General features: G+C 58.2%; 56 protein-coding genes and 1 riboswitch (1 of these 57 cut by a window edge). Of the genes, 28 read left to right on the top strand and 28 right to left on the bottom strand.

Annotation, left to right across the window (positions count from 1 at the left end; genetic code table 11):
- Nucleotides 1–450 carry the 3' portion of a DJ-1/PfpI family protein gene (locus tag SERAS12_RS06680; protein WP_013811988.1) on the top strand. 231 nt of this gene lie to the left of the window's left edge, so only the last 450 of its 681 coding nucleotides appear in the window; the start codon falls outside the window, past its left edge; it ends in the stop codon at nt 448–450.
- 50 nt (nt 451–500) lie between these two features.
- Nucleotides 501–1,064, top strand: a complete 564-nt coding sequence (locus SERAS12_RS06675) for a DedA family protein (RefSeq protein ID WP_013811987.1) — start codon at nt 501–503, stop codon at nt 1,062–1,064.
- A gap of 2 nt (nt 1,065–1,066) precedes the next feature.
- Here SERAS12_RS06675 and SERAS12_RS06670 read toward each other — a convergent pair whose 3' ends face one another.
- Both SERAS12_RS06670 and SERAS12_RS06665 read right to left on the bottom strand, forming a co-directional pair.
- On the bottom strand, nt 1,067–1,690 hold the full coding sequence (locus SERAS12_RS06670; RefSeq protein ID WP_013811986.1) for a LysE family translocator: 624 nt from the start codon (nt 1,688–1,690) through the stop codon (nt 1,067–1,069).
- 79 nt (nt 1,691–1,769) lie between these two features.
- Nucleotides 1,770–2,663, bottom strand: a complete 894-nt coding sequence (locus SERAS12_RS06665; protein WP_041415974.1) for a LysR family transcriptional regulator — start codon at nt 2,661–2,663, stop codon at nt 1,770–1,772.
- Between the two features lie 112 nt (nt 2,664–2,775).
- Between SERAS12_RS06665 and SERAS12_RS06660 the strand changes: the two genes are divergently transcribed.
- Nucleotides 2,776–3,213 carry a PACE efflux transporter gene (locus SERAS12_RS06660; RefSeq protein WP_013811984.1) on the top strand — a complete coding sequence of 146 codons (438 nt, stop codon included), beginning with the start codon at nt 2,776–2,778 and terminating at the stop codon, nt 3,211–3,213.
- 561 nt (nt 3,214–3,774) lie between these two features.
- Nucleotides 3,775–5,238: an L-asparagine permease gene (ansP, locus tag SERAS12_RS06655; protein WP_013811983.1), complete on the top strand. Its 1,464-nt coding sequence runs from the start codon at nt 3,775–3,777 to the stop codon at nt 5,236–5,238.
- A 39-nt stretch (nt 5,239–5,277) separates the two neighbouring features.
- On the opposite strand, the gene SERAS12_RS06650 is transcribed toward ansP, so the two are convergent.
- Entirely contained in the window at nt 5,278–6,057 is a 780-nt protein-coding gene (locus SERAS12_RS06650) for a 2OG-Fe(II) oxygenase (protein WP_013811982.1), read from the bottom strand.
- 112 nt (nt 6,058–6,169) lie between these two features.
- Here SERAS12_RS06650 and SERAS12_RS06645 point away from each other — a divergent pair, with 112 nt between their 5' ends.
- A complete protein-coding gene (locus SERAS12_RS06645) occupies nt 6,170–7,081 on the top strand; it encodes a LysR substrate-binding domain-containing protein (RefSeq protein ID WP_013811981.1) in 912 nt (303 codons plus the stop codon).
- Here SERAS12_RS06645 and SERAS12_RS06640 read toward each other — a convergent pair.
- Entirely contained in the window at nt 7,078–7,947 is an 870-nt protein-coding gene (locus SERAS12_RS06640) for an ATP-grasp fold amidoligase family protein (RefSeq protein WP_013811980.1), read from the bottom strand. The genes SERAS12_RS06645 and SERAS12_RS06640 overlap by 4 nt on opposite strands.
- A gap of 155 nt (nt 7,948–8,102) precedes the next feature.
- On the opposite strand from SERAS12_RS06640, the gene SERAS12_RS06635 reads away from it, so the two are divergent.
- Together SERAS12_RS06635 and SERAS12_RS06630 are read left to right on the top strand one after the other, a co-directional pair.
- The gene (locus SERAS12_RS06635) at nt 8,103–9,395 is read left to right on the top strand and encodes an oligosaccharide flippase family protein (RefSeq protein WP_013811979.1); all 1,293 of its coding nucleotides are present in this window, start codon (nt 8,103–8,105) and stop codon (nt 9,393–9,395) included.
- A 220-nt stretch (nt 9,396–9,615) separates the two neighbouring features.
- Nucleotides 9,616–11,433, top strand: coding sequence for a hypothetical protein (locus tag SERAS12_RS06630; RefSeq protein ID WP_013811978.1), 1,818 nt, complete (start codon nt 9,616–9,618; stop codon nt 11,431–11,433).
- A 248-nt stretch (nt 11,434–11,681) separates the two neighbouring features.
- On the opposite strand, the gene SERAS12_RS06625 is transcribed toward SERAS12_RS06630, so the two are convergent.
- Both SERAS12_RS06625 and SERAS12_RS06620 read right to left on the bottom strand, forming a co-directional pair.
- On the bottom strand, nt 11,682–12,278 hold the full coding sequence (locus tag SERAS12_RS06625; protein ID WP_013811977.1) for an HD domain-containing protein: 597 nt from the start codon (nt 12,276–12,278) through the stop codon (nt 11,682–11,684).
- A gap of 72 nt (nt 12,279–12,350) precedes the next feature.
- Nucleotides 12,351–13,199: a DMT family transporter gene (locus SERAS12_RS06620; protein WP_013811976.1), complete on the bottom strand. Its 849-nt coding sequence runs from the start codon at nt 13,197–13,199 to the stop codon at nt 12,351–12,353.
- 93 nt (nt 13,200–13,292) lie between these two features.
- On the opposite strand from SERAS12_RS06620, the gene SERAS12_RS06615 reads away from it, so the two are divergent.
- Both SERAS12_RS06615 and SERAS12_RS06610 read left to right on the top strand, forming a co-directional pair.
- Entirely contained in the window at nt 13,293–14,228 is a 936-nt protein-coding gene (locus SERAS12_RS06615) for a LysR substrate-binding domain-containing protein (RefSeq protein ID WP_013811975.1), read from the top strand.
- A 75-nt stretch (nt 14,229–14,303) separates the two neighbouring features.
- On the top strand, nt 14,304–15,065 hold the full coding sequence (locus SERAS12_RS06610) for an arylamine N-acetyltransferase (protein ID WP_013811974.1): 762 nt from the start codon (nt 14,304–14,306) through the stop codon (nt 15,063–15,065).
- 35 nt (nt 15,066–15,100) lie between these two features.
- Here the strand turns inward: SERAS12_RS06610 and dusC are convergent, their stop codons facing one another.
- The 3 genes from dusC to rhlE all read right to left on the bottom strand — a co-directional run bounded on the left by dusC (nt 15,101) and on the right by rhlE (nt 18,554).
- The gene (gene dusC, locus SERAS12_RS06605; protein ID WP_013811973.1) at nt 15,101–16,030 is read right to left on the bottom strand and encodes a tRNA dihydrouridine(16) synthase DusC; all 930 of its coding nucleotides are present in this window, start codon (nt 16,028–16,030) and stop codon (nt 15,101–15,103) included.
- Between the two features lie 81 nt (nt 16,031–16,111).
- Entirely contained in the window at nt 16,112–17,071 is a 960-nt protein-coding gene (locus SERAS12_RS06600; RefSeq protein ID WP_013811972.1) for a D-2-hydroxyacid dehydrogenase family protein, read from the bottom strand.
- A 118-nt stretch (nt 17,072–17,189) separates the two neighbouring features.
- The gene (gene rhlE, locus SERAS12_RS06595) at nt 17,190–18,554 is read right to left on the bottom strand and encodes an ATP-dependent RNA helicase RhlE (RefSeq protein WP_013811971.1); all 1,365 of its coding nucleotides are present in this window, start codon (nt 18,552–18,554) and stop codon (nt 17,190–17,192) included.
- A 303-nt stretch (nt 18,555–18,857) separates the two neighbouring features.
- Here rhlE and cecR point away from each other — a divergent pair, with 303 nt between their 5' ends.
- The 5 genes from cecR to SERAS12_RS06570 all read left to right on the top strand — a co-directional run bounded on the left by cecR (nt 18,858) and on the right by SERAS12_RS06570 (nt 24,724).
- Nucleotides 18,858–19,547, top strand: a complete 690-nt coding sequence (gene cecR, locus SERAS12_RS06590) for a transcriptional regulator CecR (protein WP_013811970.1) — start codon at nt 18,858–18,860, stop codon at nt 19,545–19,547.
- A 146-nt stretch (nt 19,548–19,693) separates the two neighbouring features.
- Nucleotides 19,694–20,680, top strand: a complete 987-nt coding sequence (gene hlyD, locus SERAS12_RS06585) for a secretion protein HlyD (protein ID WP_013811969.1) — start codon at nt 19,694–19,696, stop codon at nt 20,678–20,680.
- A 10-nt stretch (nt 20,681–20,690) separates the two neighbouring features.
- Entirely contained in the window at nt 20,691–22,421 is a 1,731-nt protein-coding gene (locus SERAS12_RS06580; protein ID WP_013811968.1) for an ATP-binding cassette domain-containing protein, read from the top strand.
- A 32-nt stretch (nt 22,422–22,453) separates the two neighbouring features.
- Nucleotides 22,454–23,608 carry an ABC transporter permease gene (locus SERAS12_RS06575; protein ID WP_041416545.1) on the top strand — a complete coding sequence of 385 codons (1,155 nt, stop codon included), beginning with the start codon at nt 22,454–22,456 and terminating at the stop codon, nt 23,606–23,608.
- Between the two features lie 9 nt (nt 23,609–23,617).
- Complete coding sequence (locus SERAS12_RS06570) at nt 23,618–24,724, top strand: ABC transporter permease (protein WP_013811966.1); 1,107 nt, start codon at nt 23,618–23,620, stop codon at nt 24,722–24,724.
- Between the two features lie 302 nt (nt 24,725–25,026).
- On the opposite strand, the gene SERAS12_RS06560 is transcribed toward SERAS12_RS06570, so the two are convergent.
- The 6 genes from SERAS12_RS06560 to moaA all read right to left on the bottom strand — a co-directional run bounded on the left by SERAS12_RS06560 (nt 25,027) and on the right by moaA (nt 28,773).
- Nucleotides 25,027–25,737 (bottom strand): Bax inhibitor-1/YccA family protein, encoded by a 711-nt coding sequence (locus SERAS12_RS06560; RefSeq protein ID WP_013811965.1) that lies wholly within the window; start codon nt 25,735–25,737, stop codon nt 25,027–25,029.
- 256 nt (nt 25,738–25,993) lie between these two features.
- The gene (gene moaE, locus SERAS12_RS06555) at nt 25,994–26,461 is read right to left on the bottom strand and encodes a molybdopterin synthase catalytic subunit MoaE (protein WP_013811964.1); all 468 of its coding nucleotides are present in this window, start codon (nt 26,459–26,461) and stop codon (nt 25,994–25,996) included.
- Nucleotides 26,462–26,463: 2 nt separating this feature from the next.
- Nucleotides 26,464–26,709: a molybdopterin synthase sulfur carrier subunit gene (gene moaD, locus SERAS12_RS06550; RefSeq protein ID WP_013811963.1), complete on the bottom strand. Its 246-nt coding sequence runs from the start codon at nt 26,707–26,709 to the stop codon at nt 26,464–26,466.
- A complete protein-coding gene (moaC, locus tag SERAS12_RS06545; protein WP_013811962.1) occupies nt 26,706–27,185 on the bottom strand; it encodes a cyclic pyranopterin monophosphate synthase MoaC in 480 nt (159 codons plus the stop codon). The genes moaD and moaC overlap by 4 nt, the downstream gene beginning before the upstream one ends.
- A 5-nt stretch (nt 27,186–27,190) precedes the next feature.
- A complete protein-coding gene (gene moaB / locus SERAS12_RS06540) occupies nt 27,191–27,703 on the bottom strand; it encodes a molybdenum cofactor biosynthesis protein B (RefSeq protein ID WP_013811961.1) in 513 nt (170 codons plus the stop codon).
- Between the two features lie 83 nt (nt 27,704–27,786).
- Nucleotides 27,787–28,773, bottom strand: a complete 987-nt coding sequence (gene moaA, locus SERAS12_RS06535) for a GTP 3',8-cyclase MoaA (protein WP_013811960.1) — start codon at nt 28,771–28,773, stop codon at nt 27,787–27,789.
- A riboswitch (molybdenum cofactor riboswitch) is annotated at nt 28,760–28,903 on the bottom strand. Its footprint overlaps the gene before it by 14 nt.
- A gap of 261 nt (nt 28,904–29,164) precedes the next feature.
- Here moaA and yvcK point away from each other — a divergent pair.
- Nucleotides 29,165–30,082 carry a uridine diphosphate-N-acetylglucosamine-binding protein YvcK gene (gene yvcK, locus SERAS12_RS06530; RefSeq protein WP_004941894.1) on the top strand — a complete coding sequence of 306 codons (918 nt, stop codon included), beginning with the start codon at nt 29,165–29,167 and terminating at the stop codon, nt 30,080–30,082.
- A 15-nt stretch (nt 30,083–30,097) separates the two neighbouring features.
- On the opposite strand, the gene SERAS12_RS06525 is transcribed toward yvcK, so the two are convergent.
- Entirely contained in the window at nt 30,098–30,355 is a 258-nt protein-coding gene (locus SERAS12_RS06525; RefSeq protein WP_013811959.1) for a VF530 family DNA-binding protein, read from the bottom strand.
- Nucleotides 30,356–30,520: 165 nt separating this feature from the next.
- Nucleotides 30,521–32,533: an excinuclease ABC subunit UvrB gene (gene uvrB, locus SERAS12_RS06520; protein ID WP_013811958.1), complete on the bottom strand. Its 2,013-nt coding sequence runs from the start codon at nt 32,531–32,533 to the stop codon at nt 30,521–30,523.
- A 1,318-nt stretch (nt 32,534–33,851) separates the two neighbouring features.
- Between uvrB and SERAS12_RS06515 the strand changes: the two genes are divergently transcribed.
- Entirely contained in the window at nt 33,852–34,562 is a 711-nt protein-coding gene (locus SERAS12_RS06515) for an ATP-binding cassette domain-containing protein (RefSeq protein ID WP_004941886.1), read from the top strand.
- Between the two features lie 38 nt (nt 34,563–34,600).
- On the opposite strand, the gene bioD is transcribed toward SERAS12_RS06515, so the two are convergent.
- Genes bioD through bioB form a run of 4 tightly spaced genes read right to left on the bottom strand, consistent with a single transcriptional unit; the run spans nt 34,601 to nt 38,207 of the window.
- Nucleotides 34,601–35,275, bottom strand: coding sequence for a dethiobiotin synthase (gene bioD / locus SERAS12_RS06510; protein WP_013811957.1), 675 nt, complete (start codon nt 35,273–35,275; stop codon nt 34,601–34,603).
- On the bottom strand, nt 35,268–36,035 hold the full coding sequence (bioC, locus tag SERAS12_RS06505) for a malonyl-ACP O-methyltransferase BioC (RefSeq protein ID WP_013811956.1): 768 nt from the start codon (nt 36,033–36,035) through the stop codon (nt 35,268–35,270). The genes bioD and bioC overlap by 8 nt, the downstream gene beginning before the upstream one ends.
- On the bottom strand, nt 36,019–37,170 hold the full coding sequence (gene bioF, locus SERAS12_RS06500; RefSeq protein ID WP_013811955.1) for an 8-amino-7-oxononanoate synthase: 1,152 nt from the start codon (nt 37,168–37,170) through the stop codon (nt 36,019–36,021). Before bioF ends, bioC begins: the two co-directional genes overlap by 17 nt.
- The gene (gene bioB, locus SERAS12_RS06495) at nt 37,170–38,207 is read right to left on the bottom strand and encodes a biotin synthase BioB (protein ID WP_013811954.1); all 1,038 of its coding nucleotides are present in this window, start codon (nt 38,205–38,207) and stop codon (nt 37,170–37,172) included. Before bioB ends, bioF begins: the two co-directional genes overlap by 1 nt.
- 90 nt (nt 38,208–38,297) lie before the next feature.
- On the opposite strand from bioB, the gene bioA reads away from it, so the two are divergent.
- Nucleotides 38,298–39,572 (top strand): adenosylmethionine--8-amino-7-oxononanoate transaminase, encoded by a 1,275-nt coding sequence (gene bioA, locus SERAS12_RS06490; protein WP_013811953.1) that lies wholly within the window; start codon nt 38,298–38,300, stop codon nt 39,570–39,572.
- 4 nt (nt 39,573–39,576) lie between these two features.
- Here bioA and SERAS12_RS06485 read toward each other — a convergent pair whose 3' ends face one another.
- Nucleotides 39,577–39,978, bottom strand: coding sequence for a YkvA family protein (locus SERAS12_RS06485; RefSeq protein WP_004941868.1), 402 nt, complete (start codon nt 39,976–39,978; stop codon nt 39,577–39,579).
- 165 nt (nt 39,979–40,143) lie between these two features.
- Here SERAS12_RS06485 and SERAS12_RS06480 point away from each other — a divergent pair, with 165 nt between their 5' ends.
- Nucleotides 40,144–40,626 carry a kinase inhibitor gene (locus SERAS12_RS06480; RefSeq protein WP_013811952.1) on the top strand — a complete coding sequence of 161 codons (483 nt, stop codon included), beginning with the start codon at nt 40,144–40,146 and terminating at the stop codon, nt 40,624–40,626.
- Nucleotides 40,627–40,866: 240 nt separating this feature from the next.
- Here the strand turns inward: SERAS12_RS06480 and pgl are convergent, their stop codons facing one another.
- The gene (gene pgl / locus SERAS12_RS06475) at nt 40,867–41,862 is read right to left on the bottom strand and encodes a 6-phosphogluconolactonase (protein ID WP_013811951.1); all 996 of its coding nucleotides are present in this window, start codon (nt 41,860–41,862) and stop codon (nt 40,867–40,869) included.
- Between the two features lie 178 nt (nt 41,863–42,040).
- Here pgl and SERAS12_RS06470 point away from each other — a divergent pair, with 178 nt between their 5' ends.
- The gene (locus SERAS12_RS06470; RefSeq protein WP_013811950.1) at nt 42,041–42,865 is read left to right on the top strand and encodes a pyridoxal phosphatase; all 825 of its coding nucleotides are present in this window, start codon (nt 42,041–42,043) and stop codon (nt 42,863–42,865) included.
- Nucleotides 42,866–42,897: 32 nt separating this feature from the next.
- Here SERAS12_RS06470 and modC read toward each other — a convergent pair whose 3' ends face one another.
- The 4 genes from modC to SERAS12_RS25410 all read right to left on the bottom strand — a co-directional run bounded on the left by modC (nt 42,898) and on the right by SERAS12_RS25410 (nt 45,738).
- On the bottom strand, nt 42,898–43,965 hold the full coding sequence (gene modC, locus SERAS12_RS06465; RefSeq protein ID WP_013811949.1) for a molybdenum ABC transporter ATP-binding protein ModC: 1,068 nt from the start codon (nt 43,963–43,965) through the stop codon (nt 42,898–42,900).
- Nucleotides 43,966–44,655, bottom strand: a complete 690-nt coding sequence (modB, locus tag SERAS12_RS06460; protein ID WP_013811948.1) for a molybdate ABC transporter permease subunit — start codon at nt 44,653–44,655, stop codon at nt 43,966–43,968.
- Nucleotides 44,652–45,425, bottom strand: a complete 774-nt coding sequence (gene modA / locus SERAS12_RS06455) for a molybdate ABC transporter substrate-binding protein (RefSeq protein ID WP_013811947.1) — start codon at nt 45,423–45,425, stop codon at nt 44,652–44,654. Before modA ends, modB begins: the two co-directional genes overlap by 4 nt.
- Nucleotides 45,426–45,588: 163 nt before the next feature.
- Complete coding sequence (locus SERAS12_RS25410; protein WP_004941845.1) at nt 45,589–45,738, bottom strand: AcrZ family multidrug efflux pump-associated protein; 150 nt, start codon at nt 45,736–45,738, stop codon at nt 45,589–45,591.
- A gap of 190 nt (nt 45,739–45,928) precedes the next feature.
- Between SERAS12_RS25410 and modE the strand changes: the two genes are divergently transcribed.
- From modE to gpmA, 9 genes are all read left to right on the top strand, one after another.
- The gene (gene modE / locus SERAS12_RS06445; RefSeq protein ID WP_013811946.1) at nt 45,929–46,720 is read left to right on the top strand and encodes a molybdenum-dependent transcriptional regulator; all 792 of its coding nucleotides are present in this window, start codon (nt 45,929–45,931) and stop codon (nt 46,718–46,720) included.
- 147 nt (nt 46,721–46,867) lie between these two features.
- Nucleotides 46,868–48,340 (top strand): molybdate ABC transporter ATP-binding protein ModF, encoded by a 1,473-nt coding sequence (gene modF / locus SERAS12_RS06440; RefSeq protein ID WP_013811945.1) that lies wholly within the window; start codon nt 46,868–46,870, stop codon nt 48,338–48,340.
- Nucleotides 48,341–48,471: 131 nt separating this feature from the next.
- Nucleotides 48,472–49,044: a cysteine hydrolase family protein gene (locus SERAS12_RS06435; RefSeq protein WP_013811944.1), complete on the top strand. Its 573-nt coding sequence runs from the start codon at nt 48,472–48,474 to the stop codon at nt 49,042–49,044.
- Nucleotides 49,045–49,198: 154 nt separating this feature from the next.
- Nucleotides 49,199–50,017: a CPBP family intramembrane glutamic endopeptidase gene (locus SERAS12_RS06430; RefSeq protein ID WP_013811943.1), complete on the top strand. Its 819-nt coding sequence runs from the start codon at nt 49,199–49,201 to the stop codon at nt 50,015–50,017.
- Between the two features lie 284 nt (nt 50,018–50,301).
- Nucleotides 50,302–51,354 (top strand): galactose-1-phosphate uridylyltransferase, encoded by a 1,053-nt coding sequence (gene galT / locus SERAS12_RS06425; RefSeq protein WP_013811942.1) that lies wholly within the window; start codon nt 50,302–50,304, stop codon nt 51,352–51,354.
- Nucleotides 51,351–52,502 carry a galactokinase gene (gene galK, locus SERAS12_RS06420; protein ID WP_013811941.1) on the top strand — a complete coding sequence of 384 codons (1,152 nt, stop codon included), beginning with the start codon at nt 51,351–51,353 and terminating at the stop codon, nt 52,500–52,502. Before galT ends, galK begins: the two co-directional genes overlap by 4 nt.
- On the top strand, nt 52,496–53,539 hold the full coding sequence (gene galM, locus SERAS12_RS06415) for a galactose-1-epimerase (RefSeq protein ID WP_013811940.1): 1,044 nt from the start codon (nt 52,496–52,498) through the stop codon (nt 53,537–53,539). The genes galK and galM overlap by 7 nt, the downstream gene beginning before the upstream one ends.
- A 197-nt stretch (nt 53,540–53,736) precedes the next feature.
- On the top strand, nt 53,737–54,081 hold the full coding sequence (locus SERAS12_RS06410; RefSeq protein WP_013811939.1) for a PsiF family protein: 345 nt from the start codon (nt 53,737–53,739) through the stop codon (nt 54,079–54,081).
- A 214-nt stretch (nt 54,082–54,295) separates the two neighbouring features.
- Complete coding sequence (gene gpmA / locus SERAS12_RS06405; RefSeq protein WP_013811938.1) at nt 54,296–55,048, top strand: 2,3-diphosphoglycerate-dependent phosphoglycerate mutase; 753 nt, start codon at nt 54,296–54,298, stop codon at nt 55,046–55,048.
- 80 nt (nt 55,049–55,128) lie between these two features.
- On the opposite strand, the gene aroG is transcribed toward gpmA, so the two are convergent.
- On the bottom strand, nt 55,129–56,181 hold the full coding sequence (gene aroG, locus SERAS12_RS06400; RefSeq protein WP_004941813.1) for a 3-deoxy-7-phosphoheptulonate synthase AroG: 1,053 nt from the start codon (nt 56,179–56,181) through the stop codon (nt 55,129–55,131).
- Nucleotides 56,182–56,299 lie beyond the last annotated feature (118 nt).

The raw sequence follows: 56,299 nt of genomic DNA, 5'->3' as shown, positions 1-56,299 counted from the left end.
GCGCTGCTGGACGAAAACTTCATGCGGCAGATCCGCCGGCTGGGGAGCGGCGCACGCTATCTGACCTCGGTCTGCACCGGCTCGCTGATCCTGGCCGCCGCCGGGCTGTTGCAAGGCAAACGCGCTGCCTGCCATTGGTCGATGCGTGACAGCCTGACACTGTTCGGCGCTATCCCGAGCAGTGCGCGGGTGGAGCGCGACGGCAACGTGATCACCGGGGGCGGCGTAACCGCAGGCATCGACTTCGCCCTGACACTGATAGCCGAGCTGCACGACGAAGAAACCGCGCAAATGATCCAGCTGTATCTGGAGTATGCCCCGGCACCGCCGTTCCTGGGGGGAACGCCAGAGCTGGCGCCTGCGGGGATTCTGGCGCGAGTAGAGGAAAAAATGGCCGACAGCCTGCAACAACGCCGGGCGCTGGTGGCGCAGATTGCCGCCCGCGGCTAGCGCACAGGGCGTATACTTAACCTTAAGTGTCATAGACGTAAGGATTAAGCATGGCGGATCTGGCCCACTACATTACGGATTACGGCTACTGGGCGCTGTTTATCGGTTGCCTGGCCGAGGGGGAAACCATCACGTTGCTGGGCGGGATTGCCGCGCATCAGGGGCTGTTGCATCTGTCGTGGGTGATTGCGGTGGTGGCGCTGGGCGGCACGCTGGGGGATCAAGTGCTGTTCTTTCTGGGCCGCCGCTTCGGCGGGCAGGTGATTTCACGGATGAAAAGCCAGGAAAAGCGCATCGAGCGCGCCAAGAAGCTGATTGCCCGCCACCCGATGCTGTTCGTGATCGGCGTGCGCTTTATGTACGGCTTTCGCATTATCGGCCCGGTGCTGATCGGCGCCAGCAAATTGCCGCCGTCACGCTTTGTGCCGCTGAACATTCTGGGTGCCATTCTGTGGGCGACGATTTTCGTGCTGCTGGGTTATTTCGGCGGTGAAGCCATCGCCCGTTTTATCTCCGGCTTCGACAAAAGGCTGACCAGCCTGCTGTTCTGCGCGCTGGTGATCGCCGCCATCCTGCTGTTGCGCTTCTGGTGGCGGCGTCGCCACGCCAACTAAGGCTATTTATTGAGCATCAGCTTCAGGCCCAGCAAGGCCAACACGCCGCCACCCAGCCGATCGAACCAGGCTTTAAAACGCAGGTAAGTACGGCGCGGGCGCGGCGATGACAACACAAACGCCACAAAGGCGTACCACAGGACGTCGACCGTCAAGGCAATCACCGGCAACACCACGTACATCAGCGGCGAAATTTTATGGCTGAGCAGCGCGGCGAACACGCTACCGAACACGATAGCGGTGTTCGGGTTACCGAGTTGGGTCAGCAAGCCGGTGGTAAACGCCTTGCGAAATCCCAGATGCCGCTCGCCGACCGCCTCCACGTTCAACGGCCGATTGGCCCCACGCAGCATTTTAAACGCCAAATAGATAAGATACGCGCCACCCAGCACTTTCAGCGTGGTGTACAACCACGGCAGCGCCAGCAGCAGCGACTGCAATCCCAATAGCGCGATCAAGGCAAAGATAAAACAACCGACGCCCATGCCTAACGCCACCGCCATGCCGTCGCGGCGCGAAGAGGCGACTGCGGTGCGCGCCACCAAAATAAAACTTTGCCCCGGACTCATCGCCCCGAGCGTTATCGCCCCGGTAATGCTCAATACCGATAATGCCGTTTCACTCATCATGCTCGCGGTACCCCCCTTAACAATCCATTGCTCAAAGTAGACCAGCGACGAAAATAAAAGCAATGACTACCGGGGTTCATTCAACCTGAGCCGCATCGCGCATCAGCGCTACCAGCTCGCGCGCGGCCTTGTCCAAAGGCGCATTCTTTAGCCAAACCAGGTGTATCGGTAACCGCAGCTCGTTTTTGGTGTTTTTGAATTTCAGCCGGATTAACCTTCCCTGCGCCAACAGCGGCGCAGTCAGTGACAGCGGGAAATTGCCCCAGCCCAACCCGGCCTCAACCATGCTCAGCGCCATCGGCAGGCTGTCGGTGCGCCAGTAAGATTCCGCTACCCGCGGCCGCAGATCGACGATGGGCAGATCGCGGCTGGCCACCATAATCTGCCGTACGTTGACCAGATCCTCGAGAAACAGCTCGTCCGCCGCCCCTTTTAACGCCGGGTGGCATGGCGAGAGCGTGGCGACCAGCGATTCCGCCCCCACGAAATGGAACTGTTCCTGGCTGTTGACGTTAAGCCCGCCAAACGCCAGGCAAACGCCAACCCTGCCCTGATGCAGCATATGCAACACGTCATCTTGCGGGGCGGTCAACACTTCGATGTTCAGCAACGGATAACGCTCCGCCAGCGTTTTAATCGCCGCCAGCAGGCCGCTGCCGTTGATGTCCGAAGCGACGCCGATAGACAACGTACTCTCCAGCCCCTGCGACAGCTCGATGGCGTGGTTCTGCAATTGTTTAAGTTGGTCGGCAATCAACCGCGCATGCGGCGCCAGCGCCAATGCCAGCGCGGTCGGCACCGGTTCGCGGTGCGACCGGTCAAACAGCGGGAACCCGAGTTCCGCCTCCATGTTGGCGATGCCCATGCTGACCGCCGAAGGCACCCGCCGCAGCGAACGGGCGGCGGCAGAGAACGAACCCCGATCCAATACCGCCAAAAACAGCTCAATATTATCGCTGGAAAAGTTCATTGCGTTACCTGTCAGCAAAACTGACAGCTCCTGACTTTTTCTATCAATGTGATTGACGTTATCTTAGCCGCCACGACCCAAGAAACCACCAAAAATAACGCAGGAGAACATGATGCAAGGCGTTAAACGCAAACTGGTGTATGTCACCGCCTATGAAATTATCGGCATGGCGATCTCCGCTTTGGGGCTGGCGCTGCTTTCCGGCAGCGCGCCCAGCAGCACCGGGCCGCTGGCGGTGATCATTACCACCATCGCCGTAAGCTGGAATTTCATCTACAACTCGCTGTTTGAGCGGTGGGAGAGTCGCCAGACGTCACGCACCCGCACGCTAAAGCGCCGTATTGCGCACGCCGTGGGGTTTCAACTGACGCTGGTGGTGTACCTGATCCCGCTGATCGCCTGGTGGATGGGGATTTCACTGCTGGAAGCGCTGCTGCTGGATATGGCGCTTATCGTCATTATCCCGTGCTACACCTTCGTGTTTAACTGGGCGTTCGACCTGATTTTCGGTCTGCCCGCCTCGGCTCAGCCAGCCGGGGAATCTGCCTAAAAAATCGCCGTTAATCCCCTCGCCTGCGGGCTATAATCGCCGCAGGCAACAAGAGTCTTATTTACCCCCTTTTTTCACGCCTCGAAAAATAAGCAAAACCCCCTGCAATTTGCGCGGAAATTAATATTTTGTGATTTTCGTCACTTTTTATTCCTCGATATTTCCGTGTTGAAAAAATCATACATCCTATTGAATAATATATTCTTTTGTATATGTAATAAAAAATAAACACAATTGATCACGATTTATACGCAGGATTTTTTGCCACATTTACGGAGAAAAGGTAGCATGCCTCGCCGTTATTTAATGATGGCTGTACACATAATATACCCTATGGGTTTCAAGTTGCAGCTAGGCGGCCAGCTCGCTTATCCCCAGGCGCTTACTCCGGTAAGTAACTGGGGTAAGCCAGTACAGCCAACAACGTTGCAGCTTGAAAGACGACGGGTATAAAACAACAGAATGATGCCATGACCTCATTCTCATAACGATTGGCAATAGCAATCGTTTGCTCTCGTCCGAGAGCTGGGTAACCCTATAGACAGGTAAACAGGACGGATGATGCAATCACATAAAAAAACCGAGCATGACAAACACGCCGCCAGAAGACGTTGGTTAGACTCACATGAATCCGGTTATCACAAAAGCATGGGCAACCGCCAGATACAGATGATCGCCATCGGCGGTTCCATTGGTACCGGCTTGTTCCTCGGCACCGGCGGCCGGCTGGCAATGGCCGGCCCAGCGCTGGCGCTGGTCTATCTGGTGTGCGGAATCTTCTCTTTCTTCATTCTCCGCGCGCTGGGCGAGTTAGTGCTGCACCGCCCCTCCAGCGGCAGCTTCGTTTCTTATGCCCGCGAGTTTCTCGGCGAAAAAGCCTCTTATGTCGCCGGCTGGATGTATTTCCTCAACTGGGCGATGACCGGTATCGTCGACATCACTGCGGTCGCGCTGTACATGCACTACTGGGGCACTTTCGCCGACGTGCCGCAATGGCTGTTCGCACTCTGCGCCCTTGGGGTGGTCGCCACCATGAACATGATCGGCGTGAAGTGGTTCGCCGAAATGGAGTTTTGGTTCGCGCTGATTAAAGTCGCCGCCATTGCCATTTTCCTGGTGGTCGGCGTGGTGTTTCTCGGTATGGGTACCCCGGTGGCGGGCAACACTACTGGCCTGCACCTGATTACCGAAAACGGCGGCATGTTCCCGCACGGCTTGTTGCCCGCGCTGGTGCTGGTGCAAGGAGTGATCTTCGCCTTCGCCGGCATTGAGCTGATCGGCACCGCCGCCGGCGAATGCAAAGATCCGGCAAAAATGCTGCCGAAGGCGATCAACAGCGTGATCTGGCGTATCGGTCTGTTCTACGTCGGTTCCGTGGTGCTGCTGGTGCTGCTGCTGCCGTGGAATGCCTATCAGGCCGGCCAAAGCCCGTTCGTCACCTTCTTCAGTAAATTGGGCGTGCCCTATATCGGCACCATCATGAACATCGTGGTGCTGACCGCCGCGCTCTCCAGCCTGAACTCCGGCCTGTATTCCACCGGCCGTATTCTGCGTTCGCTGTCGATGGGCGGCTCCGCGCCGAAATTCATGTCCAAAATGAGCAGCCAGCAGGTGCCTTACGCCGGTATTCTGGTGACCTGTGGTATCTATGTGCTCGGCGTAGTGCTGAACTATCTGGTGCCTTCGCAGGTGTTTGAGATCGTGCTGAACATTGCCTCACTGGGCATTATCAGCTCCTGGGCATTTATCATCGTCTGCCAAATGCGTCTGCGTAAGGCCGTGAGGGAAGGCCGCGCCAAACCGGTCACCTTCAAGATGCCCGGCGCGCCGGTCACCTCCTGGTTGACGCTGGCGTTTCTGCTGGCGGTCGTGGTGATGATGGCGTTCGATTACCCGAACGGCACCTGGACCATCGCCACCATCCCGGTGCTGACCGTGCTGCTGGTGCTGGGCTGGTTTGGCCTGCGCAAGCGCGCGCAGGAAGTGAAGCTGGAACAACAGGCTCACGAAGAAGCCCACCACTGAGTCTCCGAACTGCCCCCTCCGGGGCAGTTTTTTTATCCGTTACAAGCGGCCATAAAATGTCATGCGGGCGCTCTCTGACAGCGCGATATCCGGCTGGGCATTATAGGCCAGCACCACCAGCATACGGGTGGTATCGCCTTCGGTTGGTGTAACCCGGTGCATGGCATTGCGCCCGCGAAACAGCACCAAATCCCCCTCCCCCATCGCCAGCGTCTTCACCGCACGCTCGCCGTCCAGCACCTGGGTTACCCCCGCGTAATTCATCTCGCCGCGATCGGCATCGCGCAGGTTTTCCACATACTCAAACCGGCCGCCGGCCTGCGGTTTTTGGATCAGGAGCGTGATGGCAAATGAGGAGTTATCAAAATGCCAGCCCAGTTCCTGCCCGCGATGCGCGTAGTGCAGATTGATCGACGACAGCCGATCGGCGTAGGGATAGAGCTGCTCCTCCTCCAGCACTGCACAAAGGAAGTCGCGGAAAGGCTGGGCATCATACAACGTGCGCAGCGGCGACTGCGCCGGGATATCCTCGTCGGTAATACACCCCTTGGAAGACACCACCTGCCGGTTGCGCGCATGGTCGGCAGGCAGGCTTTCATCCTGAGGTTTCAGGTACACGTTATGCTTGCTGGCAGCATAAAACGCCGCGTGGCTGTGCTCCGCCCCTTCGAGACGGACGGTCGCCAGCGCGGCGGCGGTCAGAAAGCCCCGCAGCACCAGCGCACCCGCCGTGTCCAGCGTCGCTTTGCAGCGGGCCTGAAAGGCGGCGTCGCCAATCGGGTTGGCGGATAAATCAACGATATGAGCGAGTTGCTGCATGAGGAGCTCCTGAAGGCTTAGCGGCCGGATGCCCCACTGTAGCGAATGTCGCATTGCCGTAATAACAAAAATGCGTTAAGGATGAGGTAACCCATTCTTAACGATAGCCGCCATGAACGCACCTTCCCGCAGCCGCCTGCCCAAACTGAGCGCCATTTTGGCGTTTGAAACCGCCGCCCGTACCGGCAGCCTGGCCAGGGCGGCAGACAGCCTGGCGCTGACCGCCGCCGCCATCAGCCAGCAAATCCGCCAGCTTGAACAGCATCTGGGCATTCAGCTGTTTACCCGCGCCAAAAGCGGCGTGACGCTAACCGAACAGGGCGCGGATTATCTGGCCTATGTGCAGGAAGCGTTCGAGACGCTGCGCGTGGCGCAGCAACACGTCGATCGCCAACGGGGCCAGGAAACCCTGACGATCTTTGCGCTACCGGCGCTGGCCTCAAAATGGCTGAACCCGGCGATTGGCGACTGGCTGGCCCATCAGCCGCAGCTGGATATCCGCCTGCACGCCACCCATGCCGCGGTGGATTTCGCCGCCTCGGCGGCGGACTTTGCATTGTGCTTTGGCGATCAGGACTATCCGCTGCTGGAAAAAGTGAGGTTGTTTCAGGATGGCGTGCAGCCGGTGTGCAGCCCGCAGCGGCAGGCCGCCGGTGACTGGACCCGGCAACCGTTGATTCATGTCGACTGGGGCAAAGAGAGCCAGTTTCTGCCAGGATGGCATGAGTGGTTCACCGCCGCCGGGCTACCGCCGCCGCAGCGACGAGGCCTGACCTATAACCTGACCTCGCTGGCGATTGATGCGGCGGTGGCAGGCCACGGCATTTTGCTCGGCCAACAAAGCTTGATCCAGCGCGAACTGGCTAACGGCACGCTGGTGCCGCTGGCAGAACCGGTGCTACCACTCAGCAAGCCTTACTACGTGGTCTATCCGCAACGCACGCTGGACAAACCCAAAGCGGCGGCGTTTTTGGCCTGGCTGCAAAGCCTCGCCCCGCCGGATGCCGACAGACGATCCTTCTAACCGCCGCAGCGGCTATCGGCTCTGGACATCATCTCGCCCAGCAGCAGGTTGGTCGCACGCGGCAGAAAAACCTCATTACCGGCGCCGGGAGTCAGCGTCAGTTCGCCAATGTAAAGCTGCTCGGGGGTGAGATAGAAATCGACGCAGCAATAGTCGAGATCCGCCGCCACGGCTTTCGCTACCTGGATCATCTCATCCCAGAACGCAGGTTTCGCCTGCAACGTATTGATCTGCGGAATATCATTCTGAATAAAAAAGCAGGGGTAAACATGCTCGTCCAAAAATTCCAGCGAAGTGGGCTCAGGCCCGCCGCGCAGTAATTCAACAAACAGATAAGATTGATTGCCGTTAAAAACATGCACCTTGTAGTCAATCAACTCCCCGCTGCACTCGATATCCAGCAACTCCTCGACGATAATTTTTTGCGGAATAGTGGCGTAATGTTTTTCACGAAATCTTTTCCAATAGGTTATTTCAGACCATCCATGAAGAGTATTCACAATATCCTGATAGCTAATCTGACTTTTATCTTTGACTATTTTCACCTGCTGAGAGGCATTATTGGTTTTGATGACAAACGATGGTGGCAGGGAAAGGTAGTCCTGTTCGGTAAAGTCATCGGTGGTCATAATGATTGGCGTTAGGTAATTTTCCGATACCCGCTGTGAAATATACTCTCTCACCGCCACCTTATCCGCCAGCAGGCTGAAATCACGCTGAGGATAACGCATACGTTGATAAATTTTCTCGGAAAATGTCTTGGGGTTTTTGAAGTTCACCAAAGAGCCATGAGCAAGATAATGGCTAATTTGATAATAAATAGCATCGGGCGCGGCCCGACAGAGCCGTTTTGCGAGTTTTCTCATTTTTCTCTTTCTTCCATGAAGATAGCATACGGAGAAATGCTTTTAACATTCCGATTATTGCCGCTCAATTATAAAACCTTGCGCCCCCACCGTTACAAGGGCTACAGGAATAATCGGATGATTCTTATTACAGCATGCGACAGGGAAAAGCGCTGATGCAATTGAAATTCATAGATATCAACATAGTGAAAAACGCATTCTGGATGATATCTGAAAAAATGGTCTCTATTCTGGGCGTCATTTTTATCACCGCCTATATGGCGAAATATGTTGGCCCGGAAAGTTTTGGCAAGATCACCTTCGCTACCGCTATTTTCGCCATTACCCAGACGCTGGCGCTGCTGGGCTCCGACACCGTACTGTTCAAACGCATTAGCCGCAATCCGCGCTCCGGCACCGCATTGATGTTTTCCACCAACCGGCTGCGCCAGGGCTGTTTTATCCTGTTTTCCGCAGCCATCCTGCTTTACACCGGTTTACGGGACGATTTCATTACCTTCTACTTTTGCGCCGCCACCTTTATCGCCGGCTTTTTCTCGCTCAGAGACGTGTTCACCATTTACCACGACGCCCGGCTGGAGTCGCGCTTCAATACGCTGGCCAACGTTGCCGGCCTGGGCAGCGCCCTGCTGGTGCGTTATCTGATTGTTTATTTTGATCTGCATCTGTATTTCCTGGCGATCCCCATAGTGATGGTTTATCTGATCCCTTACCTAATCCGCCACCACCTTTATCATCGCCGCCACCCGCGCTTTACCGCCCCCATCCGCGTTCGGCGCAAGTATGTGCGCTATCTGCTCGCCAGCGGGCTGCCGCTGGCGGTCTCCAATGTCTCCATCGCCATTTACACCCGGCTGGCGCAGCTGTTCCTGATGTGGTTCGTCTCCGCCGAAGCGCTGGGTATTTATTCCGTCGCCATCACGCTGGCCACCGCCTGGATGTTCGTCACCAACGCAGTGATCTCCTCATTTTTTGCCAAGATATTCGCTTACCGCCGTGACGATGCCATGCGCGCCGCCGCCAAACTGAATGGGCTGGTGCTGGCGATCGCCGCCGCGATCGTGGCAGGCATCGTTTTGCTCGGCAAACCGGTGATCGTGCTGCTGTACGGGGAGCAATATCTGGCGGCCTATCCGGCCATGGGCGTGCTGGCGGTAGCCACGCTGCTTTCGGCACTCGGCACCCTGGCCTATAAATACATTGTGATGTTCTCGGGCTACGGCTTCTTGTCGAAGAAGATGTTCCTGGTGTTTATCATCAATATCCCGCTTTCTTATTGCCTGATCCGCCAGTACGGCATCATGGGCGCTGCCTACAGCACCCTGCTGACTGAACTGCTGTCGCTGACCCTGCTCAACTATGTCTTCCGCCGCGGCGTGGTCTTGCAAATGCACCTGCGCTCGCTGAACCCGCTCACTTATCTTCGCCGCACACCGCAGGCCGGCTAACCCTCACCGCCCGTAACAGATTGCCGTTAGCCCGCTGGCAGCGGGCACAACGCTCACGGCTTAACCTGCCTTGCTCCTCCTGCTAAGTTTCTCCCACAGGCCGGGAGATTTAAAAGTGCATCGTCCTCGGCCTGCACACTTTTATTTTCAATACGCCACTGTGCTACTGCAATTATGACCTTGCAGTAACCTGCATCATCGAAAGAGTGAGGTTTACACCATGATTACATTAAATGATTACGCCAACCTGCGCGCCTATACCGGCAGTGAGTCAACCGTAATGATTGAAGATCGCTATCACCACGGCGTATTCCTCCGTGACAGCGCAGACACCACCAGCCTGGACAACGGCGCGACTATTCTGATCGATACGCAAAACCGCCGCTGGAAACGCATTATCAATGACGGGGATTACTGCATTGACTGGTGGTATCAGGCTGGCGATGAGCTGGATTATTCCCTGACTATTAACCGTGCCAGTAATTTTTTACAGGTTAAAGGTGATGAGTGGTGGCAAGCGCCGATCCCGACCACGCCTGCCGGCATTACCTTGGTCGGCCCCGGCGGCGTGCGCCAATGTAAAACCACCGCAAAATTAAAATTATGGAAAAACTCCGTTGATTTTAAAGGCACCATTTTGGACTTTTCCGGCGCAACCAATATTGAATGCGTGCGGGTGCTGTATAGCCAGGGTGCACCGGCGATCTATAACCTGCGCATCGTCGGCACGCCAGGAGCAACGGCCAATCTGCGCGGCCTGTGCGTTTACAGCGATGCGGCAAATATGGATGGCATTCCAGCCAGCCAGTTGTTCGTGCAAAACGTCTGGCTGACCAACCTCTACAAAGGCATCGTTTTTGGCAACAACGCCTATATCCAGAGTTGGCACAGCATTATGGTTCGTGGCTGTTGGTGGCCGATTTGGTCCGAAAGCGCATCCAATGCCGGTGAAAAAATCGTGTTCTACAAATGCCTGTTCGGCGACAGCAACAACTATTATCAGGGCGTTCATTCGTTGGCCTTCCGCGATTGCTCGTTTGACTACAGCGGTTTTAAAAATGTCGCCGATCAACAAGCGAATACTGACTATGGGTTATTCGACCTCAAAGCCGGCACGCTGGATTTTAAAAACTGTCACTTCGAATGGGGCAATAAAAATTCCCGCAACTCCCGGCCGGTATTTACCAGTGACAACAGCGGCACGGTAAAAATCAAGGACAGCCAGTGGCACAGCGTGCAAACCAACGTTACCGATCCCGACAGCACGGTTCCCTACCAATACGTTGAGTATTTTTACTTCGACAAATCCAGCGATTTGAGCGGTAAATGCTACATAGACGGTTTCGATCTGGTGAACTCTGACATCAAGAAAGGGTGGTCAAACAACCATATTGAAATGAAGAAGATCGTCGCTCCCGGCTATATCAACATGTGGCGTCAACTCTATCTCGGCGATGGCGTTAATCACCTGCCAGAGCCGACATGGAAGGAAAGCGGCGCGCTGCAGTTGAACAATGTTTACGCCGCCAGCGGCACCCGCATCTCGCAAACCGAAACCTCCGATTTGACGGTGACGCTGCAAAACGGCGTGCTTACCGCCACCACCAAAACGGCCGCAGCGGACAAGAAAATCGAAGTTTATTTCCCGATTGAAAAAAACGATCTGGTGTTGTGGCGCACCACGTTGGAGAACCTGCAGGGCCTGAGCAGCATGGATGTCGCCGTTAACACCTATCAGGGCAAATACGAACTTAAGGGTAACGCCGGGACTACCACCGTGCTGGAAAAAACCTGCCAGTGGGGACGAAGCGGCACCGTAACGCCAACGTCACCGGCCACCATGACTTCGGATCGTATTACCGCGTTGGATTCTGCGGAGTATTTGCCGTTGCCGGAAGGCTATGTCAATTACGCCCGAATTGTCATCGTCCTGAAAAACTTCGGCGGTAGCGCCAGCAACCCGGCTTCGGTGGACATCACCAAACTGCTGTGTCAGAAGATTGATATTGTTTCCCGTAACCCACGTAAATCCTGGTAACGCACCAGAGTCGCCTCATTAGAGGCGGCTCGTTCCCCCTCATTTAATAACCTTCCTTCTCATAAACTCGCACGCAAATGCCGCACCCGCGCACTTATCTTCGCCGCACGCCGCTCAGCTCCTGAGTTTCCCCTCAACATCTGCCCTTGCCACGTTTCCTGGCAAAGGCAGCCCTCATAATTCATTATGTTAATTTCAGAATTACTAATGCAGAAAAAAGCATAATCCGTTTTAGCTTCAATCCTCACCTACACAGCCAGCCTGAAATGCTCCTCATATTGCTGCCAGAGCGCGTTGAACCAACTGTCGTCGCCGCTGCGCCGGTTAATCAGTGCGACGGCGGCGTCACATTGACTGCGAGCGATAGCCAACAGCCCGGCGTCGCCTTGCTGCAGCACGCACAGCAAGCGCGACATCTCCACCAGGTACTGGCGCGCAAAGGCCAGCTCGTAGTCGGTGATGTTTTTGCTGTTGTCGATCAGATCGCACAGCTTGATGGTTTGCGCTTCCGGGCAGGCCAACGCACTGTGTTGCAGGTTGGCATTCTTGCGGTGCAACCGCTCACCGCCGTAACGGCGAGTTTGCACGTCGGTCAGCATCTCCACGTACCTTTCGACCGTAGGACCGAACTCGCTGCGGATATCCGCCAGGGTCACCGGGGTGTCTTCCACCGTATCATGCAGCCAGGCGGCGGCGATCATTTCCGGCGTAGGATCCGCCTGCTGCAACAGCGCCACCACAGCGGCGGGGTGAACGATGTAAGGTTCGCCGGTAAACTTGCGCTTCTGCTTGCAGCTCTCATGTGCCTGCGTGGCGAACCGCCGGGCTTTTTGCGTTAAATCCATGCTGACTCCTTATCCGAATATTCCCATTTTAGCGGTTATCGTCTGGGGTAAGAGAGTCTGTTTGGTTATGAGTTATGCCGGTTGCAAATGCAGCACCACAGCGCCAGCCAATACCGTTAATACCCCCAGCCACTGCAAGCCGGAAAGCCGCTCGCGCAGCAAAAGCGCGCCCAACAGCGCGGCGATGCCGCCGGACAACGTGCTGAGCACGGTGACGACAGCCAGCGAGCCCGCCCCGGCACCCACGGCGAAGGCGGTAAAACCGCCCAAACTCAGCAGGCTGGCGGCCAGCAACAGCCCGCCTTGCCGCCAACTGGGCCGAGCAACCAGCGCTCGTCGGTCTGTGTTCAGCATCAACACCGCCGCCAACCCGACCGTGTAGCCGAGCCACAGGCTGACGCGTGGCCCCAGCACCGGCAGCGTGTATTTTCCCTGCAACCAAAAACCGGCGCCGTAACAGAGCGCAGCCACCAACGAGAAGGCGACGGAGGGCCATGCCGAACCGGATTTTTCAGGCTGGCGGCCAGGCTCCATCGCGCTGAGTATTACCCCAAGCAGACACACCGCCAGCCCTGCCAGCGTCAGTGCGCCAAGCCGTTCGCCGCCAAGCCAGGATAACAACGTAGTCACCGCGCCGTAGCTGGTGACCAAGGGTGCCACCAGCGCCGCTTTGCCGATGGCAAAAGCCTGGGACAGCGCCAGCGTTGCGCCCACCGTCAGGCCGGCGGCCAGCAGCGCCAACCCCCAAACCCTGCGCGACGCCGCAAAGGCGGGAATGGCGGTGGTCATTAACAACGCGGTTAAAATGACAAAACCGATCGCCTGGGAGAAGAATACCGCCCTGCGCACCCCCACCGCCCGCGCGTTGATGCCGATCAAAAAATCCGTGCTGCCCCAGCACAGCGCGGCGGCTAACCCCATGAATATATCCACCCAATTCTCCCGTCCGATTCGTTGACAAAAAGTAAGAGAAAAATCGCTTGTGGAACATCGATAGATTGGCAATATGGTTGAATGAAACTCAAGCTGAACGCTCAACCACGCCTGCCGTCGCTGAAAGCCTTGCATACCTTCGAGGTGGCGGCGCGCTGCGCCAGTTTTACCGAGGCGGCGGAGCAGTTGAACGTCACGCTGGGGGCAGTCAGCCGCCAGATACGCCAGTTGGAGAATGAACTGGGCGTTGAACTGTTTCACCGCAAGGGCAATGCGGTGGCGCTCAACGACACCGGCAAACGGCTGGCCACCGACGTCACCCGTGCGCTGACGCTGCTGCAAAAAGCCAGCGATCGCGCCCGACCGGCGCAGCAGCAAACGCTGAAACTGACCTGTACGCTGGGCATTGCCAGCCATTGGCTGGCGGCGCGTTTACCGGCGCTGCGCCACGCCGATCCTGATGTCTCGCTGGTGCTGGACGCCAACGAAAGCCTGCGCGATTTAGCCAGCGGCGAAGCGGACATCGCCATCCGTTACAGCCCCATCGCCAATCCGCCGCCGCATTCCCGCGAACTGTTGACCGATGCCTTTGCGCCGCTGGCGAGCCCCACCTTTCTTGCCGCGCACCCTGCGTTCACCCTCGCCGATTTACCGCAGGCCCCCTTGATTCACTCGCCGTGGAAGGACGCGCAAGGGCTGGGCGCCGCCGGCTGGCAAGACTGGTTCGCCGCCTTTGGCGCAGGCGCGGCGGCACCGCGCGGCATCCTCACCGTTAACAGCGTCGGCCATGCGTTGCAGGAAGCGATGGAAGGTAACGGTATCGTGCTCGGCAGCCTGGCGGTGGCGCAAGATGCGTTAGCCGCAGGCAAGCTGGTGCCGGTGTTTGGCGAGTACGGACAACTGCCCTGCGCCTATCAATATCGCCTGTGCTGGGCGGACAGCGCGTTCGTTAGCACCACCACCCGCCGCTGGGTGAATCTGCTGCTGCAGTCGGCGGGCAAACCCCCGGCGTTCTGACATAGCACTTATTGCCCTCACAACTTTGCCAAACCCAACTATTTTATGTTCAATTTTTCTGCTGTGAGATAAGCCGTGGACAGACAACGCTACCTGCAACATATTGGATTTGCAGGCATCCCCAAGCCCGACCTCCTGACGCTGCAACAATTACACCGCTGCCATATGCTGAGCGTGCCCTTTGAGAACCTGAGCATTATTTATCGCCAGGGCATTCATCTGGAAGAACCGGCGCTGTTCAATAAAATTGTCGAACGCAACCGCGGCGGCTTTTGCTATGAGCTGAACCGGCTGTTTGCCGCGCTGTTGAAGGACATCGGCTTTAACGTGCAGTTTATTTCCGGCGAGATCCGCGCGCGCGACGGCAGCTTCGGCGCGCCCTTCGACCATATGGCGCTGAAAGTAGAGCTGGATCAGCCGTATCTGGTGGACGTGGGGTTTGGCGACTCGTTCCTGATGCCGCTGAAGATCGCCACCACCGAGCAGCAACCGCAGACCAGCGGCACCTTCCATTTAGAACAGGAAGGCGAGACCTATTATCTGGAACGCCGAAACGGCGATAATCGCTCGCACGCCAAAACCCTGTACCGCTTTACCCTGCAAGCCCGTGAGCCGAGTGAGTTCGACGGCATGAGCCACTACCACAGCACCTCGCCGCAGTCGCATTTTACCCAGCGGCTGGTGTGCTCGCGGCCAACGGAAAATGGCCGAGTGACCCTCAGCGAGAACAAACTGATTATCACCGAAGATCACCAGCGCCATGAATCGACGCTGCATTCCGAAGACGAACGGCGTGCAACGCTGATGCGCTATTTTGGGATTGATCTGGAAAATTGAGCCCGAGACAGGGGGCAGTTCCCCCTGTTACTTATTCAGCGGCAAATCACCCGCGCAATGTCCTTCGAGTTGGTCAGCGCACGCACTTCACCGAACAGCTCCGTCGCCTCGGTATACTCTTTGCGTAAATACCCCAGCCACTGCTTGATACGCGCCACGTGATACAGGCCGGTGTCGCCCTGCTTTTCCAGATGAACGTATTTTTGCAGCAGTTGCACCACCTGCGGCCACGGCATGCGCGGTTCGTTGTATTTCACCACCCGGCTCAGGTTCGGCACGTTTAATGCGCCGCGCCCCAGCATCACCGCGTCGCAGCCGGTGGTTTGCAGGCAGTCTTGCGCGCTTTGGTAATCCCAGATTTCGCCGTTGGCGATCACCGGAATGGTCAGCCGCTTGCGGATCTCGCCAATCGCCGCCCAGTTAATGCGCTCGGCCTTGTAGCCGTCCTCTTTGGTACGGCCATGCACCGCCAGCTCGGTGGCGCCCGCCTGTTGCACCGCATCGGCGATTTCAAAACTGCGGCTGTCGCTGTCCCAACCCAAGCGTACCTTTACCGTTACCGGCAGATGATCCGGCACCGCCGCACGCATCGCTTTGGCGCCCTGGTAAATCAGTTCCGGGTCTTTCAGCAAGGTCGCCCCGCCGCCGCTGCCGTTAACCAGCTTGGACGGGCAACCGCAGTTGAGATCGACGCCGTAAGAGCCCAGCTCGACCGCGCGGGCGGCGTTTTCCCCCAGCCACTGCGGGTGCTGGCCCAGCAGTTGGATGCGCACCAGCGTGCCGGACGGGGTGCGGCTGGCGTGATGCAGTTCGGGGCAAAGGCGATAGAAAGATTTGGCAGGCAGCAGTTGGTCAACCACGCGCAGGAATTCGGTGATGCACAGGTCGTAGTCGTTCACTTCGGTGAGCAGCTCGCGCACCAAAGAATCGAGAACGCCCTCCATCGGAGCCAATAATACGCGCATGATTACCCCAGCTAAAAAAGACGCGCAATGATACGGGGGAATGCCGGTATCAGACAAGCGCACGGGGGAATAAAAAGCCGCTTAGATCAACCTGCGCAGGGGCTGTCCGGCGAGAAACGCCTCGATGTCCTCAATCGCCTCGCGGAAGTAGATACGGTAGTTGTCATCGGCCACGTAACCCAGGTGCGGCGTCGCCAGCACGTTGGGCAGGCGGCGGAAGATATCGTCCACAGGCAGCGGTTCAACCTCGAACACGTCCAGCCCGGCACCGGCGATCCGTTGTTGTTGCAGAGCTTCTATCAAGGCCGCTTGATCGACAATCGCCGCGCGCGAGGTGTTGATCAGATACGCAGAAGGCTTCATCGCGGCCAGTTCATCGCTCCCCACCAGCCCGCGGCTGCGTTCGCTCAGCACCAAATGGACGGAGACAAAATCGCTCTGCTCGAACAGCGCCAGTTTCGACTCGGCCAGCGCAACGCCCTGTTGCCCGGCTTTTTCCGCCGTCAGGTTCTGGCTCCAGGCCAGCACCCGCATGCCGAACGCCTGCGCCACCCTGGCCATCTGGCTGCCAATCTTGCCCAACCCCAGCAGGCCCAACGTTTTGCCTTGCAGGGTGACGCCAATCGCCTGTTGCCAGGGGCCGTTATTGCGCAGCCCGGCGTTTTCCGCCACTGTGTGCTTTGCCAACCCCAGCAGCAGCGCCCAGGTCAGCTCCATCGGCGCGGCCGAACCGCTGGCGGTACCGCAAACCACAATGCCGCGCTGCTCGGCGGCGGCCAGATCGATAGACGCATTGCGCATGCCGGAGGTGATCAGCAGTTTTAACTTCGGCAAACGGGCAAGCAGCGTGGCGGTGATCGGCGTGCGCTCGCGCATGATCACCAGCATGTCGCAGTCTTGCAGGTGCACCGCCAGTTCCGCCTCATCGGTAAAATGCTGGCTCATGGCGAACACCTCGACCCGCTCGGCTATCGTCGACCAGTCCGCCATGGTGAGTGCCACCTGCTGATAATCATCAATAATTGCGCACTTCAGTTTCATCATCGGCTCCAGATAAATTGAGTTACCCCGTCGATCCTAGTACGAAAATTCACTTCCGCCAGACATAAAAAAAGCCACCTATAAAGGTGGCCTGATAGCGTCTTGCAACAGCGCGATATTATTCGCCCGGTTTGCGGCTGCGCGGACGGCGTGCCGGCGCGCCTGAGCGCGGCTTGCCGTCACCCTGAGGGCGGGCACTGCCGCCGCCACGGTTTTCACGTTGGCCGCTATGGCCGCCGCCATTACCGCTGCGCTGGCCGCCACCGTTACCGGAGCGTTGACCGCCGCCGTTGCCGCGCCCGCCACCCTGACGGCCGTTGATGATCGGCTCCGCCTTGATGCTTGGGTCCGGCTCGTAGCCTGGCAGGGCAATACGCGGGATTTCACGCTTCAGCAGGCGCTCGATGTCGCGCAGCAGTTTGTGTTCATCCACGCAGACCAACGAGATAGCCTCACCGGTACGCTCTGCACGGCCGGTACGGCCGATGCGGTGCACGTAATCTTCCGGCACGTTAGGCAACTCGTAGTTCACCACGTGCGGCAGTTGGTCGATGTCCAGACCGCGCGCCGCGATGTCGGTTGCCACCAGCACGCGAATTTTGCCGTCTTTAAAATCGGCCAATGCACGGGTACGCGCGCCCTGGCTTTTATTGCCGTGGATCGCTGCGGCAGTGATACCGTCTTTGTTCAGCTGCTCGGCCAGGTGGTTGGCGCCGTGTTTGGTGCGGTTGAACACCAAGACTTGCTTCCAGTCGCCTTCGCCGATCATCTGCGACAGCAGTTCCCGCTTACGCTTCTTGTCGACGAAGTGCACGCTTTGTTCGATCTGCTCGGACGCGGTATTGCGGCGCGCCACTTCCACCGATGCCGGGTTGTGCAGCAGCTTGTTGGCAAGCCCCTTGATTTCGTCGGAGAAAGTCGCGGAGAACAGCAGGTTCTGACGCTTGGCAGGCAGCTTGGCCAGCACGCGGCGGATATCATGGATAAAGCCCATATCCAGCATGCGGTCAGCTTCGTCCAGCACCAGAATTTCAATTTTGGACAGATCAACTGCGTGCTGGTGTTCCAGATCCAGCAGGCGACCCGGTGTTGCCACCAGAATGTCGACGCCGCCGCGCAATTTCATCATCTGCGGGTTGATGCTCACGCCGCCAAACACCACCAGCGAACGCAGGCGCAGGTGTTTGCTGTAAGCTTCGACGTTTTCGCCGATCTGTGCCGCCAGTTCACGGGTTGGCGTCAGGATCAACGCACGTACCGGACGGCGACCTTTGACCGCATGGTCATGCTTACTCAGCAGCTGTAGCAGCGGCAGGGTAAAGCCAGCGGTTTTACCGGTACCGGTCTGGGCGCTGGCCATCAGGTCACGACCTTCCAATACGACAGGAATAGCCTGGCGCTGAATTGGCGTAGGTTCGCGATAGCCCTGTTCTTCAACAGCGCGCAGAATTTCAGCACTTAAGCCGAGGGTTTCAAATGACATAAAGAGAAAAACTCCAGATCCCCCCTAACCTAAACAATGTTCGGTGCAGTTTCCTGGGAGGATGATCAGACGGGGCATTAAGCATGACCACGAGGGATTTGGCACAAACTGCAGTGCACCAGCGCGGGAGTGTAGCAGAAGTCGCACAAGAAAACGCAATTTAAGTGACTCAGAGCACAATATGCCAGGAGTTCAGCCTGGTCCGAAAAAATATCCTTAAATAAAGAGCGCCTATTGGTTGCATTTCACTCAATCCGGCATAAAGTTAATCATATGATTGATTAACTTTTGCGAGCACTGTCTATGCCGGGTAATCAAATTGCCAGCCGGGCGCGCGGCGAACAGGCGCGCCAGCAGCTGATCGCCGCCGCCATCGAGATGTTCGGCGAATACGGCATTCAGGGCGCGACCACCCGCGATATCGCCCAACGCGCCGGGCAGAACATCGCCGCCATTACTTATTACTTCAATTCCAAAGAAGGCCTCTATCTGGCCGTTGCGCAGTGGATTGCCGATTTTATCCAGCAGGCGTTCCGCCCGCTGGCCGAGGAGATTGACCGTTTCTGGCAACGGCCAGCCGCCGAGCGCCGGCCGGAACAGTATCTCGCCTACCTGAAAAGCGGGCTGCTGGCGTTCAGCGAACTGATGACCCAACCGCACACGCTGAACCTGAGCAAAATCATGTCCCGCGAGCAGCTCTCGCCTACCGATGCTTATCCGCTGATCCACCAGCAGGTGATAGCGCCGCTGCATACCAAACTGTGCCGCCTGTTGGCGGCCTATACCGGCATCGACGAGCGCTCGACCAAAATCGTGCTGCACACCCACGCACTGCTCGGCGAGGTGCTGTCGTTTCGCATCGCGCGGGAGACCGTGCGCCGGCAGGCAGGCTGGCAGCAGATAGGTGCGGCCGAAGCGGCACAAATCAGCGAGGTGCTGGCGGAACACATAGATCTTCTGGTTAATGGGCTGCGCCAGCGTTATGGCGCGTAAACCCTGCGTATTTCAAGCTACGGCGTTGTTGACTGCGTGCACTCCCCCCAGTCACTTACTTGAGTAAGCTCCTGGGGACTCACGCACTTGTCGCCTAGCCGTAACGTGAAATTCATTGGGTTTAATCTTTATAGGCAGGGAGTGTTATGAACAAGAAACGCAGTGCCATTATTGTGGCGGTTATCGTGCTGATCGCCGCCGCCGGTTACGGCTTTTGGTATTACCAACAGCAACAAGACCCACCGCTGACGCTGTACGGCAACGTCGATATCCGCACGGTGAATCTCGGCTTCCGCGTCGACGGGCGGCTCGCGTCGCTGACCGTGGATGAAGGCGATCCGCTCCAGCCGGGGCAACTGCTCGGCAAGCTGGACGACGCGCCCTACATTAACGCGCTGCAACAGGCGCAGGCCAACGTCGCCAGCGCCAAGGCCAAGCTGGCGCTGCTGATGGCAGGTTACCGCGCCGAAGAGATTGCCCAGGTGCGTTCGGAAGTGGCTCAACGCCTTTCCGCCTTTAACTATGCCGACAGCTTCCTCAAACGCCAGCAGGGATTATGGGCAAAAAACGCCACCTCCGCCGATGCGCTGGAAGATGCCCGCACCTCGCGCAATCAGGCGCAAGCCAATCTGCAGGCCTCGAAAGACAAGCTGTCGCAATACCTCAGCGGCAACCGCCCGCAGGAGATAGAAGAAGCCAAAGCCAATCTGGCGCAAAATGAAGCCGCGCTGGCGCAGGCTCAGCTGAATTTGCACGATACCATTCTGGTTTCCCCCTCAGCGGGCACGGTGCTGACTCGGGCGGTCGAGCCCGGCACCATGCTCAGCGCCGGCGGCACGGTATTCACGCTTTCGCTGACTCGCCCGGTGTGGGTGCGCGCTTATGTGAACGAATCCAGCCTGGGTAAAGCGGTGCCGGGCGCCGAACTGGAAATTTATACCGATGGCCGGCCGAACAAGCCTTATCACGGCAAAATCGGCTTTGTGTCGCCGACCGCCGAATTTACGCCGAAAAGCGTCGAAACTCCGGATCTGCGCACCGATTTGGTATACCGCCTGCGGGTGATCGTCACCGACGCCGATGACGAATTGCGCCAGGGCATGCCGGTCACCGTTCGTTTTGCCACACCTTGAGGGGGCGGTGATGGAACAGGTCATTGAACTTGAGGCGTTGGAAAAACGTTTTCCGTCGTTGGCAAAACCCGCGGTCGCCAGCCTGACCACCCGCCTGACCAGTGGTGCGGTCACCGGGCTGGTTGGCCCGGACGGTGCCGGTAAAACCACGCTGCTGCGCATGCTGGCCGGGTTGTTGAAACCCAGCAGCGGTATGCTGCGCGTCGCCGGGCTGGATCCGATCGCGCAAGATCGTCAACTGCACGCCATCCTTGGCTACATGCCGCAAAAGTTCGGGCTGTATGAAGATCTGACGGTCATGGAAAACCTGACGCTGTACGCCGATCTGCGCGGGGTCACCGGCGATCTGCGTAAACAGACTTTCGAGCGGCTGCTGACCTTCACCGATCTCACTCGCTTTACCACCCGCCTCGCGGGCAAGCTTTCCGGCGGCATGAAGCAAAAACTCGGGCTGGCCTGCACGCTGGTGGGCCAACCGCAGGTGCTGCTGCTGGATGAGCCTGGGGTCGGCGTCGATCCGATCTCGCGCCGCGAGCTGTGGCGCATGGTGCATGAGCTGGCCAACGACGGCATGCTGATCCTGTGGAGCACCTCCTATCTTGACGAGGCCGAGCAGTGTCGCAAAGTGCTGCTGCTCAATGAAGGGGAATTGCTGTTCAGCGGCGCTCCTAAAGATCTGACCCAGCGCATGGCCGGGCGCACGGTGCTGATTACGCCCCCCGCCGGCAGCCACCGCGCCCTGCTGCAACGGGCGATCTGCCTGCCTTCGGTCAGCGACGGGGTGATCCAGGGTAAATACCTGCGGCTGATCCTCAAGCAGGGCGAAGATCACCGCCAGGTACTGCAAGCGCTGGATCTGCCGGATGCCGAAATGACGGAAGCGGATCCGCGCTTCGAGGATGCGTTTATCGATCTGCTCGGCGGCGGGCCAAACAGTAAATCGGCGCTGGCGGAGATCATGCCGACCGTCGAGGGTGAAAGCTCGCAAACGGTGATCGAAGCGCAAGGGCTGACCAAGAAATTCGGTGATTTCGCCGCCACCGACCATGTGGACTTCAAGGTGCAGCGCGGTGAGATTTTCGGTCTGCTCGGCCCGAACGGCGCCGGCAAGTCCACCACTTTCAAAATGATGTGCGGGCTGCTGGTGCCGACCGAAGGCAAGGCGTTGGTGCTGGATATGGATCTGAAAACCAGCTCCGGCAAGGCGCGCCAACGTCTGGGCTATATGGCGCAGAAATTCTCGCTGTACGGCAACCTGACGGTGGCGCAGAACCTGAAATTTTTCTCCGGTGTTTACGGCCTGAGCGGCAAAGCGCAGCGCGACAAAATCAACGAGATGTCGACCGCCTTCAACTTTGGGCCGATCCTCAGCCAAACGCCGGATTCGCTGCCGCTCGGCTTCAAGCAACGGCTGGCCCTGGCCTGCGCGCTGATGCACGAACCGGACATTCTGTTTCTCGACGAACCGACCTCGGGCGTCGATCCCCTGACCCGCCGCGAGTTCTGGTTGCACATCAACGGCATGGTGGATAAAGGCGTGACGGTGATGGTCACGACCCACTTTATGGACGAGGCGGAGTACTGCGATCGCATCGGGCTGGTATATCGCGGCAAGATCATCGCCGCCGGCACGCCGGACGATCTCAAACAGCAGGTCGCCTGCGACGACAACCCCAATCCTTCAATGGAGCAGGCGTTTATCGAACTGGTGCAGGGCTACGATCGGGAGGAACAGCCGTGAGCGAGAAAGCAGCCGTGAGCGAAAAAATAGCCATGAACAAGAAAACAAACTCCACCGACGCCAGCGGTTTCTCCTGGCGACGGCTGCGTGCGCTGTGTCTGAAAGAGACGCGGCAGATCCTGCGCGATCCCAGCAGCGGGCTGATCGCCTTTGTGATCCCTTTGATGCTGCTGTTTATCTTCGGCTACGGCATCAACCTGGATTCCAGCAAGCTGCGGCTGGGCATTTTAATGGAGCAACAAAGTGAAGACGCCCGCGATCTGGCCCACGCTTTCGCCGGCTCGCCCTACATTGAACCGACCATCAGCGATAACCGCCAACAGTTGATCCAACTGATGCAGGCCGGGCGCATCCGTGGGCTGGTGGTGATCCCCAACGACTTTGACAAACAGCTGGCGCGGCCGCACGACAGCGCACCAATCCAGATTATCACCGACGGCAGCGAGCCGAACACCGCCAACTTTGTCCAGGGCTATACCCAGGGCGTGTGGCAAATCTGGCAGCAGCAGCGCGCCACCGATCGCGGGCGCGAGGATAAGCCGCTGATTGACGTGCAGATGCGTTACTGGTTTAACCCGGCGGCAATCAGCCGGCACTACATCATTCCCGGCGCCATCACCATTATCATGACGGTGATTGGCGCGATCCTCACCTCGCTGGTGATCGCCCGCGAATGGGAACGCGGCACCATGGAGGCGCTGCTCTCCACCCAGGTGACGCGCAGCGAACTGTTGCTTTCCAAACTGGTGCCTTATTACTTCCTCGGCATGATCGCCATGGTGCTGTGCATGGTGGTCTCGGTATTCGTGCTCGGCGTGCCCTATCGCGGTTCGCTGCTGATTTTGTTCGTTATCAGCAGCCTGTTCCTCGCCAGCACGCTCGGCATGGGGCTGTTGATTTCCACCCTCACCCGTAACCAGTTCAACGCGGCGATGGTGGCGCTGAATGCCGCCTTTCTGCCTTCGATCATGCTGTCCGGCTTTATCTTCCAAATCGACAGCATGCCGGCGATCGTGCGCGCCGTGACTTATATCATCCCGGCGCGCTACTTCGTCAGCACGCTGCAGACGCTGTTTCTTGCAGGCAACGTCGGCACGGTACTGATGATTAATCTGCTGTTCCTGATCGCCTCGGCGGTGGTGTTTATCGGCCTGACGGCCTGGAAAACCCAGCGGCGGCTGGATTAAGGAGGAAGTATGTTTCAGCGTCTCTGGACGTTAATCATTAAGGAAATGCAATCGCTGCTGCGCGATCCGCAGACCCGCGCCATCCTGATTTTGCCGGTTATTTTGCAAGTGCTGCTGTTCCCGTTCGCCGCCACGCTGGAAGTGACCAACGCCACCATCGCGGTGTACAGCGAAGACAGCGGCCATGCTTCGGTGGAGCTGACTCAGCGCTTCGCCAAGGCGAAAGCCTTTTCGCACGTCTTGTTGCTGCGCAACCCGCAAGAGATACAAACCACCCTCGACAACCAACGGGCACTGCTGCTGATCCGCTTCCCGGCGCAGTTCTCTCGCGATATCGCCAGCGGCACTACCGCCCCGCTGCAATTGCTGCTCGACGGGCGCAATTCCAACAGCGCGCAGATTGCCGCCAACTATGTGCAGCAGATTGTGCAGGATTACCAAAACGAGCTGATCGGCAACCGCGTCAAACCCAACAACAGCGAGTTGGTGGTGCGTAACTGGTATAACCCGAATCTGGATTACAAATGGTTCGTGGTGCCTTCGCTGATCGCCATGATCACCACCATCGGCGTGCTGATTGTCACCTCGCTGTCGGTGGCGCGCGAGCGCGAACAGGGTACGCTGGAGCAGTTGCTGGTGTCGCCGCTGACCACCTGGCAGATTTTTATCGGCAAAGCGGTACCGGCGCTGATTGTCGCCACCTTCCAGGCCAGCATCGTGCTGATGATTGGCATCTTTATGTACCAGATCCCGTTCGCCGGCTCGCTGCTGCTGTTCTACGGCACCATGCTGGTTTACGGGCTGTCGTTGGTCGGATTCGGCCTGCTGATTTCGTCGCTGTGCGCCACGCAACAGCAGGCGTTTATCGGCGTGTTCGTGTTTATGATGCCGGCGATCCTGCTTTCCGGTTATGTCTCGCCGGTGGAGAACATGCCGGTGTGGCTACAGGATCTCACCTGGGTTAACCCGATTCGCCACTTTACCGACATCACCAAACAGATCTATTTGAAGGACGCCAGCTTCGGCATTATCTGGCACAGCCTGTGGCCGCTGCTGGTGATCACCGCCACCACCGGCAGCGCCGCCTACGCCATGTTCCGCCGCAAAATGGCATAAAAAATGTCGAGTTTGATGACAAAGTTGTCTTTAAACCCGAGATACCCGGGCCTAGCGCACCGAGGGGCGCTCCGGCGGGCAAGCCGCTACGCCCCCTTCGCCACGCTCTCCCTAATAACGGGCTTTGTCAGTAGTCTGGGGCTTAACATGCTAAGCCCGGAAAACGCTGATTTTAGCGGCGGCGAGACCAAGCAATGGTGCGACGCCCGCAGCGCAGAAAGCACAGTTGACATAGGTCAATGAGCATTTCGAGCAGCGTACGGTGCAGTAGTGCGCTGTGTCGCAGCCCCGATAAAACGGATTTAGCGACGGTTGCCGAAAATACGCAGCAACATCAGGAACAGGTTGATGAAATCAAGATACAGCGTCAGCGCGCCGACGATGGCGTATTTGCGGAAGCTGTCTTTGTCATCGGCGTTCAGTTGTTCGCCCATAGCTTTCAGTTTCTGGGTGTCGTACGCCGTCAGGCCAACGAACACCACCACCCCGATATAGGTAATCGCCCACATCAGCGCGGTGCTTTTCAGCCAGATATTCACCAGCGAAGCCAGCACGATGCCGATCAGCGCCATAAACAGCATGCTGCCGAAACCGCTCAAGTCACGCTTGGTGGTGTAGCCGTACAGGCTCATCGCGCCAAACATGCCGGCGGTCACCACAAAGGTGCTGGCGATAGAGCTGTAGGTGTAAGCGATGAAAATGCTCGAAAGCGTCAGCCCGGTCAGCGCCGAATACAGCATGAACAGCGACGTAGCCACCGTGCCGCTCAGGCGGTTGACCATGCCGGAAATCACGAACACCAGCGCCAACTGAGCGATAATCAGGCCGAAGAAGGTGATCTGGCTGGAGAAGATAAAGTTGAGGATCGCGGGCGTGTTGGCCGCGTACCAGGAAACGAATGCCGTCAACAGCAGGCCGCAGGTCATCCAGCCATAAACCTGCGCCATATAAGCCTGAATGCCGCTGTTGGCACGTTCAACGATTGAACCATTAGAGCGTGGATATCGGTCCATGACGGTTACCTTTTGCATGTGGAACAAGATGTTAAAGCCCCATCTGATGGGACTCAGCCTGTAATAAGCGTACCACAGAAACGGCAACGCGGAAGCGGCAAAGGTATTGATTTGTTTCCGCTGTTTACACCCGTCGCCTTTCAAGCTGCAACGTTGTTACCTGCACTCGCTTACCCTAGTTACTTACTTAAGTAAGCGCCTGGGGATAAGCGAGCTGGGCGACTAGTTGCAGCTTGAAAGTCATAGGGTGCGACAATTATTTAGCCGCTTGATGCCAACGTTCCGCCGCCTGACGATCGCTGTCGTGCGCGTCGACCCAGCGGTCGCCCTGCCCGGTCGCCTCGCGCTTCCAGAACGGCGCACGGGTTTTCAGGTAGTCCATGATGAACTCGGTGGCGGCAAACGCCATGCTGCGGCGCGCGCTGGTCACGCCGACGAACACAATCTCCTCGCCGGGAAACAGCTCGCCCACGCGGTGGATCACCGTAGCACGCTGCAGCGGCCAGCGCCTGCGCGCTTCCTCCACGATCTCCGCCAGCGCTTTTTCGGTCATGCCGGGGTAGTGCTCCAGCGTCAACGCGCTGACGTTATCGCCCAGATTATGGTTGCGCACCTTGCCGGTGAAGGTCACGACGGCGCCGTCGTCATCGCACTGCGCCAGCCACTGATACTCATCGCCGACGCTGAATGGCGCTGCGCCAACGCAGATACGGGTATTTTCCACTGTTAACCTCCAGTTACCGGTGGAAAGAAAGCGACTTCATCGCCGGCACGCAGCGGGTGTTCTGCCGCCACCAGTGACTGATTGACCGCCGTCAGCAGCTTGCCGGACTCCAGCGCCAACGCCCAACGTTCGCCGCGTGTGCATAGCGCCTTGCGCAGCGCCTCTACCGTGGGATAGTCCGCCGGCATCGACAAGCCGCCGGTGCCCACCAGTTCGCGCACTTGCGCAAAAAACAGAATGTTAATCATAGGTCCACCTTAAAATCACCGGACTTGCCGCCGCTCTTCGCCAGCAGCCGTACCGGGCCAATCACCATATCTTTCTGCACCGCTTTGCACATGTCGTAAATGGTCAACGCGGCTACCGAGGCGGCGGTCAGCGCTTCCATTTCGACGCCGGTCTTGCCGGTCAGCCGGCAGCAGGTTTCAATGCGCACCCGGCTGTGTTCCGGTTGCGCCTCCAACTGCACTTCAACCTTGCTCAGCATCAGCGGATGGCACAGCGGGATCAGCTCCCAGGTACGTTTCGCCGCCTGAATGCCGGCGATACGCGCCGTGGCGAAAACGTCGCCCTTGTGGTGGCTGCCGTCGATAATCATCGCCAACGTGGCGGGCAGCATCTCGACAAAGGCCTCGGCGCGGGCTTCGCGCACCGTCTCCGCCTTGGCGGACACGTCGACCATATGGGCTTCGCCCGCGGCGTTAATATGGGTTAGCTGCGTCATGGATCTTATCTCTTCAGATGGGGCTGGAAGTTGCACGGGCGGTGGCGCGCGTCCAACTGCTCTTCAATAATGCGTTCCCAGGCGGTGCGGCAGGCGCGGGTCGAACCCGGCATGGCGAAAATCACCGTCCGGTTGGCGATGCCGGCCAGCGCGCGCGACTGGATAGTGGCGGTGCCGATTTCTTCGTAGGACACCATGCGGAACAGTTCGCCGAACCCTTCGACCTCGCGGTCAAACAGCGGCAACAGCGCTTCCGGGGTGTTGTCGCGGGCGGTAAAACCTGTGCCGCCGGTGATCAACACCGCCTGCACGCCTTCATCGGCAATCCACGCGGAAACCCGCGCGCGGATCAGGTATTTATCGTCTTTGACGATGGCGCGATCCACCACCTGATGGCCCGCCTCCTGCGCCGCTTCCTGCAGATAGTGGCCGGAAGTGTCTTCCGCTTCGTCCCGGCTGTCCGAGACGGTCAGAATGGCGATATGCGCCGGAATAAATTCACTGCTGGCATGACTCATTGTTAACGATGCTCCTCTTCGTTGGATGCCCAATAGATTTCAAGTTGCAGCCAATAACGCCGTGGCTTGAGATATACAGAGTATTATCCGCCGATAAACGACAGGTTCTGGGTAATGCCGGTGTTGTTCTGATGCAGGAAATGGGTCTGTTTTTTGCTCAGCAACCCGCCCTGGATACGCTGCTTCAATGCCTCGAGTTGGCCGTCGTCCGCCAGCAGATCGCGCAACGTGATGCCTTGCTCGCCGAACAGGCACAAGTGCAAATTGCCGATGGCGGAGACCCGCAGCCGGTTGCAGCTGGCGCAGAAATCTTTCTCGTACGGCATGATCAACCCCACTTCCCCCTGGTAATCCGGGTGGCTGAATACCTGAGCCGGGCCGTCGCTGCGGCCGCGGGGTTGCCGTTGCCAGCCCTGCTGCTCCAGTTGCAAACGAATCACTTCGCCGGACACGTGATGCCGGCGAAACAGCTCGCCACCGTCGCCGGTTTCCATCAGTTCGATAAAACGCAGTTGGATAGGACGGTCCTTGATCCAGTGCAGAAATGCGCCCAGTTGCTGATGATTGACGTCACGCATCAGCACCGCATTGACCTTGACCTTGCTGAACCCGGCGGCAAACGCGGCATCGATGCCGTCCATCACCTGGCGGAACTTGTCCTGGCCGGTAATGGCATGAAACTGGCGAGCATCCAGGCTGTCGACGCTGACGTTAATCGCCGTCAGGCCGGCGTCGCGCCACTGAGCGACATCGCGCGCCAGACGGTAACCGTTGGTGGTGACCGCCAGCGTTCGGATGGCCGGGTTTTCACGCACGGCGGCAATGATCTCGGTAAAATCGCGGCGCAGCGAAGGTTCACCGCCGGTAAGGCGGACCTTTTCAGTGCCCAGTTCGGCGAATGCGCGGCTGACGCGCCGGATCTCATCCAGCGACAGGAAGGTTTTCGGGCTGCCGTTAGGTTGGTAACCGTCAGGCAAGCAGTAGGTGCAACGAAAGTTACACACGTCGGTGATCGACAGGCGCAAGTAATAGAACTTACGCTCATAAGCATCAATGAGTTGCGGCACCATAACACCTTTCCAAAGTCGGGAGATGCGAGCGTTTCCACTCTGCACCCTGGTGGCTGACTTCGCCACGGCCCAAGCGCCATATTGTTCGCAGGAACAACGTAGGCCCAGAGGCTAGGAGTTTTGGTCTCAGTTCCCGCTGCTTGAATAGCCGGAACGAAACCGTGGTTTTCACCAGAATACTAGCGCTAAATAAACGCGATAGCCAACTCGCAATTTCGCTATATAATTGTGTATACAGCGTTTTTACGTGTCTGCAAGTCTGGTTAACCATGATAAACGCCCCTTGCGCAGGTGAATTGACCAGAATCACGCAAATGACACTCTTTTTCGCGTTTTTACGCCAAATCCGCTACTTTATGCGGGCAGTTTCAGCCCCTTTGTAAGGAAATTTATGCGTAATCGTACCCTGGCCGATCTCGATCGGGTGGTGGCATTAGGTGGCGGCCACGGTCTTGGTCGCGTGATGTCTTCCCTGTCGTCTTTAGGCTCCCGTTTAACCGGCATTGTTACCACCACCGATAATGGCGGTTCCACCGGTCGCATCCGCCGCTCGGAAGGCGGCATTGCCTGGGGCGATACCCGCAACTGTCTCAATCAACTGATTACCGAACCGAGCGTCGCCTCCGCGATGTTCGAATACCGCTTCAGCGGCAACGGCGAGCTGTCGGGGCATAATCTCGGCAACCTGATGCTGAAAGCCTTGGATCACCTTAGCGTACGCCCGTTGGAAGCGATCAATCTGGTACGCAGCCTGCTGAAAGTGGACGCGGCGCTGATCCCGATGTCCGAGCAGCCGGTGGATCTGATGGCGCACGATCACGAAGGCCACCAGGTTTACGGTGAGGTGAATATCGACCAGCTCACCCATATGCCGCAGGAGCTGATGCTGTCGCCGCACGTCCATGCCACGCGTGAGGCGCTGGACGCCATCGCGCAGGCCGACGTGATCCTGATTGGGCCGGGCAGTTTTCTCACCAGCCTGATGCCGTTGTTACTGTTGGACGATCTCACCCAGGCTCTGCGTCGCAGCAGCGCCAATATGATTTACATCGGCAATCTGGGGCGCGAACTGAGCGTCGCGGCGGCGGCATTGTCGCTGAAGGACAAGCTGGAGCTGATGGAAGAGCGGATTGGCCGCAAGATGATTGATGCGCTGATTGTCGGCCCGGCGGCGGATACCGGGGCGGTGCAGGATCGCGTAGTGATTCAGCAACCGCTGGAAGCCGCCGATATTCCTTACCGCCACGATCGCCAACTGTTGCGCCAGGCGCTGGATCAGGCGTTGATAGAACTGGGCACCCGCGCCTGAGTTAATCGCGATCGGTTAATCGCCCCCACGCAGCCAGGGGTTGTCGCTGGCGGCGCTGTTGACCATATCGATATAGAGATCTTCCACCTGCTTGCGCGCCCAGGGCGTGCGGCGCAAAAACTTCAGGCTGGACTTGATGCTGGGATCGCTGCTGAAACAGTTGATGCGAATGCGTTCGGCCAGCCCTGACCAGCCATAGCTCTCCACCAGCTTAGTTAAAAGTTGTTCCAGAGTGACACCGTGTAACGGGTCTTTGGACTGGTGTTCGGTCATGGTCTTTGGCTCGCATTAATCAATTGGCCGCACACCATAATCAGCTTTGGCGTAGGCGACAAGAAATTTATACCCTTCGTCTTTCAAACTGCCGCGTTCATATCACGTCAGGGGCGAAGAAATTCGCCCCGATGGATGCGGGCACCGAATACGGCACCCAACGGCTCACGAAATGGCGATAAACTGCTCGCGCAACTGGTGGATTTCGTCACGCAAACCGGCAGCCTGCTCGAACTCCAGATTCTGCGCGTGGGTATACATCTGCGCTTCCAGCTCGCGGATTTTCTGATCCAGCGCTTTTGGCGTCAGGTGCTGATACTGGGCGGCGCTTTCCACGGCCTTGCCCTTCCCTCGGCCCTTGCTGCGGTTGCCCGGCTGGCCCAACTGCAGGATATCGGACACTTTCTTGTTCAGGCCTTTAGGCACAATGCCGTTTTCTTCGTTGAACGCCTGCTGCTTGACGCGGCGGCGTTCGGTCTCGCCAATCGCCCTGGCCATCGAGTCGGTAATTCTGTCGCCGTAGAGGATTGCCTTGCCGTTGAGATTACGCGCCGCGCGCCCGATGGTCTGGATCAGGGAGCGTTCGGAACGCAGGAAACCTTCCTTGTCTGCGTCCAGAATCGCCACCAGCGACACCTCAGGCATGTCCAGCCCTTCACGCAACAGATTGATGCCCACCAGCACGTCAAACTCGCCCAGACGCAGGTCACGAATGATTTCGACGCGTTCTACGGTATCGATGTCCGAGTGCAGATAGCGCACGCGCTCGCCGTGCTCTTCCAGGTATTCGGTCAAATCTTCCGCCATGCGCTTGGTCAGGGTGGTCACCAACACGCGTTCCTTGACCGCCACCCGCTTGCGGATCTCGGAAAGCAGGTCGTCCACCTGGGTGGTGACCGGCCGCACTTCCACTATCGGATCCAGCAGCCCGGTAGGCCGCACGACCTGATCAATAATGTCGTCGCCGGATTTCTCCAGCTCATATTTGCCCGGCGTGGCGGACACATAGATAGTCTGCGGCGCCAGCGCTTCGAACTCTTCAAAACGCATCGGGCGGTTATCCAGCGCCGACGGCAGGCGGAAACCGTATTCCACCAGCGTTTCCTTGCGCGAGCGGTCACCTTTGTACATGCCGCCGATTTGCGGAATGGTGACGTGCGATTCATCGACCACCAGCAGGCCATCCGCCGGCAAGTAGTCAAACAGCGTCGGTGGCGGCTCGCCCTCGCTGCGCCCGGACAAATAGCGCGAATAGTTTTCAATGCCGGAGCAGTAGCCCAGCTCGTTCATCATCTCCAGATCAAACTGGGTACGCTGCGTCAGGCGCTGTTCTTCCAACAGCTTGTTATTGGCCAGCAGCACCTTGCGCCGCTCGGCCAGATCCACCTTGATCTCTTCCATCGCCTGCAGGATCCGCTCGCGCGGCGTCACGTAGTGCGACTTCGGATAAATGGTGAAGCGCTGCACCACCTGCTCGATCTGGCCGGTCAGCGGATCGAACAGCGAAAGCCGTTCGACTTCTTCATCAAACAGCTCGATGCGTAGCGCCAGTTCGTCCGACTCTGCCGGGAAGATGTCGATCACCTCGCCGCGCACGCGGAAGGTGGCGCGCTGGAAAGCCTGATCGTTGCGGGAATATTGCAGCTCCGTCAAACGCCGCAGGATCGAACGTTGATCGATGATCATGCCCTTGGTCAGGTGCAGCATCATCTTCAGATACAGCTCCGGATCGCCCAGACCGTAGATTGCCGACACCGATGCCACCACCACCACGTCGCGGCGTTCCAGCAGCGCTTTGGTGGCTGAAAGACGCATTTGTTCGATGTGCTCGTTCACCGCGGAGTCTTTTTCAATAAAGGTATCGGAGCTGGGAACATAGGCTTCCGGCTGGTAGTAGTCGTAGTACGAGACAAAATACTCAACCGCATTCTCGGGGAAGAACTCTTTCATCTCGCCATACAGCTGCGCCGCCAGCGTCTTGTTTGGCGCCAGCACCATGGTCGGCCGGTTTAGATCAGCGATGACGTTGGCGATGGTAAATGTCTTGCCCGAACCGGTAACGCCCAACAGCGTTTGATGCGCCAGGCCGTCTTCCAGGCCCTCTTCCAGCTTGCGAATGGCTTCCGGCTGATCGCCGGCCGGTTTGAAATCGGAATGCAGTTTGAAAATTTTACTCATTGACTCGGCTACCCTGTGGAGATGCGCGCGCTCAGGCGGCCATGGAGCGGATGCTCGACGAATGGCCCCTAATTATGGAAAGCCCCGGCGATTTTCGCCAGTGCTTATGATACTGGATATAAAACCAGCTTCAAGCGATTCGTTGCTCAAGATGGCGTAGCCCGCCATTGACCCTGGTGCCGACGCGCAATGGCAAAGCGCCGCCTAATGCGCATCGGCGGGGCGTGGATGCACCGACAGGGTTACAGTCGCGTGACATTTTTATTGTCAATAACTGATTTATCCCCAAAATCCGTCAAAAATTAACTTATTGATAGCACTGCGGCGAAAAATCATACATAGCCACATCATCAATACCTTCGTGGCTTGATTTTAGTTAATTTATTGATATTAAACACATTTAATAAAAAGATGAGAATGCGGCCAACGCGAACAGAACCCGCGCCCGCTCTCGCTTTAAACCGCTTTTCTAAATCTAATGCACAAGGTTATCCACAGGAATAGTGGATAACTCCCACCGCCCCGCCCGTGACGGGAGTTGCAGAAAGAACGCTTTTTGCCGTTTCACCTCACCGAAACGGCTTTTTTAGTTATTTTTTCACAAAAAATTCGCTTTGTTTATGCCGATTAATGCTAAGCAGCCCCATTGCCAAAAACACATTTATCCCATTTTTGCACTCATGTGCTGCATCTTGCCGCAACCGGCGAAATAGTTTGCACCATCACTTTTCCTCACAGCACTGCAACAGTGCAAAAATCGTCCGCGTTAACTTTCCACCGCATTTTTGGCAGGGCCACCGGACCAGTCTACGCCTGCCAAACGGTTAACAAGACAATAACATTCCCCTTTTTTTTCCGATTGTAAAAGTTGGCCTGAGAGTTGCAATATCGTTTAACGGCAAAAGTGCGACCAGGTGAAATATCCGTGTCGCTACGGCAGGATTCGCTGCTCTTCGGTCAGCGCCAGCCTGGGGTTAAATAACTGTCAATGGCACGATAAAAGCGAATACACGCTGATAAATTGGCATTAACAACCATTTTTGCCTGCAAATCGTTTATTTTTCCTGAACCGTAACTACCTCGTTAAAGGTAGGCATGCAGCATTTTGTTCTGGACATTAAGACACTCGGGAAAGAAACCGCCAAGGCGGCTTAAGCAGGAAGGAGTGGATAACGCAGGGAAGTAGACGTTTGATGGCCGTTCCTGCGCTGATGCCGGCCGGTGAAATCGGTGCGGTTTTTAACAGGAACGTGTTACGCCTGTGCCCATTTGGGCACACATCCACGAGTGGAATACAGGTCTTTGAGGAGAGTGTCGGATGTTGAGTTTAAGGTCAGTGAACCAGTTCTACGGGCAAAATCATACCCTGTGGGATATTAACCTGGAGTTGCCGCGCGGCCAGTGCACGGTGCTTATCGGTCGTAACGGCGTGGGTAAAACCACGTTGGTCAACTGCATCATGGGGCATTTGCCGGTCGTCAGCGGCAGCATGACCTGGCAGTTGGCGGACGAACCCCCGCAAAATCTGCTGCAGCAGCCGATGGAAAACCGGGCGGCGCTGGGCATCAGCTACGTGCCGCAAGGGCGGCAAATCTTCTCGCAGCTCAGCGTGGAAGAGAACCTGCAGGTGGCGCTGATGGCCGGCCGGGACAAAACCCGCCGCATTCCGCCTCTCATTTACAGCCTGTTCCCCAACCTGCGGGAAATGCGCAGCCGCCGGGCCGGTGATTTGTGCGATGGCGAGCAGCAGCAACTGGCGATTGGCCGTGCGCTGGTGCTGGAGCCGGAGCTGCTGATCCTCGACGAGCCGACCAGTGGAGTACAGCCTTCGATCGCCGCCGATATCGGTAATGCGATCCGCAAGCTGAACCGCGAGCTGGGCATGACGATCCTGCTGGTGGAACACAAATTGCCGTTTGTACGCCGCGTGGCGGATCGCTTTTGCCTGATGGATCAGGGCCGCAGTGTGGCGAACGGCACGCTGGAGCAGTTGGACGAGGATTTGATCAATGCCTATCTGGCAGTGTAGAAAGTGGCGGTGGGAGAATGTCATCTCCCCCGCCCCATTTACAGCAGATTCAAATCCAGATACGTCCCCAGCGCCTGCCGCTCAGGTTGCGGCAGATGCGGGATCTCCCCCAGCAATGGCGCAGGCAGCATACGGCGCAGCGTAGCCAAATATTCCTGATGACGGCGGCCCGGTGCAGTCACGTCGTTGGCAATCCACCCAGCAAGCTGCAACCCCGCCTGCTGGATCGCCTGCGCGGTCAGCACGGCATGATTAATGCAACCCAGTTTGATCCCCACCACCAAGATCACCGGCAGTTGCTCCTGCTGTACCCAGTCGGCGAAGGTATGCTGCTCGGAAAGCGGCGTAAACCAACCGCCTGCCCCCTCGACCAACAGCCAGTCGGCCCTTTGCTCCAGGTGGCGCAGGCCGGCGGAAAGCTGGGCCAGCTCGATTGGCCGCCCTTCGTCGGCACTGACAATGTGCGGCGACGTCGGCTCGGCGAACACATAAGGATTCACCTCCGCGTAGCTCAGCGCCACAGCGCTGTTGGCCTGTAATGCCAGCGCGTCGCCATTGCGCAGCCCCTCGGCCGTCATGTCACTGCCGGAGGCAACCGGCTTGTAACCGGCCGTGCGATAACCCGCCAAATTGGCCGCCTGCAACAAGGCGCTGCTGGCCACGGTTTTACCCACCTCGGTATCGGTGCCGGTGACGAACCAACGCTTAATCACGATAAATCACTCCATAAACCAGATGATAGCTGAGCGGGAATTGCCCGCCCCTGCGCGGATAGGCAGCCTGCAAGGCGGCAAGCCGCCGACGGGACAGCAAACCGGCTTCGCGCCCCTGATGCAAATGGGTGGCGCCGATCCCCTTGAGCGATCGCATCAGCGCCATCACGTCCGGGTAGTTCAAGGTTTGTCGCTCCGTCTCCAGACGGTGGCGATAGCCGGCGCAGGCCGCGTCGATCTGCGCCAACGGCAGAAAGTCGTTCACGTGACGCTCGCCGTCTACCTGCTGCCAGGCGTCACCCAGCTCCGCCAGCGAGCCTTCCGCCAGCGTAGAAAACAAAATCACGCCACCCGGCCGGGTTACCCGGTACAACTCCGCCAAAGCGCGCGGTAAATCGCTGCACCATTGCACCACCAGGCTGCTGAAACAGATATCCACCGCGGCCGCAGGCAGCGGCACATTTTCGATATCCCCCAGCAGATAATGGTCCGCAGCCTGCTGCTGGCGGGCGAATGCCAGCATGCCCGGCGCCAGATCGAGCGCGGTGACCTGTTTCCCCAATTCGCGCCAGCGGCGGCTGAAGTGCCCGGTGCCGCAGCCTGCGTCGAGCAACTGTTCGCCCCGATGCTCCGCCCCCATCCCCAGCAAGCGCTCACCAACATCACGTTGCAGTACCGCCGCCGAATCATAACTGCCCGCCGCACGGCTGAAGGCCGAGGCTACCGCCTGCTTGTTGACCGGCTCAAAGGCTGACGTCATGCAATACCTCCAACAGGCGATCGATATCCTGCGGCTGATGCGCCGCCGTCAGGGTAATGCGAAGGCGCGCGCCGCCCGGTGGCACCGTTGGCGGGCGAATGGCGCTCACCCACAATCCCTGGCCACGCAGCTGCTGCGCCAGATCGAGCGCACGCTGGTTGTCGCCCACCAGCAGCGGCTGAATGGCGGTCACCGACGCCGTCAAGGCTAATGGCAACTGGGCCGCACCTTGCCGGAAGCGCTGAATATTGTCCTGCAGCCGGGCACGTAATTCGTCACCCTGCTGGATGCGGTGCAACGCCGTCTGCAAGGCGCAAGCCTGCGCCGGCGGCATCGCGGTGCTGTAAATCAAATGGCGGGCAAACTGCAGTAGATATTCCGCCGTGGCTTCGTCGCACAGCACGGCCGCGCCGCTGACGCCAAAGGCTTTACCAAAGGTGACCACCAGCAGTTCGGGCCGCACGCCCTGCTGCCAGCAACTGCCGCGCCCTTGTTCGCCGTGAACGCCGATGCCGTGCGCATCATCGACCATCAGCCAGGCACCCGCCGCTTGGGTCAGGCGATGCAGCTCCGCCAGCGGTGCGCTGTCGCCGTCCATGCTGAACACCCCTTCGGTCACCGCCAGCATCTGGCCACCGCAGGATTTTGCCAGCAGGCCGGCCAGCGCCTGCGGCTGATTGTGGCGAAAACGACGCAGCTGGGCCGGTGAATGGGCGGCCGCCTCCAGCAGCGACGCGTGGCTGAGCCGGTCCGCCAATATGCGATCGTCCGCCTGCATCAGCGCCGCCAGCAATGCCTGATTGGCGGCATAGCCGGAGATAAACAGCAGCGCACGCGGGTAGCCGAGCCACGCCGCCAGTTGCTGTTCCAGCGCCTGATGCGCCGCACAGAACCCGGTGACGTGCCCGGAGCCGCCGCTGCCGACGCCATACTGCTGGGCGCCCTGCTGCCAGGCGGCGATCACCTGCGGATCCTGGCTCAGGCCAAGATAGTCGTTGCCGGAAAAATTCAGGTAGCGCTCGCCGCCCAGCTGAATATGGCGGCCATTGCCGCCCTGGTTCACCTGGCGATGACGGTAAGCGGCATTCTGCTGCCGCTCCTCCAGCGCCTGTTCAATACGTTGTTGCCAGCTCATTACAGCGCCGCGTTGTAAAACTCAGCGGTATCGGCATGCAGCAGCTGCTCCGCCAGTACCTGTTGCTGCTGGTTGTCGCCGTGCTCGGTTTCGGTCTGCTGCGGGTTGAGGCCCAGCTTGCGGAACAGTTGCAGATCTTTGTCTTCTTCCGGATTTGGCGTGGTCAGCAGTTTGCAGCCGTAGAAGATGGAGTTGGCGCCGGCCATAAAGCACATCGCCTGAGTTTGCTCGTTCATTTGTTCGCGACCGGCGGAAAGGCGGACGTAGGAAGCCGGCATCATGATGCGCGCCACCGCGATGGTGCGGATGAAATCGAACGGATCGACGTCGTCGTTATCCGCCAGCGGCGTGCCTTTTACCTTCACCAGCATGTTGATCGGCACGCTCTCCGGCGGTGTCGGCAGGTTAGCCAGCTGCACCAGCAGCCCCGCGCGGTCACGCACCGTCTCGCCCAGCCCGACGATGCCGCCGGAACAGACTTTAATGCCCGCCCCACGCACCTTGTCCAGCGTGTCCAGACGTTCCTGATAGCTGCGGGTGGTGATAATGTTGCCGTAAAACTCCGGCGAGGTGTCCAGGTTGTGGTTGTAATAATCCAGCCCGGCGTCCGCCAGCCGTTCGGCCTGGGTGTGGTCAAGCGTACCCAGCGTCATGCAGGTTTCCATGCCCATCGCCTTCACCCCCTGCACCATCTGTTGCAGATAGGGCATATCGCGCTCGTGCGGGTTCTTCCACGCCGCCCCCATGCAGAAGCGGGTCGATCCATTCGCTTTGGCCTTGCGCGCCGATTCCAGTACCTGTTCCACCTGCATCAGCCGCTCCGTCTCAAGACCGGTTTTGTAGCGCGAACTTTGCGGGCAGTATTTGCAGTCTTCCGGACAGGCGCCGGTTTTGATTGATAACAGCGTGCTCACCTGCACCTGACGCGGATCAAAATGCTGACGGTGAACGGTCTGGGCTTCAAACAACAGCTCAAGTAACGGTTTATCAAACAGGGTCTGGGCAAGACCCACTGTCCAGTGAATGCGATCGGCCATCACGGCGTCTCCAAAAATGAAAAAAGTGTCGTCAGTGTAGATATTGTGGATATACTGTCAACCATTACGAATATGATTTGGTTTACAAGCATGTCTATCAGCGCCTCCGACCTTGAATTCGACCAGCGCCATATCTGGCACCCGTACACCTCCATGAGCCATCCATTGCCCTGCTATCCGGTAGAGGCCGCCAGCGGCGTCGAGCTGCAATTGGCCGACGGCCGGCGCCTGGTAGACGGCATGTCTTCCTGGTGGGCGGCGATCCACGGCTATAACCATCCGCAGTTGAACCTGGCTGCCACCCGGCAACTGGAAAAAATGTCGCACGTGATGTTCGGCGGCATCACCCATCCTGCCGCTATCGCACTGTGCCGCAGGCTGGTGGAGATGACGCCGGAGGCGCTGCAATGCGTTTTTCTGGCGGATTCCGGTTCGGTGGCCGTCGAAGTGGCGCTGAAGATGGCGCTGCAATACTGGCAGGCGCGTGGGGAGCGGCGGCAGCGCATTCTGACCCTGCGTCACGGCTATCACGGCGATACCTTCGGCGCGATGTCGGTGTGCGATCCGGACAACTCGATGCACAGTCTGTATCAGGGCTATCTCGCGCCGCACCTGTTCGCCACTGCGCCGCAGTGCCGTTTTGATGAACCCTGGAATGAAAACGACATTGCGCCGTTCGCCGCACTGCTGGAACAGCACGCCGGGGAGATCGCCGCAGTGATTCTGGAGCCGGTGGTGCAAGGCGCAGGAGGAATGCGCATTTACCACCCCACCTACCTCAAACGGGTGCGCGAACTGTGCGACCAGCATCAGATACTGCTGATTGCCGATGAAATCGCCACCGGTTTTGGCCGCACCGGCAAGCTGTTTGCCTGTGAGCACGCGGAGGTGGTACCGGATATTCTCTGCCTGGGCAAGGCGCTGACCGGCGGGTATATGACGCTGTCGGCTACCCTGACCACCCGCCACGTGGCGGAAACCATCAGCAAGGGTGCAGCAGGTTGCTTTATGCACGGGCCGACCTTTATGGGCAACCCGCTGGCCTGCGCGGTGGCCGAAGCCAGCCTGTCGCTGTTGGCGGAAAACCATTGGCAGCAGCAGGTCGCCACCATCGAAACTCAGCTAAAACAGCAGCTATTGCCGCTCCTGTCGCTGCCAAAAGTGGCGGATGTGCGAGTACTGGGGGCGATTGGCGTGGTGGAAATGCGCGAACCTGTGGACGTGGCACAGTTGCAGCGCGGGTTTGTGGAGCGCGGAGTGTGGATCCGGCCATTCGGCAAGCTGATTTATCTGATGCCGCCTTACATCATTCAGCCCGACCAGCTCAGCCGGTTGACCGCGGCAGTGGCCGCAGCGGCGAGCTAACGGCCTACCAATGCTGGTCCAGATAGCGGGCCAGCAACACCAGACACAGCACCCACAATAAAATGATCATTACCGCCGCCATGCGGCCTGTGGGATTATCGATACGCCGTTGCGCCTTCTCCCGCAGTTCCGCCATCAGCGGTTGGGGGATCAGACGCACCGCCAGCATGATGCCCAACGGCACGATGATCACGTCGTCCAGATAGCCCAGCACCGGAATAAAATCCGGGATCAAATCAATAGGCGACACCGCATAACCCGCCACCAGCAGGGCGATCAATTTGGCGTACCAGGGAGTGCGCCGATCGCGGGCCGCCAGCCACAGCGCATAAATGTCGCGCTTGATGCCCTTGGCCCAGCGGCGCAGCCAACCAAACCACGGCGTGCGTTTTTTGAATGAAATCATGATTACTTTTATCGATCTGTGAATTATTGATGTCGCTTATGTAGCTTCGGCGTTAAGGATGGTAACTCATAGGTGAGGCCGCTGGCGAGATGCAATGACGCTTGTGTTGTCGCGCCAAAAAGGTCTAGCTTAGGCATTCAGCTTTTACCGACCCATGGAGTCATTATGAGCTTTCGTTTGTACAGCAACGATCTGCAAGACGGCGCGAAAATGCCGGAGCGCCAGGTGTTTAATGGCATGGGCTATCAGGGCGAGAACCTGTCGCCGCATCTGGCCTGGGATGGCGTGCCGGAAGGCACCAAGAGTTTCGTGATTTCGGTGTACGATCCCGATGCCCCGACCGGCTCCGGCTGGTGGCACTGGGTAGTGGCCAACATCCCGGTGCAGACGCGTGAACTGCCGCAGGGCGCAGGCTCCGGCAAAGGCGGTTTGCCGGCCGGCGCTATCCAGACCCGCACCGATTTTGGCTCCGCCGGCTACGGCGGCGCGGCTCCCCCGCAGGGTGAAAGCCATCGCTATCACTTCACGATTCATGCATTGGACGTTGAGAGCATTGAAGTGGATGAAGGTTCCAGCGGTGCGCTGGTCGGCTTTAACGTGCACTTCCACAGCCTCGGCAGCGCCACGCTGACGGTGAAGTACAGCTGATTTTGCGCAAAAAAACGGCGCCCGCTTTCCAATAATTCATACCCTATGAATTTCAAGTTGCAGCTAGGCGCCAAGCTCGCTCATCCCCGGAGCTTACTCAAGTAAGTGACTGGGTGACAAATCTGCCGGGAGCAGATTTGAACGCTGCTTGCAGCGGCCCCGAAGGGGTTCGGCCCACGGATGGGCCGAATAATCGAGTGCAGGTAACAACGCTGCAGCTTGAAAGGCGACGGGTATTAATTACTTGGCTAACACGCCCACCCACATCGGGCCCTTGCCCACCGGATAACGCGCCAACGTGGTCAGTTTGCCGTTGGTCTGATCGATTTCATAGACGCCGATATGATCGGATTTCTGACCTGCTGCAATCACGAAGCGGCCGCTGTGGTCGATGTTGAAACCGCGTGGCTGCTCTTCGGTCGGATGATGGCCGACCGGCGACAGGGTGCTGCCGTCTTCGGACACTCTGAAAATCGTCAGAATGCTGGCGGTGCGGTCGCTGGTGTACAGGAAGCGGCCATTCGGCGTGATGTGGATATCTGCCGCCCAGCGGGTGCCGTCGAAATCGTCCGGCATGATATTCACCGTCTGCGTCAGGGTGTATTTGCTGCCGTTTTCAGTGATGACGAACACGTCTACCGTGCCGTCCAGCTCGTTCACGCAGTAGGCATAGTTGTCATTGTGGTGGAACGCCATATGACGCGGGCCTGCACCGGCTGCGGTGGCCACCGCGTCCTGCGCGTGCGGCGTCAGTTTGCCTTCCAGACTCAGGTTGAACAGGCGGATGCGATCTTCTTTCAGGCAAGGTACCAACAGCAGCTGATTGGTCGGGTCGATATTGGCCGAGTGCGGTGCGGTTAAACCGTCGACCTGCTGAAGGGGTGCTACTACCACGCCGTCATGGCCGATCGGGCTGACGCTGGTGCAGTTGCCGCTGTAGGACGCGGAGAACAGATAGCGGCCCTGCAAATCGGTGGAAATATGGGTTGGGCTGCCCGGCAGCGGCGCCATGCCGGCCTGTTGCAGTTTACCGTCCGCCTCAATGCGGTAGCTGACGATCCCAAAAGCCGGGCGCACGCCAACGTACAGGTGCGTTTTATCCGGGTGGATCACCATCGGCTGTACCTGGCCCGGTACGTCGACGGTCTGCAGCAGCGCCAGTGCGCCGGTGTCATTTAACTGCCACACGTGGATTTGCTGGCTTTCCGGGCTGGCGACATAAACGATTTGCTTCATGTGTTCTCCTTGAAGAGAGTAAAAGAGAAACCGGTTTCAGGTTTGTCGGTTTCCCCTAGCTTACCTCACATCGGTGACATAACAACCCCGGATTGCAGATGAAATCTGTGCAGTTTTATCCATCGCTTATCCGGTGTACCATCAGGTTAGTTTTGTTGCTAACGATAATGAGATCCCTATGAGCTACCGCGTCATTGCCCTCGATCTGGACGGCACCCTGCTGGACAACCAAAAACGCATTTTGCCGCAATCGCTGGCGGCCCTGGCTGAAGCACGCGCCGCCGGTATCAAAGTGGTGGTGGCCACCGGTCGCCATCACGTGGCGATCCACCCGTTCTATCAGGCGCTGGAAATAGACACGCCGGCGATCTGCTGCAACGGCACCTATCTGTATGACTTCCAGCAGAAAAAGGTGTTGGCTGCCGATCCGCTGCCAAAAGAGCAGGCCAGGTTGGTGCTGCAAATGCTGAAACAAAGCGGCATTCACGGCCTGATGTATGTGGACGACGCCATGCTGTATCAGGATACCAGCGGCCACATCACCCGCTCGCTGGCCTGGGCGGAAACCCTGCCCCCGGCGCAACGCCCGACGCTGCTTCACGTCAACAGTCTGGTTCAGGCGGTGGACGAGGTGCAGTCGATCTGGAAGTTCGCGACCTCGCACGACGATATTCCCGCGCTGCGCAGCTTCGCCGAAACGGTGGAAAAAGAGCTGGGGCTGGCGTGTGAATGGTCATGGCACGATCAGGTAGATATCGCCAAAGGCGGCAACAGCAAGGGCAAACGCCTGCAACAGTGGGTCGAGTCTCAGGGGCTGAGCATGGATCAGGTGGTGGCCTTCGGGGATAACTACAACGATCTCAGCATGCTGGAAGCCGCCGGTCTGGGCGTAGCCATGGGCAACGCCGATGACGCTATCAAACAGCGCGCCGATCTGGTGATCGCCGATCACCTGCAGCCAGGCATCGCCGACGTGATCCGCACGCGGGTGCTGGGCCAGTAACCCCTTCGCCCTCCCCTGCGGGAGGGCCGTATTCAGCGCGCCTCGCGACTGATCGACACGCTTTTCACCTGCGCATACAGCCACTGCCCCGGCCGGATCGCCAGCTCGTCACGCGCCCACGGCGTAATGCGCGCCCACAGCACGCTTTCCCCCACCGCCAGCTTCACTTCCACCTGCCCGTCGACTTCCAGACACTCGGTCACCTTGGCCGGCAAGACGTTGCGAATGCTGCTGTTAACCGGCGGCTGCAAGATCAGCGAAACGTCGGCGGCATTGATGCGGATACGCAGTTGCGCCCCCAATGGGGCATCGACACCGCTGACCCACAGACGTTGATCGCCCAGCGCCAGCGCGGTCATGGCATAGCGTGAGTGATGTTCGATCACGCTGACGCGCAACACGCTGCTTTGATCTTCTCGCTGTAACCAGGGGCGCAGCGCGCTGCTGGCCCAAACCTCTTCCAGCCCGCCGAATGCCCGCACCTGGCCATTATCCAGCACCATCACCTGTTCCGCCAGACGCAGGATTTCATCCATGCTGTGGCTGACGTAGAGGATCGGGATATTGACGTCCTGCGCCAGCCGCTCCAGGTACGGCAGCAGTTCGCGCTTGCGCGGCAGATCCAGCGACGCCAGCGGTTCGTCCATCAACAGCAGTTCCGGGGCGGTCAGCAAGGCGCGACCAATCGCCACTCGTTGTTTTTCACCGCCGGACAAGGTCAACGGCAGGCGGTTGAGCAAGGGGCCAATGCCCAACAGTTCAACGATGCTGTCGAACTGCGAGCGCATGCCGGCCGCCATGCCGTATTGCAGGTTGCCGCGCACCCGGTAATGCGGGAACAGGCGCGCGTCCTGAAACACGTAGCCGATACGGCGTTTTTCCGGCGGCAGGCAGAGGCCGCTGGCAGTATCCACCAGCGTGCGACCATTGAGCGCTATGCGCCCTTGCTGTATGCGCGTCAGGCCACCGATGGCGTTGATTAATGAGGTTTTACCGGCGCCGGACAAGCCAAAAATGGCGGTAATGCCCTGGGCGGGCAGATCCGCACGCACGTTGAGGTCGAGATCGCCGAGGCGTTGGGAAAAATCCAGCTCCAGCATTTAGATACCCATCCGTTTGCGGCCCCAGCGGGCCAGCCACTCAGAAACCATCAGTGAAACCAGCGACAACGCTATGGCAATCACGCACAGGCGTGCGGCGGCGGCTTCCGCCCCCGGCGTTTCAATCAGGGTATACATCGCCAGCGGAATGGTGCGCGTTTCGCCGGGAATATTGGATACAAAGGTAATGGTGGCGCCGAACTCCCCCAGCGAGCGGGCAAAACCCAGCACCACACCGACGATGACCCCAGGCAGCGACAGCGGCAGCGTAATGGTGAAAAACACCCGCCACGGATTGGCACCCAGCGTGCGGGCAGCCTGTTCGAGGCGGGTATCCACCGCCTCCAGCGCCAGCCGGATGGCCCGCACCATCAGCGGAAACGCCACCACGGCGGACGCCAACGCCGCACCGCGCCAGCTAAAGCTGAAACTGAAACCGAACCAGTCATACAGCCATTCGCCAATCACCCCGCGCCGCCCCATGGCGATCAGCAGTATATAGCCGACCACCACCGGCGGCAGCACCAGCGGCAGGTGGATAAGACTGTCCAGCAGCGATTTGCCGGGGAAACGGCAACGCACCAGGATCCAGGCCATCAGAATGCCGAAAGGCAAGCTGCAAACTACCGCCACGGCGGACACTTTCAGGCTCAGTTCAACGGCCTGCCACTCGTACTCACTCAGAATCATTTACGCGGGGAGAATCCATAATGGTGAAAAATAGCCGCCGCTTCCGGGCTTTTCAGGTAGTTATAAAAAGCGCTGACGGCCGGTGTTTGATGGCCTTTAACCACTGCCATCGGGTATTCAACCGGTTTGTGGCTGTCTTCCGGGAAGACGCCCACCACGCTGACTTTATCACTGGCTACCGCATCTGAGCCATACACAATGCCCAACGGCGCTTCGCCGCGCTCCACCAGCGCCATTGCACTGCGTACGTTGTTGGCTCGCGCCAGCTTAGGCTCCAACGCGGCCCAAACGCCGAGATTCTGCAACGCTTCTTTGGCGTAGATCCCCGCCGGTACGTGGTCCGGATCCCCCACCGCCAGGCGGCCGCCGTTCAACAGCTTCGCCCAGTCGGTCTGTTTGTTAAGCGTAATTTTATCCTGCTTGCCGTCTTTGGCGGCGATCAGTACCAGTTCGTTGCCCAACAGCGTATACCGCGTCTCTTTGACCATCTGCTGTTTGTCGATGGCGTAGTCCATCCACTGCTGATCGGCGGAGATAAACAGATCGGCCGGAGCGCCCTGCTCAATCTGGCGTGCCAGCGTAGAAGACGAGGCGAATGAAGAAACCACCTGCACATCCTTGCCTTTCTGATACTGGGCCGCGATATCCTGCAGCGCGTTAGTCAGCGATGCCGCCGCAAAAACGGTAATTTTCTCTGCCGCAGACGCCTGCATGACCATACCTGATGCCAATACAATACCGCCGACCCATTTAGTCCATTGCTGTTTCATGGTGTTCTCCGCAAATTAATGTGCAATATCGCCCTTCGTTATATAAAAAATAATATAACGTTGCGCAGAAACTTGTCATGCGGTTTATCGGCAGGGGAAGACATATCTTGAGAAACACCCGCCGAACGGCACCGGCGGGCATTGAGATGGGGATGGGTGACGATCAGTGCTGAGTGCGGTTTTCTTTCGAGCGGCCCACTTTGGAGAAAATGTTGAACACTTCCGCCAAACCGTAGATCAGGCCGAGAATGATCGCCATGACCACCGGCACCATTACCACAGCGAACAGCAAACTTTTCAATAATTCCAACATGGTAGCCTCACTTAACTGCCCATTGAGCGGTAATGAACACCGCTACGTAGCGCCATTTTAAACCAAAATAGCGGCTAAAACGGAGTTATTTTAAACATCGGGTGAAATTTGTAACCGGCCAAACGTGCCATTTTGGCGCTTTGCCGGTAAATCGGCGACAATAAGGCTTTTGCAGCCGACAGGACGCGTTATGCAGGCCGAAATCCTCCTTACCCTAAAACTCCAGCAGAAACTGTTCGCCGATCCACGCCGCATCGCGCTGCTCAAGCAGGTCCGGCATACCGGCTCCATCAGCCAGGGCGCCAAACTGGCGGGCATCAGCTATAAAAGCGCCTGGGATGCCATTAACGACATGAACCAACTGGCGGAGCAAACGGTGGTGGAACGCGCCACCGGCGGCAAGGGCGGCGGCGGCGCTCAGATCACCCACTACGGTGAACGGCTGATCCAATTGTACGATCTGTTGGGCCAAATCCAGCAAAAAGCCTTCGACGTACTGCAGCAAGACAACCTGCCGCTCGACAGCCTGCTGGCGGCGATCTCCCGCTTTTCGCTGCAAACCAGCGCGCGTAATCAGTTCTTCGGCACCGTCATCGAGCGCGACCACCGGCAGGTGCAGCAGCATTTGGAGATTTTACTGAGCGATGGAAAAACTCGCCTCAGCGCGGCACTTACCCAACAGAGCGCCGACCGGCTGCAGCTCGCCCCCGGAAAAGAAGTGTTGGCGCTGATTAAAGCGCCGTGGGTGAAGCTCAATACCGATCCGGCCCTCATCGGGGCAGCGGACAATGCACTGGCGGGCGTGGTGGCCAGCATCCAGCCGAGCGCCGATCACAGCGAAGTACTGGTAACGCTGGCGGGCGGCGAAACCCTGTGCGCCACGGTGGCCAATCAGGAGCTGCAACAGCTTAAATTGCAACCCGGCAGCGCGGTGCACGCCCTGTTTAACGCCGACCGGGTGATTGTCGCCACGTTGTGTTAAACGCAACGTAACGTTGCGTTTTTGCCGATTGACTTCACCCGCCAATGGGCCTATTTCTAAACAAAGTATCTACAAAATACCCTATAGATTTCAAGTCGCAGCCAGCCACACAGCGGCTTGAAATACGACGGGTATAAGGAATAGGTCATGTCGTTGCTGCACATTTCGCAAGGTTCATTTCGCTTAAGCGATACCCGTACCCTGACGCTGGACACGCTGGAGATTCAGTCTGGCGACAGTTGGGCCTTTGTCGGCGCCAACGGCAGCGGAAAATCCGCCCTGGCGCGCGCGCTGGCCGATGAGTTGGTGCTGCTGAGTGGCGAGCGCCGCAGCGATTTCAGCCGCCAGGTGCGCATCTCCTTCGAACAGTTGCAAAAACTGGTCAGCGACGAATGGCAACGCAACAATACCGACCTGCTCAGCCCCGGCGAAGAAGACACCGGCCGCACCGCGGCGGAAATCATTCAAGAAGAAGTGAAAGACCCGGAGCGCTGCGCGCAACTGGCCGCACAGTTTGGCATCACTGCACTGCTGACGCGCCGTTTTAAGTACCTTTCCACGGGCGAAACGCGCAAAACCCTGCTGTGCCGGGCGTTAATGCCGCAGCCCGACTTGCTGATCCTGGATGAGCCCTTCGACGGGCTCGACGTGAATTCCCGCGCCCAGTTGGCCGCACTGCTAAACGAACTCTCCGGACACGGCTACACCCTAGTACTGGTGCTCAACCGTTTTGACGAGGTGCCGGACTTTATCCGGCAGGTGGGGGTGCTGGCAGATTGCACTCTCGCAAGCCAGGGCACACGCCAGCAGGTGATGGCGGACGCGCTGGTGGCGCAATTGGCACACAGCGAGAATCTGGATGGCCTGGCGCTGCCGGAAACCGAGGATCCGGCCCAGAAAACCACCTTGCCGACGGATCAACCGTTAATCGTGCTGCGTGACGGCGTGGTCAGTTACAACGATCGCCCCATCCTTAATCATCTCGACTGGCAGGTTAACCCCGGTGAGCACTGGCAGATCGTCGGTCCTAACGGTGCCGGTAAATCCACCCTGCTCAGTCTGATCACCGGCGATCATCCACAAGGTTACAGCAACGATCTTACCCTGTTCGGCCGCCGCCGCGGCAGCGGAGAAACCATCTGGGATATCAAACGCCATATCGGCTATGTCAGCAGCAGCCTGCATCTGGACTATCGTGTCAGCTCAAGCGTACGCAACGTGATCCTGTCCGGATTTTTCGACTCCATCGGCATCTATCAGGCCGTGTCTGACCGGCAGCAGCAATTGGCCGACCAATGGCTGACGCTGTTGGGGTTGGGCGGTTCCCGCGGCGATACGCCGTTTCATAGCCTGTCCTGGGGCCAGCAGCGGCTGGCGTTGATCGCCCGTGCGCTGGTCAAGCATCCGGCGTTGCTGATCCTCGACGAACCGTTGCAGGGGCTGGATCCGCTCAATCGCCAACTGGTACGCCGCTTTGTCGACGTGCTGATCGGCCAGGGCGCCACCCAATTACTGTTTGTTTCCCACCATGCGGAAGACGCGCCACAGTGCATTACCCACCGCCTGAGCTTCTTGCCCGACGGTGACGGTTACCGCTATCAGCAGGATCAGCTTGCCTGACATTCTGGATAATCCTTCGGAGGGGTGGCCCAGCCACTCATCCGATGACATATCCGGCAACACTTCCTCCGCAGCACATCGCAGTGGGCCTTTTATCATAAAGGGATGAAGGATTCATTTTTGGAGAGGCTATGTCCGCCGCACTGATTATTATCGATCTGATCGAGGATCTGATTGGCCCCAAGGGGCGCGCGAATCACTGCCATGAACAGGTGGCGGCGCATGACCTGATTGCCAACACCAATGTCGCAGCGGCCTACGCGCGGGTGCGCAAAATTCCGGTGATTTGGGTACGCGTGGGGTTTGCCGACGATTATCACGATATCCCGCCCCACTCTCCGCTGTTCAACCACCTGAAGCAGATCGGCGCTCTGCGTTTGAGCAGCCCCGGTTGCCAATGGGACAAGGCTTTACAAGTGTTGCCGGTGGATGTTCAGTTCGAAAAGAACGCCGTTTCCGCTTTTGCCGGTAACAATTTGTTAGCCTGGTTGCAGCAGCATCGTTGCCATCACCTGTTGCTGGGAGGCGTCAGCACCCCGCTGGCGATTGAAAGCACCGCACGACAGGCTCACGACGCAGGTTTTCAGGTTACCGTATTGCAGGATTTGTGCGCAGCGCCGAGCGAGGAGATACACCAACAGAGCCTGGATATTTTGCAAAACCTGGCGGAAATCATGCGCTCGCAGGCCTGGATGAAAGGGTAAATCAGACAGTTGCCGAATAAACTCACGTCAGATCACTGTCCGGACCTTTGCTGTAACCTCTCTATGTTACTATTCGTCATAGCGCTCAACTTCGCCATACTCACACGCCGCACAGGCACTGAGCGCTGTGTGCATATTTTAAAGGGATAGAGTTATGTGGGGCGTACTTTCGATTTCGTTATTCTTTTTGCCATTTAACCGGCTGATTGCCTGGTTGGTGCTGGCCGCGTCGGCGGGCATGGGGATGTACCACGGGGTGTTGACCCCGCTGAGTCTGGTGTATGTGTTGGTCATTGTCGCTTTGGCGGGCCTGCGGCACCATTTCCGCGCCCAACGTAATCTGGCGGTGCTGCTGGAAGTGCTGGTGGTGGCAAGCTGCGTGGCGCTATTCCTGCATCTGGTACCAGGGTTCCATAACCAATTGATGATCGACGGTGAGAAACCCGGCCCGCTCAGCGCGCCGTTCACCATGTATTACAATTTCGACAAAGCGCTGGTGCCATTCCTGCTGTTCGCCTGCCTGCCGACGTTGTTTGCCGCTGAAACCGGTAAAAGCGCCGGTAAAACCGGCTGGATCGCGCTGATACTGGCAGTGCCTGCCTTACTGCTGGTGGCCGTAGCCCTCGGTGGGCTGAAGATTGAGCCGCACGCACCGGACTGGATCCTGGCGTTTGTGATGGCCAACCTGTTTTTTGTCTGTATGGCGGAAGAAGCGCTGTTTCGCGGTTATCTGCAGCAACGCCTCAGCCAGTGGCTGGGCGCCTGGCCCGCATTGATAATCGCAGCACTGGTGTTTGGTGCCGCGCACCTGGCCGGTGGCATGCTGATGGTAGCCTTCGCCACGCTTGCCGGGTTGATTTACGGCCTGGCGTGGATGTGGAGCGGCCGCCTGTGGGTGCCGATCCTGTTCCATTTCGGGCTTAATCTGACGCACCTGCTGTTATTCACTTATCCACTGTATCAACATCCCTGACCTTCTCAGCCGGCAGGAGTCCCTCTGCCGGCGCTATGGATGAAAACGCTATCATCCAGCTTGTTGCCCTGCTTTCTCTGCTCTAACCCCTCTGCCGTATTACCAGCATTCCTTCTTGTTGCCTTAAGTGTAAACGATTCCATTTTTCGCTCTGGATCACCTTTTTACTCCGTCGGGCATGCTATCTTTTTGCGCATCGTTATCCATTTTAATCTGTAAAGGGTGCGCCAGGCGTTGATGAAAGCGATTACACACAGCCGCACCGGACAAGAAAAGGAACCGCAATGACGGATTTTAATCCCATCGATCATCCCCATCGCCGCTATAACCCGCTGACCGGTCAATGGGTATTGGTATCGCCGCACCGCGCCAAGCGCCCATGGCAGGGTCAACAGGAATCCGCGCAGCAGGAAACGCTGCCGCAGCACGATCCGGACTGCTTCCTCTGCCCTGGCAATACCCGCGTTACCGGCGATAAAAACCCGGATTATCAGGACACCTATGTGTTCACCAATGACTTCGCCGCGCTGATGACGGATACGCCGCAGGCACCGGAAAACCAGGATCCGCTCATGCGCTGCCAGAGCGCGCGCGGCACCAGCCGGGTCATCTGCTTCTCCCCCGATCACAGTAAAACCCTGCCGGAACTGACGCTTGCGGCTCTGGAGCGGGTGATTGCCACCTGGCAAGAGCAAACAGCCGATCTCGGGCACAGCTATCCGTGGGTCCAGGTATTTGAAAACAAAGGGGCGGCCATGGGCTGCTCAAACCCGCACCCACATGGGCAGGTGTGGGCCAATAGCTTCCTGCCGAACGAAGTCGAGCATGAAGATCGCCTGCAGCGCGAGTATTTCCAACAGCACCAATCCCCTCTGTTACTGGATTACGTGCAGCGTGAACTCGCTGACGGCAGCCGTACGATCGTTGAAACCGAACACTGGCTGGCCGTGGTGCCCTACTGGGCCGCCTGGCCGTTTGAAGCGCTGCTGCTGCCGAAGGCCGCAGTGCAACGCATTACCGATCTGAGCGCCGCGCAGAGCAGTGACCTGGCCATAGCGCTGAAAAAACTGACCAGCCGTTACGACAATCTGTTCCAGTGCTCTTTCCCCTATTCCATGGGCTGGCACGGCGCACCTTTCAATAACGCGGATAATCGTCACTGGCAGTTGCACGCCCATTTCTATCCGCCACTGCTGCGCTCCGCCACGGTGCGTAAATTTATGGTGGGTTACGAGATGCTGGCGGAAACCCAGCGCGATCTGACTGCAGAACAGGCCGCAGAGCGTCTGCGCGCCGTTAACGACATTCATTACCGTGAAGCCGGAGCCAAGCAATGAGTTTGAAACATCATACCCACACCATTTTCACCCAACGCTTTGGCTACGCGCCCGCGCTGACCATTCAAGCGCCTGGACGCGTGAATTTGATCGGCGAACATACCGACTATAACGACGGTTTCGTGTTGCCGTGCGCCATTGATTACCAAACGGTGATCGCCGGAGCCAGACGTGACGATCGCCAGATCCGGGTGATCGCGGCCGATTACGACGGCCAGTTGGATCAGTTCTCGCTCGACGATCCAATCGTCAGCCACCCGGACCAGCTTTGGTCCGATTACGTCCGCGGCGTGATCAAACACCTGCAATTGCGCAACGCCAATTTTGGCGGCGCGGATCTGGTGATCGCCGGCAACGTGCCGCAAGGCGCCGGCCTCAGCTCTTCCGCCTCACTGGAAGTGGCCGTTGGCCAGGTGATGCAGGCATTGTATGAACTGCCGCTGGATGGCGTAGCCTTGGCTTTGAATGGCCAGGAGGCGGAGAACCAGTTCGTCGGTTGCAATTGCGGGATCATGGATCAGCTGATTTCCGCGCTCGGTGAACAGGATCATGCCTTACTGATCGATTGCCGTTCACTGGAGACCCGTGCGGTGTCGGTCCCGGAAAATATTGCCGTGGTAATCATCAACTCCAACGTGAAGCGCGGGCTGGTGGACAGCGAATACAACACCCGTCGCGAACAATGCGAAGCCGCCGCACGCTTCTTCGGCGTCAAGGCACTGCGCGACGTCAGCCCGGATCTGTTCTTCCCTATCCAGCATGAATTGGATCCGATCGTCGCCAAGCGAGCGCGCCACGTGATCACCGAAAACGATCGCACCCTGGCCGCCGCAGATGCATTGGCAGCGGGCGATATGAAACTGATGGGCAGGCTGATGGCGGAATCTCACGCTTCAATGCGGGATGACTTTGCCATTACCGTACCGCCGATCGACCAGTTGGTGGAGATCGTCAAAAACGTTATCGGCGATCGCGGCGGCGCGCGCATGACCGGCGGCGGTTTTGGCGGCTGCATCGTGGCGCTGATGCCGCAAGAACTGGTGGAACAGGTGCGCGAGACGGTAGCGCGGGAGTATCCGTTGCAAACCAACGGACTTCAGGAAACCTTTTACGTTTGCAAGGCATCAGCGGGGGCCGGAATATGCTGACAGACAGCCTGCAACTGGCCCCTGATGGCCAGCCCTACCAGCTAACCCGGTTGCAGAACGCCGGCGGGATGACGGTCACGCTGATGGACTGGGGCGCTACCTGGCTTTCCGCCGTGCTACCGCTGAAATCGGGCAAAACGCGTGAACTGCTGCTGGGCTGCCGGACACCGGCGGATTACCAGCGGCAAGCGGCCTATCTTGGCGCCACCGTCGGACGCTATGCCAACCGTATCGCCTACGCCAGCCTGCTGGTCGACAACAAGCCTCATCCGCTGCTCGCCAATCAAGGGGAACACCAACTGCATGGCGGGCCGGAAGGCTTCAACGCCCGTCGCTGGCGGATTGTTCAACAAGACACGCAGCAGGTGAGTTACGCGCTGCATTCACCCGACGGCGACCAGGGATTTCCCGGCAATCTCGAGGTTGAAGTCAATTACCGGCTCACTGCCGATAACCGGCTGGAAATCAGCTATCAGGCCCGGACCGATCGCGCCTGCCCGGTCAATCTGACCAACCACGCCTATTTCAATCTGGACGGCGCCGACACCGACGCCCGCCGGCAACGGCTGCAACTGTTTGCCGACCGTTATCTGCCGGTCGACAGCGAGGGCATACCCAACGCCGAACTCACGCCGGTGGACGGCAGCGGCATGGATTTTCGCCACCCGAAAACGCTGCTGCAGGATTTCCTGCGTGACCGCGATCAGCAGCGGGTAAAAGGCTACGATCATGCCTATCTGCTGCACCGTACCTGCGGCGCACTGGACTGCCCGGCGGCGCACCTGTGGTCGGCGGATGGTCAGGTGCAGATGAGCGTCTTCACCAGCGCTCCGGCGCTGCAACTGTACAGCGGCAATTACCTGGACGGCACACCGGCACGTGATGGCGGCAGCTACGCCAGTTACGCCGGCATAGCGCTGGAAAGCGAGTTTTTGCCCGACAGCCCGCACCACCCGGAATGGCCGCAGCCGGACTGTTGGCTCAAGCCGGGGCAGCAATATCAAAGTGCCACCCATTATCAGTTTTATCCTATCTGACCCGCCACGCCCCTTGCCATGCGGCCAGGGGCCATTTGTTATAAATGCTTACCTTTTTACACGCCGCCCCCACCGGCACCTGCCTTTCCTTATTCCAAAGCGCACACTAGAATCAGGCTACGGTGATAAGCACAACGCCTTGTGCTGCGTCACAATTTTCGGCCATCTCTGGCCGGCCAATAGCTGAAGGAACACCTATGCGTCTGATTACTGCACTCCCATTACTGGCGGGTTTACTGCTGAGCACCAACCTGATGGCTGCCGATACCGCAACCGCAACAAAAACGCCTTCACCGGCGCAGGCTGCTCAGCAGAAGCGCATGACTGATTGTAATCAACAAGCCTCCACCAAAACGCTGAAAGGGGCAGACCGCACGACCTTCATGAGCACCTGCCTGAAGGCAGAAGGTTCCACTGCAGCGAAAACCCTGACACCGCAACAGCAGAAAATGAAAACCTGTAACGCCGATGCCAAAACCAAAAGCCTGAAAGGCGACGAGCGTAAAACCTTTATGAGCAACTGTCTGAAAAAATCAGCCTGATAGCCCTTCGCTAGCGGCACGGCGGGATCTCATTGCGCCGTGCCGGTTTCCCCCGTGACGCCCGCCTGATCGATTCAGCTTTTCCTCAGAACAGCACTTACTTTGCGGCAAGAAATTGGCTATGGTTAGACACTATCGATTGCCGAGCCACAGGCCGCGGCAATATAATGATTTTCGTTATCATTGAAATGTCAGATTATTAAGGAGTTAAGCTATGGCTGTAACTAAGCTGGTTCTGGTGCGTCACGGCGAAAGCCAGTGGAACAACGAAAACCGCTTTACCGGTTGGTATGATGTTGATTTGTCCGACAAAGGTCGCACCGAAGCGAAAGCAGCAGGCAAGCTGTTGAAAGATGAAGGTTTCTCTTTTGACTTTGCTTACACCTCCGTCCTGAAGCGCGCGATCCATACCCTGTGGAACATTCTGGACGAACTGGATCAGGCTTGGCTGCCGACTGAAAAATCCTGGAAGCTGAACGAACGCCACTACGGTGCGCTGCAGGGTCTGAACAAGGCTGAAACCGCTGAAAAATACGGTGACGAGCAGGTTAAGCAATGGCGTCGCGGCTTCGCCGTTACCCCACCAGAGCTGACCAAAGATGATGAGCGTTACCCGGGCCACGATCCACGTTACTCAGCGCTGACCGAAAAAGAGCTGCCGCTGACCGAAAGCCTGGCGCTGACTATTGATCGCGTGATCCCTTACTGGGACGAAGAAATTCTGCCGCGCATCAAAAGCGGCGAGCGCGTTATCGTTGCCGCTCACGGCAACTCGCTGCGTGCGCTGGTGAAATACCTGGATAAGCTGAGCGAAGATGAGATCCTCGAACTGAACATCCCAACCGGCGTGCCGTTGGTGTATGAATTCGACGAAAACTTCAAGCCAATCAAACGTTACTACCTGGGCAATGCCGACGAGATCGCTGCTAAAGCGGCCGCCGTGGCAAACCAGGGTAAAGCGAAGTAATTTTCGCCCGTTGATCTAAAAAGCCCCCGGTTTTGGCCGGGGGCTTTTTTATGCCGATTTAACGGGCCGAGCTCGATGTATCAGGCGCGACGCGCCTTAACCGCCGCCGCCAACTCGCGCAGCACGGTTTCCGTGTCTTCCCAGCCGATGCAAGCGTCTGTCACGCTCTTGCCATAGACCAGCGGCTCGCCGCTTTCCAGATTCTGGTTACCTTCCACCAGATGGCTTTCGATCATCACGCCGATAATCGCTTTTTCACCGCCGGCTACCTGTTTGCAGACGTCCGCATTCACTTCCAGCTGCTTTTTGAACTGCTTGCTGCTGTTGGCGTGGCTGAAGTCGATCATCACCTGCGCAGGCAGACCCGCTTTGACCAGGCCGTCTTTGACTTCTTTCACATGCGCCGCGCTGTAGTTCGGCTCTTTGCCGCCGCGCAGAATAATGTGGCAATCGCCGTTACCGCTGGTGTTAACGATCGCCGAGTGGCCCCATTTGGTCACCGACAGGAAACAGTGCGGCGCGCTGGCAGCGTTGATGGCGTCAATCGCCACTTTGATGGTGCCGTCGGTACCGTTCTTGAAACCAACCGGGCAAGACAGGCCGGAAGACAGCTCGCGGTGCACCTGGGATTCCGTGGTACGTGCGCCGATCGCGCCCCAGCTCATCAGATCAGCCAGGTACTGCGGGGTGATCATGTCGAGGAATTCCCCCGCAGCCGGCAAGCCGCTATCGTTGATATCCAACAGCAACTTACGGGCCAGGCGCAGACCGTCGTTGATCTGGAAGCTGTTGTCCATCTGCGGATCGTTGATCAGCCCTTTCCAGCCCACGGTGGTACGCGGTTTTTCAAAGTAAACGCGCATCACCACTTCCAGCTCGCCACTCAGTTCCTGACGCAACGTCAGCAGGCGCTCGGCATACTCTTTTGCCGCTTTGGTGTCGTGGATCGAGCATGGGCCGATGACCACCAGCAGGCGATCGTCGTTACCGCGAAGGATCTTGTGAATTGCACTGCGCGCCAGGGACACCGTCTCAGCTGCACGTTCAGTGGCCGGAAACTTCTCTAACAGGGCCACCGGTGGCAGGAGTTCCTTAATTTCTTTAATGCGTAAATCGTCATTTTGGTAATTCATAACTTTTCCATTCGGTATCGAGGGGCGGTATTTCACAGAGCGTAGATCCAACCAATTTAGCCTGTGAGGGTAGCGCTGTAAATCACCTTTGCCGCCTCCCGGCGGAACGGCCAAATTA

Source organism: Serratia sp. AS12 (assembly GCF_000214195.1).
GTDB classification, from domain to species: domain Bacteria; phylum Pseudomonadota; class Gammaproteobacteria; order Enterobacterales; family Enterobacteriaceae; genus Serratia; species Serratia plymuthica.
Note: the sequence above shows the minus strand (reverse complement) of the source record. Positions and strands in the feature narration are given on the sequence as shown.

Coding starts and splice junctions, on each gene's coding strand:
- SERAS12_RS06625 (WP_013811977.1), bottom strand. CDS start 12,278: ATGGATTTAACGCAAAAAGCCCGGCGGTTCGCCACGCAGGCACATGAG.
- SERAS12_RS06670 (WP_013811986.1), bottom strand. CDS start 1,690: ATGAGTGAAACGGCATTATCGGTATTGAGCATTACCGGGGCGATAACG.
- SERAS12_RS06560 (WP_013811965.1), bottom strand. CDS start 25,737: ATGGACCGATATCCACGCTCTAATGGTTCAATCGTTGAACGTGCCAAC.
- moaA (WP_013811960.1), bottom strand. CDS start 28,773: ATGGTGCCGCAACTCATTGATGCTTATGAGCGTAAGTTCTATTACTTG.
- galK (WP_013811941.1), top strand. CDS start 51,351: ATGAGTTTGAAACATCATACCCACACCATTTTCACCCAACGCTTTGGC.
- gpmA (WP_013811938.1), top strand. CDS start 54,296: ATGGCTGTAACTAAGCTGGTTCTGGTGCGTCACGGCGAAAGCCAGTGG.
- bioF (WP_013811955.1), bottom strand. CDS start 37,170: ATGAGCTGGCAACAACGTATTGAACAGGCGCTGGAGGAGCGGCAGCAG.
- SERAS12_RS06580 (WP_013811968.1), top strand. CDS start 20,691: ATGGAACAGGTCATTGAACTTGAGGCGTTGGAAAAACGTTTTCCGTCG.
- SERAS12_RS06470 (WP_013811950.1), top strand. CDS start 42,041: ATGAGCTACCGCGTCATTGCCCTCGATCTGGACGGCACCCTGCTGGAC.
- moaD (WP_013811963.1), bottom strand. CDS start 26,709: ATGATTAACATTCTGTTTTTTGCGCAAGTGCGCGAACTGGTGGGCACC.
- SERAS12_RS06485 (WP_004941868.1), bottom strand. CDS start 39,978: ATGATTTCATTCAAAAAACGCACGCCGTGGTTTGGTTGGCTGCGCCGC.
- SERAS12_RS06600 (WP_013811972.1), bottom strand. CDS start 17,071: ATGAAACTGAAGTGCGCAATTATTGATGATTATCAGCAGGTGGCACTC.
- modC (WP_013811949.1), bottom strand. CDS start 43,965: ATGCTGGAGCTGGATTTTTCCCAACGCCTCGGCGATCTCGACCTCAAC.
- SERAS12_RS06480 (WP_013811952.1), top strand. CDS start 40,144: ATGAGCTTTCGTTTGTACAGCAACGATCTGCAAGACGGCGCGAAAATG.
- hlyD (WP_013811969.1), top strand. CDS start 19,694: ATGAACAAGAAACGCAGTGCCATTATTGTGGCGGTTATCGTGCTGATC.
- SERAS12_RS06435 (WP_013811944.1), top strand. CDS start 48,472: ATGTCCGCCGCACTGATTATTATCGATCTGATCGAGGATCTGATTGGC.
- modA (WP_013811947.1), bottom strand. CDS start 45,425: ATGAAACAGCAATGGACTAAATGGGTCGGCGGTATTGTATTGGCATCA.
- SERAS12_RS06645 (WP_013811981.1), top strand. CDS start 6,170: ATGAACGCACCTTCCCGCAGCCGCCTGCCCAAACTGAGCGCCATTTTG.
- moaC (WP_013811962.1), bottom strand. CDS start 27,185: ATGACGCAGCTAACCCATATTAACGCCGCGGGCGAAGCCCATATGGTC.
- moaB (WP_013811961.1), bottom strand. CDS start 27,703: ATGAGTCATGCCAGCAGTGAATTTATTCCGGCGCATATCGCCATTCTG.
- bioA (WP_013811953.1), top strand. CDS start 38,298: ATGTCTATCAGCGCCTCCGACCTTGAATTCGACCAGCGCCATATCTGG.
- modF (WP_013811945.1), top strand. CDS start 46,868: ATGTCGTTGCTGCACATTTCGCAAGGTTCATTTCGCTTAAGCGATACC.
- SERAS12_RS06430 (WP_013811943.1), top strand. CDS start 49,199: ATGTGGGGCGTACTTTCGATTTCGTTATTCTTTTTGCCATTTAACCGG.
- rhlE (WP_013811971.1), bottom strand. CDS start 18,554: ATGTCATTTGAAACCCTCGGCTTAAGTGCTGAAATTCTGCGCGCTGTT.
- yvcK (WP_004941894.1), top strand. CDS start 29,165: ATGCGTAATCGTACCCTGGCCGATCTCGATCGGGTGGTGGCATTAGGT.
- dusC (WP_013811973.1), bottom strand. CDS start 16,030: ATGCGCGTATTATTGGCTCCGATGGAGGGCGTTCTCGATTCTTTGGTG.
- SERAS12_RS06410 (WP_013811939.1), top strand. CDS start 53,737: ATGCGTCTGATTACTGCACTCCCATTACTGGCGGGTTTACTGCTGAGC.
- SERAS12_RS06635 (WP_013811979.1), top strand. CDS start 8,103: ATGCAATTGAAATTCATAGATATCAACATAGTGAAAAACGCATTCTGG.
- SERAS12_RS06630 (WP_013811978.1), top strand. CDS start 9,616: ATGATTACATTAAATGATTACGCCAACCTGCGCGCCTATACCGGCAGT.
- SERAS12_RS06675 (WP_013811987.1), top strand. CDS start 501: ATGGCGGATCTGGCCCACTACATTACGGATTACGGCTACTGGGCGCTG.
- modE (WP_013811946.1), top strand. CDS start 45,929: ATGCAGGCCGAAATCCTCCTTACCCTAAAACTCCAGCAGAAACTGTTC.
- SERAS12_RS06665 (WP_041415974.1), bottom strand. CDS start 2,663: ATGAACTTTTCCAGCGATAATATTGAGCTGTTTTTGGCGGTATTGGAT.
- galT (WP_013811942.1), top strand. CDS start 50,302: ATGACGGATTTTAATCCCATCGATCATCCCCATCGCCGCTATAACCCG.
- pgl (WP_013811951.1), bottom strand. CDS start 41,862: ATGAAGCAAATCGTTTATGTCGCCAGCCCGGAAAGCCAGCAAATCCAC.
- galM (WP_013811940.1), top strand. CDS start 52,496: ATGCTGACAGACAGCCTGCAACTGGCCCCTGATGGCCAGCCCTACCAG.
- SERAS12_RS06660 (WP_013811984.1), top strand. CDS start 2,776: ATGCAAGGCGTTAAACGCAAACTGGTGTATGTCACCGCCTATGAAATT.
- SERAS12_RS06620 (WP_013811976.1), bottom strand. CDS start 13,199: ATGGGGTTAGCCGCCGCGCTGTGCTGGGGCAGCACGGATTTTTTGATC.
- bioC (WP_013811956.1), bottom strand. CDS start 36,035: ATGACGTCAGCCTTTGAGCCGGTCAACAAGCAGGCGGTAGCCTCGGCC.
- SERAS12_RS06615 (WP_013811975.1), top strand. CDS start 13,293: ATGAAACTCAAGCTGAACGCTCAACCACGCCTGCCGTCGCTGAAAGCC.
- SERAS12_RS06575 (WP_041416545.1), top strand. CDS start 22,454: ATGAACAAGAAAACAAACTCCACCGACGCCAGCGGTTTCTCCTGGCGA.
- SERAS12_RS06525 (WP_013811959.1), bottom strand. CDS start 30,355: ATGACCGAACACCAGTCCAAAGACCCGTTACACGGTGTCACTCTGGAA.
- modB (WP_013811948.1), bottom strand. CDS start 44,655: ATGATTCTGAGTGAGTACGAGTGGCAGGCCGTTGAACTGAGCCTGAAA.
- SERAS12_RS06640 (WP_013811980.1), bottom strand. CDS start 7,947: ATGAGAAAACTCGCAAAACGGCTCTGTCGGGCCGCGCCCGATGCTATT.
- aroG (WP_004941813.1), bottom strand. CDS start 56,181: ATGAATTACCAAAATGACGATTTACGCATTAAAGAAATTAAGGAACTC.
- SERAS12_RS06650 (WP_013811982.1), bottom strand. CDS start 6,057: ATGCAGCAACTCGCTCATATCGTTGATTTATCCGCCAACCCGATTGGC.
- bioB (WP_013811954.1), bottom strand. CDS start 38,207: ATGGCCGATCGCATTCACTGGACAGTGGGTCTTGCCCAGACCCTGTTT.
- ansP (WP_013811983.1), top strand. CDS start 3,775: ATGCAATCACATAAAAAAACCGAGCATGACAAACACGCCGCCAGAAGA.
- SERAS12_RS06515 (WP_004941886.1), top strand. CDS start 33,852: ATGTTGAGTTTAAGGTCAGTGAACCAGTTCTACGGGCAAAATCATACC.
- SERAS12_RS25410 (WP_004941845.1), bottom strand. CDS start 45,738: ATGTTGGAATTATTGAAAAGTTTGCTGTTCGCTGTGGTAATGGTGCCG.
- uvrB (WP_013811958.1), bottom strand. CDS start 32,533: ATGAGTAAAATTTTCAAACTGCATTCCGATTTCAAACCGGCCGGCGAT.
- cecR (WP_013811970.1), top strand. CDS start 18,858: ATGCCGGGTAATCAAATTGCCAGCCGGGCGCGCGGCGAACAGGCGCGC.
- SERAS12_RS06570 (WP_013811966.1), top strand. CDS start 23,618: ATGTTTCAGCGTCTCTGGACGTTAATCATTAAGGAAATGCAATCGCTG.